44 protein-coding genes and 1 pseudogene (1 of these 45 running past the window's edge) are annotated in these 57671 nt (G+C 58.7%); 24 read left to right on the top strand and 21 right to left on the bottom strand.

The features are described from left to right. The 5 genes from H6F59_RS24045 to H6F59_RS24025 all read right to left on the bottom strand — a co-directional run. A protein-coding gene (locus tag H6F59_RS24045; RefSeq protein WP_190706836.1) for a bifunctional diguanylate cyclase/phosphodiesterase crosses the window boundary here: on the bottom strand, window positions 1-894 show its 5' portion. It extends 207 nt beyond the left edge of the window; 894 of the gene's 1101 nt are visible here — the first part of the coding sequence; it begins with the start codon at window positions 892-894; its stop codon lies beyond the left edge, outside the window. An 89-nt stretch (window positions 895-983) separates the two neighbouring features. After that, complete coding sequence (locus tag H6F59_RS24040) at window positions 984-1226, bottom strand: hypothetical protein (protein ID WP_190516073.1); 243 nt, start codon at window positions 1224-1226, stop codon at window positions 984-986. Between the two features lie 86 nt (window positions 1227-1312). Continuing rightward, window positions 1313-1690 (bottom strand): response regulator, encoded by a 378-nt coding sequence (locus H6F59_RS24035; RefSeq protein ID WP_190706833.1) that lies wholly within the window; start codon window positions 1688-1690, stop codon window positions 1313-1315. An 88-nt stretch (window positions 1691-1778) separates the two neighbouring features. After that, the gene (locus H6F59_RS24030) at window positions 1779-3707 is read right to left on the bottom strand and encodes a response regulator (RefSeq protein WP_190706831.1); all 1929 of its coding nucleotides are present in this window, start codon (window positions 3705-3707) and stop codon (window positions 1779-1781) included. Window positions 3708-3738: 31 nt separating this feature from the next. After that, complete coding sequence (locus H6F59_RS24025; protein ID WP_190516066.1) at window positions 3739-3876, bottom strand: hypothetical protein; 138 nt, start codon at window positions 3874-3876, stop codon at window positions 3739-3741. Between the two features lie 250 nt (window positions 3877-4126). On the opposite strand from H6F59_RS24025, the gene H6F59_RS24020 reads away from it, so the two are divergent. From H6F59_RS24020 to H6F59_RS24010, 3 genes are all read left to right on the top strand, one after another. Beyond that, entirely contained in the window at window positions 4127-8374 is a 4248-nt protein-coding gene (locus H6F59_RS24020; RefSeq protein WP_190706828.1) for a response regulator, read from the top strand. A gap of 135 nt (window positions 8375-8509) precedes the next feature. Beyond that, complete coding sequence (locus H6F59_RS24015) at window positions 8510-9637, top strand: response regulator (RefSeq protein WP_190706824.1); 1128 nt, start codon at window positions 8510-8512, stop codon at window positions 9635-9637. Between the two features lie 35 nt (window positions 9638-9672). Beyond that, on the top strand, window positions 9673-14775 hold the full coding sequence (locus H6F59_RS24010; RefSeq protein ID WP_190706821.1) for a PAS domain S-box protein: 5103 nt from the start codon (window positions 9673-9675) through the stop codon (window positions 14773-14775). A 134-nt stretch (window positions 14776-14909) separates the two neighbouring features. Here H6F59_RS24010 and H6F59_RS24005 read toward each other — a convergent pair whose 3' ends face one another. Next, window positions 14910-15797, bottom strand: coding sequence for a DMT family transporter (locus H6F59_RS24005; protein WP_190706819.1), 888 nt, complete (start codon window positions 15795-15797; stop codon window positions 14910-14912). A 27-nt stretch (window positions 15798-15824) separates the two neighbouring features. Between H6F59_RS24005 and H6F59_RS26880 the strand changes: the two genes are divergently transcribed. Next, window positions 15825-15953, top strand: coding sequence for a hypothetical protein (locus tag H6F59_RS26880; protein ID WP_277882462.1), 129 nt, complete (start codon window positions 15825-15827; stop codon window positions 15951-15953). Here H6F59_RS26880 and H6F59_RS24000 read toward each other — a convergent pair. Beyond that, window positions 15918-16595, bottom strand: coding sequence for a hypothetical protein (locus tag H6F59_RS24000; protein ID WP_190706816.1), 678 nt, complete (start codon window positions 16593-16595; stop codon window positions 15918-15920). The two genes, H6F59_RS26880 and H6F59_RS24000, sit on opposite strands and share 36 nt — an antisense overlap. Window positions 16596-16738: 143 nt before the next feature. Next, a complete protein-coding gene (locus H6F59_RS23995; RefSeq protein WP_190706813.1) occupies window positions 16739-17353 on the bottom strand; it encodes a class I SAM-dependent methyltransferase in 615 nt (204 codons plus the stop codon). Window positions 17354-17435: 82 nt separating this feature from the next. Between H6F59_RS23995 and H6F59_RS23990 the strand changes: the two genes are divergently transcribed. Next, window positions 17436-18989, top strand: a complete 1554-nt coding sequence (locus H6F59_RS23990; protein ID WP_190706810.1) for a metallophosphoesterase — start codon at window positions 17436-17438, stop codon at window positions 18987-18989. Window positions 18990-19071: 82 nt separating this feature from the next. Here the strand turns inward: H6F59_RS23990 and cobU are convergent, their stop codons facing one another. Further along, on the bottom strand, window positions 19072-19620 hold the full coding sequence (cobU, locus tag H6F59_RS23985; RefSeq protein WP_190706807.1) for a bifunctional adenosylcobinamide kinase/adenosylcobinamide-phosphate guanylyltransferase: 549 nt from the start codon (window positions 19618-19620) through the stop codon (window positions 19072-19074). 59 nt (window positions 19621-19679) lie between these two features. Next, the gene (locus H6F59_RS23980) at window positions 19680-21086 is read right to left on the bottom strand and encodes a serine/threonine-protein kinase (RefSeq protein WP_190706803.1); all 1407 of its coding nucleotides are present in this window, start codon (window positions 21084-21086) and stop codon (window positions 19680-19682) included. 230 nt (window positions 21087-21316) lie between these two features. Here H6F59_RS23980 and mgtE point away from each other — a divergent pair, with 230 nt between their 5' ends. From mgtE to H6F59_RS23955, 5 genes are all read left to right on the top strand, one after another. Beyond that, window positions 21317-22714, top strand: coding sequence for a magnesium transporter (gene mgtE / locus H6F59_RS23975; protein WP_190516040.1), 1398 nt, complete (start codon window positions 21317-21319; stop codon window positions 22712-22714). A gap of 480 nt (window positions 22715-23194) precedes the next feature. Further along, a complete protein-coding gene (locus H6F59_RS23970) occupies window positions 23195-23971 on the top strand; it encodes a DUF502 domain-containing protein (protein WP_190706859.1) in 777 nt (258 codons plus the stop codon). 114 nt (window positions 23972-24085) lie between these two features. Further along, on the top strand, window positions 24086-24736 hold the full coding sequence (gene nusB, locus H6F59_RS23965) for a transcription antitermination factor NusB (RefSeq protein ID WP_190706856.1): 651 nt from the start codon (window positions 24086-24088) through the stop codon (window positions 24734-24736). Window positions 24737-24929: 193 nt separating this feature from the next. Continuing rightward, window positions 24930-26579 (top strand): signal recognition particle-docking protein FtsY, encoded by a 1650-nt coding sequence (gene ftsY / locus H6F59_RS23960; RefSeq protein WP_190706799.1) that lies wholly within the window; start codon window positions 24930-24932, stop codon window positions 26577-26579. A 92-nt stretch (window positions 26580-26671) separates the two neighbouring features. After that, window positions 26672-27292: a hypothetical protein gene (locus tag H6F59_RS23955; RefSeq protein WP_190706796.1), complete on the top strand. Its 621-nt coding sequence runs from the start codon at window positions 26672-26674 to the stop codon at window positions 27290-27292. A gap of 228 nt (window positions 27293-27520) precedes the next feature. Here the strand turns inward: H6F59_RS23955 and H6F59_RS23950 are convergent, their stop codons facing one another. The 4 genes from H6F59_RS23950 to H6F59_RS23935 form a co-directional block, all read right to left on the bottom strand. Continuing rightward, a complete protein-coding gene (locus tag H6F59_RS23950) occupies window positions 27521-29626 on the bottom strand; it encodes a TIGR00300 family protein (protein ID WP_190516026.1) in 2106 nt (701 codons plus the stop codon). A 173-nt stretch (window positions 29627-29799) separates the two neighbouring features. Beyond that, window positions 29800-30174 (bottom strand): hypothetical protein, encoded by a 375-nt coding sequence (locus H6F59_RS23945; protein ID WP_190706792.1) that lies wholly within the window; start codon window positions 30172-30174, stop codon window positions 29800-29802. A gap of 363 nt (window positions 30175-30537) precedes the next feature. Beyond that, window positions 30538-31557, bottom strand: a complete 1020-nt coding sequence (locus H6F59_RS23940) for a peptidoglycan-binding protein (protein WP_190706788.1) — start codon at window positions 31555-31557, stop codon at window positions 30538-30540. A 293-nt stretch (window positions 31558-31850) separates the two neighbouring features. Further along, complete coding sequence (locus H6F59_RS23935) at window positions 31851-32090, bottom strand: NfeD family protein (RefSeq protein ID WP_190516019.1); 240 nt, start codon at window positions 32088-32090, stop codon at window positions 31851-31853. Window positions 32091-32537: 447 nt separating this feature from the next. Between H6F59_RS23935 and H6F59_RS23930 the strand changes: the two genes are divergently transcribed. From H6F59_RS23930 to H6F59_RS23905, 6 genes are all read left to right on the top strand, one after another. Next, window positions 32538-33899 (top strand): nicotinate phosphoribosyltransferase, encoded by a 1362-nt coding sequence (locus H6F59_RS23930; protein WP_190706784.1) that lies wholly within the window; start codon window positions 32538-32540, stop codon window positions 33897-33899. Between the two features lie 11 nt (window positions 33900-33910). Next, on the top strand, window positions 33911-34543 hold the full coding sequence (locus H6F59_RS23925) for a nicotinate-nucleotide adenylyltransferase (RefSeq protein ID WP_190706781.1): 633 nt from the start codon (window positions 33911-33913) through the stop codon (window positions 34541-34543). Further along, window positions 34504-35250, top strand: coding sequence for an NrtR DNA-binding winged helix domain-containing protein (locus H6F59_RS23920; RefSeq protein WP_190706777.1), 747 nt, complete (start codon window positions 34504-34506; stop codon window positions 35248-35250). The genes H6F59_RS23925 and H6F59_RS23920 overlap by 40 nt, the downstream gene beginning before the upstream one ends. 196 nt (window positions 35251-35446) lie before the next feature. After that, the gene (locus tag H6F59_RS23915) at window positions 35447-36664 is read left to right on the top strand and encodes a hypothetical protein (RefSeq protein WP_190706776.1); all 1218 of its coding nucleotides are present in this window, start codon (window positions 35447-35449) and stop codon (window positions 36662-36664) included. Next, window positions 36664-37626 carry a site-specific DNA-methyltransferase gene (locus tag H6F59_RS23910; protein ID WP_190706773.1) on the top strand — a complete coding sequence of 321 codons (963 nt, stop codon included), beginning with the start codon at window positions 36664-36666 and terminating at the stop codon, window positions 37624-37626. The genes H6F59_RS23915 and H6F59_RS23910 overlap by 1 nt, the downstream gene beginning before the upstream one ends. 113 nt (window positions 37627-37739) lie before the next feature. After that, window positions 37740-39536, top strand: coding sequence for an NAD+ synthase (locus H6F59_RS23905; RefSeq protein ID WP_190706770.1), 1797 nt, complete (start codon window positions 37740-37742; stop codon window positions 39534-39536). Window positions 39537-39601: 65 nt separating this feature from the next. Here the strand turns inward: H6F59_RS23905 and H6F59_RS23900 are convergent, their stop codons facing one another. From H6F59_RS23900 to H6F59_RS23890, 3 genes are all read right to left on the bottom strand, one after another. After that, window positions 39602-40408: a cupin domain-containing protein gene (locus H6F59_RS23900; RefSeq protein WP_190706767.1), complete on the bottom strand. Its 807-nt coding sequence runs from the start codon at window positions 40406-40408 to the stop codon at window positions 39602-39604. Window positions 40409-40571: 163 nt separating this feature from the next. After that, entirely contained in the window at window positions 40572-41351 is a 780-nt protein-coding gene (locus H6F59_RS23895) for an ABC transporter permease (protein ID WP_190706764.1), read from the bottom strand. Continuing rightward, the gene (locus H6F59_RS23890; RefSeq protein WP_190706761.1) at window positions 41348-42268 is read right to left on the bottom strand and encodes an ABC transporter ATP-binding protein; all 921 of its coding nucleotides are present in this window, start codon (window positions 42266-42268) and stop codon (window positions 41348-41350) included. Before H6F59_RS23890 ends, H6F59_RS23895 begins: the two co-directional genes overlap by 4 nt. A 382-nt stretch (window positions 42269-42650) precedes the next feature. Here H6F59_RS23890 and H6F59_RS23885 point away from each other — a divergent pair, with 382 nt between their 5' ends. The 3 genes from H6F59_RS23885 to H6F59_RS23875 all read left to right on the top strand — a co-directional run bounded on the left by H6F59_RS23885 (window position 42651) and on the right by H6F59_RS23875 (window position 49177). Then, window positions 42651-46322 (top strand): AAA family ATPase, encoded by a 3672-nt coding sequence (locus H6F59_RS23885; protein WP_190706758.1) that lies wholly within the window; start codon window positions 42651-42653, stop codon window positions 46320-46322. Window positions 46323-46432: 110 nt separating this feature from the next. Further along, window positions 46433-48586 (top strand): Tex family protein, encoded by a 2154-nt coding sequence (locus H6F59_RS23880; RefSeq protein ID WP_190706755.1) that lies wholly within the window; start codon window positions 46433-46435, stop codon window positions 48584-48586. A gap of 96 nt (window positions 48587-48682) precedes the next feature. Beyond that, window positions 48683-49177: a histidine phosphatase family protein gene (locus tag H6F59_RS23875; RefSeq protein ID WP_190706752.1), complete on the top strand. Its 495-nt coding sequence runs from the start codon at window positions 48683-48685 to the stop codon at window positions 49175-49177. Here H6F59_RS23875 and H6F59_RS23870 read toward each other — a convergent pair. Further along, on the bottom strand, window positions 49170-50045 hold the full coding sequence (locus tag H6F59_RS23870) for a hypothetical protein (RefSeq protein ID WP_190706749.1): 876 nt from the start codon (window positions 50043-50045) through the stop codon (window positions 49170-49172). The two genes, H6F59_RS23875 and H6F59_RS23870, sit on opposite strands and share 8 nt — an antisense overlap. A gap of 360 nt (window positions 50046-50405) precedes the next feature. Then, window positions 50406-51275 carry a hypothetical protein gene (locus H6F59_RS23865; protein ID WP_190706746.1) on the bottom strand — a complete coding sequence of 290 codons (870 nt, stop codon included), beginning with the start codon at window positions 51273-51275 and terminating at the stop codon, window positions 50406-50408. Between the two features lie 376 nt (window positions 51276-51651). Between H6F59_RS23865 and H6F59_RS23860 the strand changes: the two genes are divergently transcribed. The 5 genes from H6F59_RS23860 to H6F59_RS23840 all read left to right on the top strand — a co-directional run bounded on the left by H6F59_RS23860 (window position 51652) and on the right by H6F59_RS23840 (window position 55898). Then, entirely contained in the window at window positions 51652-52518 is an 867-nt protein-coding gene (locus H6F59_RS23860) for an alpha/beta fold hydrolase (protein WP_190515980.1), read from the top strand. After that, the gene (locus H6F59_RS23855; RefSeq protein ID WP_190706743.1) at window positions 52515-52814 is read left to right on the top strand and encodes a DUF3253 domain-containing protein; all 300 of its coding nucleotides are present in this window, start codon (window positions 52515-52517) and stop codon (window positions 52812-52814) included. Before H6F59_RS23860 ends, H6F59_RS23855 begins: the two co-directional genes overlap by 4 nt. 113 nt (window positions 52815-52927) lie before the next feature. Continuing rightward, on the top strand, window positions 52928-54109 hold the full coding sequence (gene hpsO / locus H6F59_RS23850; protein ID WP_190706739.1) for a hormogonium polysaccharide biosynthesis glycosyltransferase HpsO: 1182 nt from the start codon (window positions 52928-52930) through the stop codon (window positions 54107-54109). 158 nt (window positions 54110-54267) lie between these two features. Next, window positions 54268-55497 carry a hormogonium polysaccharide biosynthesis glycosyltransferase HpsP gene (gene hpsP / locus H6F59_RS23845; RefSeq protein WP_190515972.1) on the top strand — a complete coding sequence of 410 codons (1230 nt, stop codon included), beginning with the start codon at window positions 54268-54270 and terminating at the stop codon, window positions 55495-55497. 158 nt (window positions 55498-55655) lie between these two features. Beyond that, window positions 55656-55898 carry a DUF6761 family protein gene (locus H6F59_RS23840; RefSeq protein ID WP_190515970.1) on the top strand — a complete coding sequence of 81 codons (243 nt, stop codon included), beginning with the start codon at window positions 55656-55658 and terminating at the stop codon, window positions 55896-55898. Between the two features lie 195 nt (window positions 55899-56093). On the opposite strand, the gene psbC is transcribed toward H6F59_RS23840, so the two are convergent. Both psbC and H6F59_RS23830 read right to left on the bottom strand, forming a co-directional pair. Then, window positions 56094-57476 carry a photosystem II reaction center protein CP43 gene (psbC, locus tag H6F59_RS23835; RefSeq protein ID WP_190515967.1) on the bottom strand — a complete coding sequence of 461 codons (1383 nt, stop codon included), beginning with the start codon at window positions 57474-57476 and terminating at the stop codon, window positions 56094-56096. Further along, window positions 57460-57671, bottom strand: a pseudogene (locus H6F59_RS23830) (photosystem II D2 protein (photosystem q(a) protein)); the annotation flags it as partial. The gene psbC and the pseudogene H6F59_RS23830, both read right to left, overlap by 17 nt.

Raw genomic sequence — 57671 nt, 5'->3', positions numbered from 1 at the left:
CATAAAGATGGCCTCGCTCATCGCCCAGTTTTTGTTGCGAATAAACGAGCGATCGATTTTGAGGGTGTCAAAGGGCAAGTCTTGCAGCCGCCCCAGGGACGAATAGCCCGTGCCAAAATCGTCGATGTAGAGCTGTATGCCCAGCTGTTGAAGTTCGACTAGAGCCCTGAGGGCTAGGTCCTTGTTTTCAATCAGCGCGCTTTCGGTGACTTCGAGCTTAAGGCTGTGGGGGGCAATGTGGTGGCGCTCAAGAATTTGGCCAATGTGCTCCACCAGCTGGGGATGGCGCAGCTGCACCGCCGAGAGATTGACGCTGACGCTGAGGGGAGTCACCGCCGGAAACTGCACCTGCCACTGGTGCAGCTGTTGGCAGGCCTGATCGAGCAAAAACAGCCCCAGGGTATCGATCAGACCGGCCTTCTCGGCTAGGGGAATAAACACCTCTGGCGAAATGATGCCCCGGCTGCTGTGATGCCATCGGGCCAGCGCCTCAAAGCCAATAATCCGGTTGTGCTCAATCGATACAATCGGCTGGTAGGCCAGGTGGATGGCCTGCTCCTCCACCGCCTGGTGCAGGTCGTTTTCGAGCTGAAGCAGCTCTAGCTCGGCCGTTGAGAGCAGCGTCAGTAGGGGCGTGGGCTGGTTCTCTAGGGCGTTGGCCAGCCGGTTGAGGCGGTCGGCGTTGTTGATGGCGATCGCCAGCAGCCTTTGACCATCGTCGGAGAGCGACCCCGACTGCTGATACCCCAAAAGCTTAAGCGCCCCCTGAATTGAGGCGAGGGGAGTGCGTAGCTCGTGACAGATTAGCAGCGAGACGTCATCGAAGGGGTGGGCTGAGCAGTCGGCAATCGAACACAAATCCTCACTGGGCTGAGCCGAGTTGGAGTACGCCATGGAAGATGCTTAAGGCTATAGAAACGTTAGTGGGTTGAGACATTGGGGGCGAGGCTAGGTGGAGCAAGCAGGGCGGGAGTGCTAGGAGACTAGGCGGTCTGCGATCGCATCTCGACCCAGATGGTGTAGTGGGTCTTTGACACGGTGATGCATACCTTAAATCCTTTATTACTTTCCTGGGTAGCTTGGCGGTAGGCCTGGAGCCGGTCAGCCAGGGGGAACTGCTGCAAGCTAATGTAAAAGTCATTCCGGTAGAGCATGCCGTCATGAATGCCCTGATTCCAGAATTTAAAGGAAGAGATGAACTCCTCGACCACTATTAGGGGGAGCATAGCGGGGCTGCTGGCAAGACGTCTTTTTCAGAATAGAAAACAAAAGTGACAGCTATGTGAACACCTTGAATCCTCTCACACTGGCGCTACTGCCATCCCAAAACAGACTCAATTTGTCCGCCCAGCAGGCCAGGATCAAAGGGCTTGATCAGCACGGCCCGCGCCCCCGCCGCCACAAAGGATTGTTGGGTGGCCAGCCGTAGGGTAGCCGTCAGTAAAATCACTGGAATGTGCTGAGTCTCAATATTTTCACCGAGTTTAAGCAGGGTGGCGAGACCGTCAACCTTGGGCATGACCACATCGAGCAAGATGGCGTCAGGACGATAGGTGACCGCCAAGGCCGCGCCCTCCTCACCAGAGGCGGCGGTCGTAACCTCCCAGTTTTTGGTGATTTCTAGGCTAACCTTGGCAATCTCGCGCACGTCGGCTTCGTCATCAATAATTAAGATGCGTTTGGCGGCCATGATACAAATGCCGGTACATGCCGGTTACTAAATACAGAACTCGATTACTGCGGGGCTAAACCCCACCCAGAGCCTGCCCTCGGTCAGTCTATCCGAGGGGGGCTAGGCGGTGAATCGCCTCTTGGTACAGGCGGTCCAGGGTATGGCCATCGGCTGGGAAAGTGGCTGCGCCCAAGAGGAAGCCTAGGGGTAGATCCAGATTGCCTGAGCTTGAGCGCAGCTGGTCGGCTAAGAGCTGAGCCAGGGGTGGCCCCAGCGCATCCTGGGGGGAAGACCAGGCAGGGGCTAGCGCTCCGATCAAAATTTCTTGCGATCCCCAGCGGGCGATCGCATCGCCTTGGCGCGTCAGGGTCGGCAGCACCGCCGCCAGCGCCACCATTAAGTCCTTTGCAGAGGCCAGATCAGGGCTCAGGTGCAGCAGCACCAGGCTGAGGGGCTGAGGGGAGCGGTGAGCTAGGTGCAGCAGCAGGTCGAATTCAATGGTGCCCTTGCGGCGGTTAGCCAGGCCGGTGAGCGGGTCGGTGCCCGCTAGGGTTTGCAGCAGGCGGCCCCGCTCTAGCCGTTGAAACAGGCGATTGACCAGCTCTGGCTCCAGAATGGGCTTGGGCAGATAGTCGTCGGCCCCCGCCTGGTAAAGCTCATAGACGGCAACCGTCTCGCGGCAGGCGGTGAGAAATAAAATCGGCAGGGTCTGCCAGCGCTCCTGCTGGCGCAGCTGCCGGCATAGCTCCACACCCCTGACATGGGGCATATCCAAATCGAGCAGCACCAGATCAGGAGGGCTGACCTCCAAGGCGGCCCAGGTCTGGCGGGGGTCATCGAGCGTCACCACGTCGAGGCCCCAGGGGGGCAGCAGGCGCTGGAGCTGAGCCAAAATTAACGGGTCGTCATCAACAGCCAGCACCCGATACCGGGTATCTGTGGGGCGCAGCGGCACGGCCAAGGGCACAATGCGTGACTCAACGGGGGGCGTGGAGATCTCCTTGGGGCCGGCGGCTAGCTGAGCATCGAGTTGATCCACTAGAGCAGTAAACTCACCGCCCTGGGCTGCATCGGGCTGCATGAGCCAGTCTTCGAGGCGGCGGGCTAGGTGTGAGCCTTCGGTTAGGCTAAACAGGCCCAGGGAGCCGGCCAGCTTGTGGGCAGCTCCCTGGGCCAGTGACCGCACCTCCTCGGGCAAAGGAGGCTGGTTGAGGGCAGTCGCCGCCCGGCGCAGGGCGGCCATGCGATCGCTCAGGATGGGTCGAAACTGGTCAAAGGCGGCGATCGCCGCGGCTCGGGCGGCCGCTGCTTTGGCCTGCTCTGGGGAGGGGTCGGGCTGAGGCAACTCTGGCTCGGCGGCCGGTGGAGCAGGCCTGAGGCGATAGCCCATGCCGTAGACGTTCTCGACCATATCGTCGGCACCGGCCTGCTTGAGCTTGCGCCGCAGCCGCCTAATATGGGTGCGAATGGTTTCTTCTCCAGGGCAGTCGTCGGCGCTCCACAGCCGTTCTAGCAACACTGTGTTGCTGAAAATGCGATCGGGGTGGCGCAGCAGCAGTTCCAGCAACCCATATTCCTTGGGAGAAAGCACCACCGTCTGGTCGGCTACTGTTACCAAATTCGCCTTGGGGTCGCACCGGAGTTGGCCCCAGTGCAGAGTGGGGCTGCTCATCACCGTGGGGCGGCGCAGCAGCGCGCGCAGGCGGGCGGTCAGCTCAGTCAGGGTATAGGGTTTAACCAGGTAGTCGTCGGCACCGGCATTGAGCCCTTCGACCTTGTCACTGTTGCTGCCGCGCCCGGTCAGCAGCAAAATTGGCCCGACATAGCCCGTCTGGCGCAGCCGACGACACAGCGACAGCCCATCTAAACCCGGCATATCAATGTCTAAAACGATCAGATCGTAGGAGGTAGACCGGGCATACTCCCAGCCCAGCAACCCGTCGGTGGTGGTGTCGACAACGTAATGTTGGGCGGCTAGATCGCTGGTCAGCCGCTCGATTAAGACCTCGTCGTCGTCGACCAGAAGAATTTTCATGGTGGCCTCAGCCGTCGCAGGGGTGCGTAGCTTAGAATGCCCGCAGCGATCGCAGAATTTCCGCGCCAGCAGCATCGCCCCGCCCCAGCCTGATCGGATTGCCGCTGCTGCGTTCACGCTGTTGCCACAGTTGCCGCTCGCTATGAATATGTTCCCAAGATAGCGTCACAGCAAGGGAGCAGGAGTTCCGCCGGTTGTCTATAGCCCGCCCCGGGGTAAGAGTTGTCGGGAAGAGGGATCTAACCCCCCTCCCCAATGGCTACGGGTTAGCTACCGTGGTGGCGTAGCTGGCCGATGAAATGCTTGAGGCCCCCAACCAAATTTCCCGTCGTCGCCAACAGCGGTTTGGCTAGTTTTGGGCAAAACCCCTCCAATTCGGGAATCTTGGCTACATTGGTCTTGCTCTAACGCCTCGAGTCATGCCGCTTCCCTGCCCCGACCCTGCAATGCGCTACGCCGATCGAGTTGCGGCGGGCGAAACTCTGCTGATCGTAGATGACTCCTTAGAAAACCTCAGGTTTCTCTCTAAAACCCTTAAGGGCCAGGGCTATAGGGTGCGGTGCGCCCGCAGCGGGGCCATGGCGCTGCTGGCCGTCAACACCACCCAGCCCGCCCTGATTCTGCTAGATATTCGCATGCCCGAGATGGATGGCTATGCGGTGTGTCAGCGGCTGAAGGCTGACCCCAATACCCAGGCCATCCCGGTGATTTTTCTCAGCGCCCTGGATGAGGCGCTCGATAAGGTTAAGGCCTTTGAGGTGGGGGCTGCCGACTATCTCACCAAACCCTTCCAAGTTGAAGAACTGCTGGCCCGAGTGGCAAATCAGCTGACAATTCGGCGCTTGCAGCACTGCATGACGGTGCAAAACCAGCAGCTTCAGCAGGAAATCTGCGATCGCAACCAGGCCGAGGCCAGCCTTCATCAAGCAACGGCTCAGCTGTCTACGCTGATTGAGCACCTTCAGGTGGGGGTGATATTGGAGACCCCAACCGGCCAGGTGCTCATGGTCAACCAGCCCTGTTGCGACCTGTTTCGCCTGGATCTGCCCCCAGCCGCTCTAGTTGGGGCCGATGGCCAAGCCTTTGCCCAGGATAGTGCCGGTCTGTGGGTCGATGCCATCGCCTTTACTCGGCGCATAGCAGCCCTGCGGCAGGCCCAGCAGCCGGTGGTGGCCGAAGAGATTGCCCTAGCCGATGGTCGCACTCTAGAGCGCGACTACGTGCCCCTAGGAGGCGATCGCGGCCTAGAGGGTCACCTCTGGCAGTACCGCGACATTACTGCCCGCAAGCAAGCCGAGCAAATTTTGCTGCAAAACTCCCAGGCGCTCAACCACTTTAGCCAGAGCCTAAAGCACCTGCACCGCCTCAGCCTGACCCAGTTTGACAGCTTTGATGCCCTGCTCCACGACTACCTCAATACCGGCCGTCAGATGCTGGGATTTACCGGTGGGCTAGTGGGCAAGATCGAGGACGGAGACTACGTGGCGATCGCCACGGAGGCCAATCTACCGAGGCTAAAGCCCGACTGGCGCTGCCCCCTCGACGACACCTTTTGCAGCCTGGCTATTTATCAGCAGCGCACCGTCAGCTTTACCCACATTGGTACCCAGCCGGAGCTGCGCCAGCACCCCCTATATCAAGCACTGCGGCTAGAGTCGTACCTGGGCACCCCAATCTGGGTGGAGGGCGAGGTCTATGGCAACCTGTGCTTTTTTGACACCACCCCGCGCCCCCATGGGTTCAATCAGCACGAAACCGAAATTATTGAGCTGATGGCCCAGAGCATTGGTAAGGTGATCAGCACCGACCGACTAGAGCAGCAGCGGCAGCGGGCCAGGGTCAAACTCCAGCAGAGTGAAGAGCGCTGGCAGTTAGCCATTCAGGGCAGCAACGCGGGCATCTACGACCTCGACTTTCGCACTCAGACGGCGTTTTTCTCCGAGCGCTACAGGGCGCTGCTGGGCTTCAGCGACCCGGCTACGAACGAACGGCTGAGCGATGACGACTTGCGCTGGGAGTCGCGCATTCACCCCGACGATTACGATCGCGTTATGGCGGTGCACCACGCCTACCTGATTCAGCGCCGCCTGCCCACCTACGAGGTTGAGTATCGGCTGCGCTGCCGCGACCAGAGCTACAAGTGGGTGATCTCCCGGGGTCAGGCCCTGTGGGATGAGCAGGGTCGACCAATTCGCCTGGTGGGCTCGACTGGCGACATCAGCGAACGGATGCGGCTTGAAGCCGAACGCAAACAGGCTGAGGCCGCCCTGCGCCAGAGCGAAGAAAAATTTCGCCAGCTGGCGGAATACATTGACAGCGTTTTTTGGATCTACGAGCCCCAGCAGCGCCAGTTTGCCTACGTTTCGCCTGCCTACGAAAGCATCTGGGGCCGTAGCCGGGAAGAGCTTTACCACGACGCGCGGGCCTGGGTCGAGGCGGTGCACCCTGCCGATCGCGATCGGGTGATCCGGGGCCTGCCCCGCCGCCCCGCTCCCAAAGCCCTGACCCACTTCAGCTACGACGAAGAATTTCGCATCACTCGTCCTCTGGGACAGCCAGCCTGGGTGCGGGTGCGGGCCTTTCCCATTCGCAACGAGCAGGGGGAGGTCTATCGCCTAGTGGGGGTGGCCGAAGACCTAACCCAGGTGAAGCGTCAGGAGGAATCGCTGCGGCTGATTGTGGAAGGCACTGCCGCTAAAACAGGCAGCGATTTCTTTGAGTCGCTGGTGCGCTATCTGGCCGATATTTTGCAGGTGCGCCATGTCCTTGTCACCCAACGGCTGCCGGCAGACCCAGGCCGCACCCGCACCCTGGCCTTTTGGCAGCAGGGTCAACTGGGCGATCGCCTAGAGCATGACCTAGCGGGCACTCCCTGTGAGCGACTGATAGCGGGCGAAGTGATCTATATACCCCAGCGGGTGCAAGTGCTCTACCCTGACGATGCCGAGCTGAGGTCGCTAGGGGCAATCAGCTTCTTGGGCATTCCCCTAGTGGATGCGGCCTCCCAGGTGATTGGCCACCTGGCGGTGATCGACGACAAACCCATGGTCGACGACCACACCCGCGAGCTAATTTTGCGCATTTTTGCAGCTCGGGCGGCAGCGGAGCTAGAGCGCCAGCAGACCGAAGATGCCCTGCGCCAGGCTCGCGAAACCGCCGATGCCGCCAACCAGGCTAAGAGCATCTTTCTGGCCAATATGAGTCACGAGCTGCGCACCCCCCTCAACACTATCATCGGCTTTGCCCAGCTGATTACCCGCGATTGCCATCTAGAGACCCAGGCCCAAGACTACCTAAAAATTATTAGCCGCAGCGGCGAGCACCTGCTGGCGCTGATCAATGACGTGCTTGAGATGTCAAAAATTGAAGCCGGGCGCATTTCGCTCCATGTCACCACCTTTGATCTGTCGTACCTGTTGTCTAGCCTAGAGGCCATGCTCACCCTCCAGGCCGAGGCCAAAGGGCTCAGCCTGAGCTTTGACTGTGACCCGGCCTTGCCAACCTACATCGCCACCGACGAGGGCAAACTGCGCCAGGTGTTGATCAACCTGCTGGGCAACGCCATCAAATTTACCCAAGCCGGTCGGGTGATGCTGCGAGTGCGCTGCCAGCCAGTTCTGGAGCAGCCCGGGGTGGCCAGTCCTGAAGCCAACGTCGCCCTGGAGTTTGCCGTGGTTGACACCGGCCCCGGCATTGACCCTGAAGATATCAACCGCCTGTTTGAGCCCTTCATTCAGAGTGCGGCGGGGCTGCGATGGTCAGAGGCCGGTTTAGGACCATCGCACCAGGGCAGCGGCTTGGGTCTGCCCATCAGCCAACAGTTTGTGCAGCTGATGGGAGGTGAGCTCACCCTTGAGACCCGAGTTAGCCAAGGATCAACCTTTACCTTTGTGCTGCCCGTGCAGCGGATCGAGCGATCGGCGGTGTTTCCGGCCCTCGACGAACCCCCAATTATCGGTCTGGCCGACAATCACCCCCCCTGGCGGCTGTTGGTGGTTGAAGACCACCCGGCCAACCGCTACCTGCTGGTGCGCCTGCTCACCGCCGCCGGGTTTGAGGTGCAGGCGGCCCAAGATGGCTACGCCGCTGTCGACCAAGCTCGCAGCTGGTGTCCTCACCTGATCTGGATGGACATTCGCATGCCCGGTCTCGACGGCTATGCTGCTACGGGCCAAATTCGAGCCCTGCACCTTGACCCTAAACCGGTAATTATTGCCCTCACCGCCAGCCCTTTTGAAGAAGAGCGAGCTAAAATCTTAGCCGCCGGGTGCGATGATTTCGTACGCAAGCCCTTTCAGATGCAGGCGATACTGCAAAAGATCGCTGCCTATCTGCCGGTGCGCTACCGCTACGCTGCTGAGGCTGACGCCTCTCCCCCTTCCCCCAGCACTGCTAGGGGGGCTGGAGTAGGAGTTACCCCGCCCGCACCGGTGGAGCTTGGGCTGTGGTTACGAACGATGTCCCCTGAGTGGCAACAAAGTCTGGCCCAGGCAGCCATTGCCGGTTCCGACGATCGTCTGCTTGAGCTGTTCAACCAGATGCCCGACGCTCCGGTTAGCGTGGCTCAAACCTTGACTGGCTGGGCCAGAAACTTTGAGTTTGATCGCATTCTTGACTGTCTGCGCCCTAGGGCCGAGGCGACCCGCCAGGGAGACGCTGCGGTGTAGATAAATGTTGCCTTTCCCCAGCTAGATTCACCGCAGGGGTGAGGATCGGTAGGCTGAGACGGCGATCGCAGAGCGATACAACAGATCTAGAGAACGGAGGTGAACGGTGTACAAGATCGAGGCGGGAGGTACCCCATGACTTCCCCTAACGATGCGGTCGTCAAGGGCGACATCTTGATTGTTGACGATACTCCCGACAATCTACGGCTGCTCTCAGCGATGTTGGGACGCCATCAACTGGGGGTGCGTAAGGCGTTGACCGGCCAGTGGGCGATCGCCGCTGCCCAGGCTGCCCCCCCCGACCTGATTTTGCTCGACATCAAAATGCCGGAGATGAGCGGCTATGAAGTCTGCGAGCGGCTGAAAGCTGATCCTTTAACCCAAGCCATTCCGGTGATCTTTATCAGCGCCCTCGACGATGCGATCGATAAGGTCAAGGCCTTTGCTGCCGGTGGGGCCGACTACATCACCAAGCCGTTTCAGGAGGCAGAGGTGCTGGCTCGCATTGCCCACCAGCTAGAGCTGCGGCGGCTCCAGGCCCAGCTGGTGGCTCAAAACGAAGAGCTGGTGCGCTCTAACCGAGAGCTAGAACAGTTTGCATCGGTGGTGTCCCACGATCTACAGCAGCCGCTGCAAAGCATTTTGGGCTACACCAAGCTGATTGGCCTCACCTGCCCTGCCGTGCAGCAGTCGCCGGCCCAGCCCTACCTAAAAAGCATTCTGGATGCCAGCGATCGCATGCAGCAGATGATTCAAGACTGGCTGGCCTACGCCCAGGCGGGGCAGGCCCAGCCGACCTTTGCCCCGGTTGATGGCAACGCCCTGCTCGACCAGGTGATTCTCAACCTTAAGGTGGCCCTAACCGAGTCCCAGGCACAGCTGTGCTATGGCGATTTGCCCACCGTGATGGGGAACGAAGTGCAGCTCATGCAGCTGTTTCAAAACCTGATCAGCAACGGCCTAAAATTTGTCCGGCCTGATACGGTGCCCCAGATCACGCTGTCGGTAGAACCCTTGCCCCAGGCTTGGCAATTCAGCATTCACGACAACGGCATCGGCATTGAGGCCGAGCACCTAGGGCAAATTTTCGAGGCCTTTCATCGCCTTCACGACTCCCAGAGCTACCCTGGCAGCGGCATTGGCCTGGCTACCTGTCAAAAGATTATTGAGCGCCACGGCGGCCAGATTTGGGCAGAATCGCAGCCTGGTTTGGGCAGCACCTTTTACTTTACCCTGCGGGCTATCCCCGACAGTGACGGCTAGCCTCGTCTTCTCTCTAAGTTGCTTTCGGAACCCCCATGAGTCCGCTCACTCTGTTCTGTTTTGCCGACGCCCTCGCTCAGGTGCCCGCCCTGCTCGCCGCCAAATTTCCCGACTGTCGCGTGGTGCTGGCGACCACAGGCTCGGCGATGACGGACTACCTTGCACAGCTAGACTTCGCCGAGGTGGCGATCGCCATTGTTCCCGCAAGCTGGCTTGACACCGGAGCTCTGCGCTCGTTTTGCGATCGCTTTCCCCAGGCGCTGATAGTAGTGCTTGATCCGGTAGTGAAGCCGCCCCTGGCCGATCAACCCAGCACCGACTATTCTGAATCGGTCTATCGCCGATTGCCCTACCCTGGCACCGATGCCGAGCTGGTGTTTACGGTGACCGCTGCCCTAAAGCACTATCGCCAGGAGCAGCAGCTAACCTTGAGCCAAGCCGCCCTAGACGACGCCCACCGACAGCTGGATGTGCTGCAAAGGCGGATGTCGGCGCTGATGGTGCAGCTTGATTGGGGCGTGGCCAGCGCCAGCGATCGCGCTCAGACCGAGCGGGCCCTGCGCCGCAGCCAGAGCGGCCTAGCCGAGGCCCAGCGCATTGCCCATTTGGGCAGCTGGGAGCTTGACCTGGCCAGCCAAACCATCAGCGGGTCGGCAGAGCTGTTGCGCATCTATGGGCTCGACCCGGCCCAGCCCGCGCCCGACTACGACCAGTGGCGACAGATGATTCCCCCGGAGGATTGGCTGCCCCTAGAGACGGCCATTGGGCGGGCGATCGCCCTTGGCACCCCCTACGAGGTCGAGCACCGCATTGTCCGCTCCGATGGCTCGGTGCGCTACCTTGTGGGCCGGGGTGAGGTGGTTTATAACGGCCAGGGAGAGGTGGTGCAGCTGCGGGGCACCGGCCAAGACCGCACCGAAGCCAAGCTGGCGGAGCTGGCCCTGCGGCAAAGCGAGGCTAAAAACCAGGCGATTTTCTCGGCGGTGCCCGACCTAACGGCGGTGGTCAACGCCCAGGGGCAGTATGTCGATTTTGCCTACAACCGCTTTACAGGAGAACTCCTGCCCCAAGTCACCCAAGGTATTGTGGGTGCCTACGTTGCTGACGTGCTGTCCCCCGAGCTTGCCTACGAGTGGCTGACGGCGATCGAGCGCACTCTGGCCACGGGCACCGCACAGTTTTTTGAGCAGCAGCTAAGCTTTGGCGATCGCACGCAGTATGAGGTGGTGCGCATGGTGCCCTACCAAGCCGACCAGGTGCTGGTGCTGGTGCGCGACATCAGCGATCGCAAGGGCATTGAGATGGAAATGCGCCGCCACCGCGATCTGCGGGAGGCCATATTCAACGAATCGACCGATGCCCTGTTTATCGTTGATCGCGAAACCGATTTAATTCTCGACTGCAACCAGCGGGCGGTGATGCTGTTTGAGGCCGACAGCGGCGATCGCCTGCTCCAGCGGCGGGGCAACAGCCTCCAGTGCCAGCCCTTTAGCGAGGCTGAGCTGACAGTAGCCCGCCAGGAAGTGGCCAAACACGGCTTCTGGAGCACTGAGGTCGAATATTTGACCCTCAAGGGGGAGCGGTTTTGGGGCAACCTGGCCGCCAAGCCCATCTCCGTGGCCGACACCCCCATGCTGCTGGTGCGGGTGACAGACATTACCGATCGCAAGCGCACTGAGCTGGCCCTAGAGCTGGCCAAAGAGCGCTACCGTCGCGCCACCCAGGCGGCCAGGGCGGGCGTGTGGGAACTCAACCTTGCCACCAACACAGGCTACCTCGACCCCACCATCAAAGCCCTGGTGGGATGGGACAGTGAGGTCATCGATGACAGCCTCGATCAGTGGCTCACCCTGATTCATCCCGAAGATCGAGACCCGTTGAACACGGCGATTCAAGCCTGCATCCAGGGCAAGACCGAGGAATTCGTGTTTGAGTACCGCATGCCCCACTGCGACGGTTCGGTGGTCTGGGTGCTATCGCGAGGGCATCTGCGGCGCAATGCCCAGGGCCAGCCCGAGGCTTTTTTGGGCACCACCACCGACATTACCCCCCTCAAACAGGTAGAGCTGGCCCTCAAACAGCTCAACGAAGAGCTGGAACAACGGGTACAGCAGCGCACCCAGGCCATGCAAACTCTGGCTGCCGTGGTTGAAAACAGCACCGATTTGATCGGCACGGCCACCCTAGACGGGGTTGCCATCTACCTCAACCAAGCCGGCCAGCGCCTGGTAGGGCTAGAGCATGAACCCGTCGCCGGTCGCTCCATCAAAAGCCTTTTGAGTGCCGCCACAGTGCCTCAATTTGAGCAGGAGGCCCTGCCCACCCTGATGGCTGAGGGGATGTGGCAGGGGGAGTCTACCTTTTGCCATGCTCAGACTGGGGAGGCGATCGCCGTCGAGCAGGTGATGTTTTTAGTCAAAGACCCTAATACCCAAGAGCCCCTGTGTCTGGCCACCATTGGCCGCGACATTCGCGATCGCAAACGGTCAGAGCTGGCTGTTCAAGAGAGTGAAACCCGCTTTCGCCAAATTGCTGAGGCGATTGAAGAGGTATTTTGGATGAGCACCGCAGACACCGCCCAAATTTTGTACGTCAGCCCTGGCTTTGAGCAGATCTGGGGCCTGTCCTGCGAGGCGCTTTACCAGTCGACATCGGTCTGGCTCAACAGCATTCACCCCGACGACCGACCAGCGGTGGAGGCCACCCTGCCGGCCACAGCCGCCACCACCTTAGACAAGGTCTATCGCATCTACCGCGCCGATGGCGAACTGCGCTGGATTAGCGATCGCTCCTTTCCTGTGTTGAATGAAGCCGGCGAGGTCTACCGCGTAGTCGGGGTGGCCACCGATATTACCGAGCGCCGCCAGGCGGAGCAAGCGCTGCGGGAGAACGAGGAACTCTTTCGCGGCATCTTTGAGCAGTCGGCCATGGGCATTATCGAGGCCGATTTAGACGAGCGCATTGTGCGGGTCAACCAAATTTTTTGCGACCTGGTGGGCTACACCACCGCCAACCTTCTAACCATGACCTACGCCCGCTTGACCCATCCCGACGATGTGGAACTCGACCGCACCCACGTCAAGCAGCTGCTCAAGGGCGATCTCTCCAGCTTCATGATCGAAAAGCGCTACGTGCGCTCTGACGGGTCGACGGTGTGGGTAGCGCTGGCGGTTTCGCTGGTGCGGGATGCCCAGGGCCAGCCGCAATATCTGCTGGGGGTGGTGAACGACATCAGCGATCGCAAGCAGGCCGAGCTAGCCCTGCAAGAGTCTCGCAACATGCTCAAGCTCGTGCTCGACACCATTCCCCAGCGAGTGTTTTGGAAAGATCGCCAACATCGGTTCTTGGGCTGTAACCCAGCCTTTGCCAGCGACTACGGCCTGACTCCCGATCGCGTTATTGGTAAAACCGAGGATGAACTGCCCTCGGCCAGATATGCCGCTAAGTACCAGGCCGACGATGGGCAGGTGATGGCCACCCGCCAGCCCAAACTGGGCTACGAAGAGCGTGCTAGCACGATCGGCAACAAGGACCTCTGGACCTTGACAAGCAAGGTGCCCCTCACCAACGCTGACAATGTAGTGATCGGCGTGCTGGGCTGCTACGAAGATATCACCGCCCGCAAACAGGTGGAAGCGTCGCTACTCCAGCTCAACCAGGAGCTAGAGCAGCGAGTGCAGGAGCGCACTTGGGAACTCCAGCAGGCCGTCCAGGTCTCCGAGGCGGCAAACCAGGCCAAGAGCACCTTTTTGGCCACCATGAGCCACGAGCTGCGCACTCCCCTCAACGCCATTTTGGGTTTTGCTCAGCTCATGGCCCGCGACGCCACCCTCAGCGGCGACCACGGTCAGGCCCTCAGCATCATTAATCGCAGCGGCGAGCACCTGCTAATGCTGATCAACGACATTTTAGAAATGGCCAAAATCGAGGCGGGCCAGGTCAGCCTCAACGCCGTCCGTTTCGATCTCCACACCTTGCTCAAGGCCCTGGGCGATATGCTCTACCTGCGGGCCCAAGACAAAGGGCTTGGGCTGGTCTTAGACTGCCATCCGACCCTGCCTCGCTACCTAGTCGCCGACGAGCCCAAGCTGCGCCAGGTGTTGATCAACCTGCTCGGCAATGCCATTAAGTTCACCCCAGCCGGGCAGGTCACGCTGCGAGTTACTCCGGCCCATCCCCTGCCCGCGTTCCCCACACCAGGTGCCCTGCTAGGGGTGACCTTTGCCGTCATCGACACCGGCATTGGCATCACCGCTGCCGATCGCGATCGCCTGTTTGAGCCGTTTGTGCAGGTGGGGCAAGGGGCAGGCACCGGTCTCGGCCTCTCGATTAGCCGTCAGTTTGTGCAGATGTTGGGTGGCGATCTTACGGTCGAAAGCCAGCCCGGCCAGGGATCTACCTTTGCCTTTACCCTGACGATGCAGGTAGCTGATAGCGTAGATGGTGAAACGCCGTCACCGACCACTCCTGTCACTGGCTTGGCGGCCGGGCAGCCAAGCTACCGTATTTTGGTCGTCGACGACGAGAGCACTCACCGGCACCTGCTGGGCGAGCTCTTACGGGCGGTGGGCTTTGAGGTGCGCGAGGCCGACAATGGCCAGGCCGCCCTCGACCTCTGGCAGCAGTGGCGACCCCAGCTGATTTGGCTCGACATGCGCATGCCCATTCTCAGCGGCCCCGAGACGGCCCGCGCCCTGCGCAGTCAGGAGCAGCGTGCGGGCACAGCTCCCACCAAGATTATTGCCCTCACCGCCAACGCCTTTGAAGACGATCGCGCCCGCGCTTTGGCATCGGGCTGTGACGACTTTGTGCGCAAGCCCTTTCAGTTCGACCATTTGCTGGCCAAGCTGGCTGAGCATTTGGGGGTCAAGTACACCTACAGCCCAGTCTTCGCCACCGAGAGCAATGCTACCGTGCTGTCCGCTGAGGCAGCGATCGCAGCAGGGCGATCGCTGCCTCAGCCGCTGCTGGCCCAGCTCCAGCAAGCCACGGTGCAACTCGACGGCGATCGGCTCACCCAGCTGCTGGCCCAAATTCCCCTTGAGCAAAAAGCCCTGATCGATTGGCTGAGCTGGCAGATTGACGAATTTGCCTTCGACACCCTGCACCCGCTGCTGGAAGCAGCCCAGCAAACCTAGTGCCTAAGCAGCGGCGATCGAAGATGAAGTCTGGTAGGCTGCCAAGCCTAAGGTTCAAGGTGTAAGGTTCAAGGTCTCTGGCTCACGGCGGGCCATAGACCATACACCCTGAACCCTACACCCATTCTTCGCCCTTACATCTTCGTTCTTTTGCCCTCGCGGTTGGTGATCACCACGCCAGCTATCACCAAGCTGCCGCCTAGCAGCAGCGATGAGGTAGGGGTTTCTTGCAGAAATAGGGCGGCCAGGGCGATCGCAAACACCGGCACCAGGTTGATAAACACTCCGGCACGCGCGGGGCCGAGCTGTCGCACGCCATCGTAGTACCAGGTAAAGCCCACCGCCGAGCCGAGCAGGCCTAGGTAAAGCAGTCCGCCCCAGGTAGTAGGAGATGCGCTGGCGATCGCGTCTCCCAATCCCTCCTTCAGCGCTGGACCCAACAGCAGCAGCGTCCCAATCCCACAAGCGTAGGTGGTCGCCGCCAAGGGGGAAAGTTCTTTCATGACAGTTTTGCCCAGCAGGCTGTAGCCCATCCAGCTGACTACGCAACCGAGCATAAACAGTTCGCCAATGCCCACATCCCCCCGCAGCAGACGAGCTGGGTCGCCGTCACTAATCACCACCGCTGCGCCCAGCAGCGAGAGGCCAATGCCCAATAGCTTGACGCGGCTGAGCGGGTCTTTGAAGAAAAAGGCGGCCCCCAGGGCGATCGCCACCGGGTTGAGCGCAATAATCAGCGCCGCTCGCCCCGCCTCAACGGTTTTGAGCCCCGAAAAGAAAAACACGTTGTAGGCAAAGATGCCGGTTAACCCCAGCAGGGCGATGGGCAGCCACAGTTTTCGGGGTGGTTTGGGGAGGCTGCCCTCGACGGTGTAGGTGAGCACGATGAGGGCGAGGAAAGCGATCGCAAAACGACAGAAGGCCGCTGCAAAGGCTCCCATATCCTGCACCACCAGCCTACCAGCGATAAAGGTGCCGCCCCACAGCACCATGGTGACCAAAAGCTTGAGGTAAATAATCAATGGCGGCCTTCGCTTTGGTCTCTAGCAGTGGAAAAACTTCTTGATGTAGCAGCGGCGGTGCGTCGGCCAAGCGTGGGATATTACGGCTTTACTCGAAGTATTGACCAGCAGCTCAGCATCCTACAGGCGATCGCCGTCAAGCTGATGCTTAAGTGAGTCGCCGGCGTCGGCGATCGCCGTTTTCATGTGTCGATTCGTGTTTTTGGCAACAACTTTGGTAATGCGATCGGCTTGCTCAGGGGTTGTCCCCAACTGTACCAATCGGGCCTGGAGCGCACTGTTAAACGCTCTGGCCAAAGCTGACTGATGAAAATGCAGGGTAGCAAGGCGAGCTTCTTGTTCTGTTAGCTCAAAGATGCCCAGCGCTTTAACGGGAAGGGTGATGGTTCTAGCTTGGGGGGTGCCGTCTTTGGCAATCAGCCACTGCTCGATTTTGGGGTGCTGCTTGACAAATTCTCGCAAACTTTCCAAATATGCCGCCTGGCTAATTAGGGCTACCGACTGAGCCAGGGTCGGCTCTTTTTTTGTAGTCTCGCCATAGACCTTCAGCAGCCCAGTACTGATGGAAACAAAAGGTAGCGTTGCGCCGATGAGCTTGCCCAAGGGGGCATTGATCGCCTCTAGCAACGAATCAAGCTGGCTCACCAAAGAAGCTACTCGCCGCAGATTAGGACTTTTTTCCTTTAGCACCTCAGCCAGGCCCAGCACGGCATCGGCGGCATCGGCCGCTCTATCGGCGGTCTCCAACGAAGCCAGGTCGGGGTCGGTGGTGAGAAAGTTCCAGAGGCGGGTGGCCATAGCAAGCAGAGTCTTCTAGGGGATAGCTTCGGGCGGGTGCAGTTGGGAATGGGCTGAGGGTACTGATGGCTGGGTGTGCTTATTAGCCTAACGGCACCTACGACTAATGGCATAGTGCTAGGAATACTCAGTCGTCGCGATCGCTAACGTTTAACCGCCACACCTCGATAGAAATATCCGGCCACCTTGGGCACCTGCTTGGCGTAGGCGGCTTCCAGTTCAACCTGATCAAACTGCTGCTCGATCAGCTGACCCATGTCGCGATCAAAGTGACATCCGCCGGCAATGCGCTTTTGCAGCGGCGTCAGGCGATGCTGCCAGGCTTGAATCGAGGGTTCGTCACTGAGGCCGTGCTCGACAAAAAAGAACCGACCACCGGGCTTCAGCACCCGATAGATTTCGGCCAGCGCCTGCTCAATTTCGGGGATGCTGCACAGGGTAAAAGTGCTGACGACGCTGTCGAAGCTGTGGTCGGCCATCGGTAGTGCTTCGCCGCTGAGCATGCGATGGTCTACCGTGATAGGTGAGGCATTGATGCGCTGTTGGGCCAGACGATGCACCCCAGGGTTGGGGTCTACGGTGACGATCTGGCGCACCTGGTCGGGGTAGTATGGCAAATTTAACCCCGTGCCAAAGCCAATTTCGAGCACGTCGCCACTCACATCAGCCAATGCGTCCCGCCGATAGGAACCCAGGATAGAATCGGCCATGGAAAGCTCGATTAGGTAAGGCAGAATTCTGTCGTTATAAAGGCCCATAGTGGCTGCTGTTTCGCTGGTCCAGCGAGATTCATGCTACGGGGTTATTCTACACACCGCCCACTCACCGCACCAAAGCACCATGCCTCCAAAACTGGTCACTGAGCCTTCCATCGAAACCAAAATTGAGCGGATGCAGCAGCGGGTGCGGTGGCAGCACCGCCAGATCGTCGAGCGAGGCATTGACCAAACCGGCCTGGTGATTGACGGGCCGGGCGCCGAGGACGAAACGTTTTCGTTTTTAGTAGTGGGCGATAGCGGCACCGGGCGGCACCGCAGCGGCAGCCCCCAGCGGCAGGTGGCCGAGCAACTGTTGAAACACCTTGACTCGGCCCGGTTCACCCTGCACACCGGCGATGTGGTGTACTTGGTGGGGTCACGCGATCAGTATCGCTCAAACTTCATCAAGCCCTACCAGGAGTGGCTGATGGGGGGCGATGACTACCGCAAGATTGCCTACGATCGCATGGTGTTTAAGCAGCCTATTCTTCCGGTCCTGGGCAACCACGACTATTACGATCTGCGTAGTGTGGTAGGGCTGCTGTCGGGCATTAGCGGGCCGCTGCGCTATGCTCTGCGCTCTTACCTCGATTTGGATGTGAGCTGGCGCGGCTCTAACCGAGGAGACGCCTACGCCAGAGCTTTCTTAGACTACCTAAAGGCGGTGCCCGAGACTGGGCTGGGGGCGCATTTAGATACCCACTACAGCAGCAAGCTCGACGACGCGCGGGCGCTGACCTACCGTCCTAGCGAATTTACCCGGCTGCCCAACCGCTACTACACCTTTCGCTACGGTGGCATCGACTTTTTTGCCCTCGACTCCAATACCTTCAACCAGCCGTTGCCTATGGCCAATGGCGAAGCCGGTCGTAAGGAGTTGCAGCAGCAGTGTCAGCTACTAGAGGCCAAGAAAGATGAACTCCTGCGGCAGGCGGGCATTGGGGCGCTGACTCCCACCGATGAAGACGAGCAAGAAGAACGCACGGAGCGCATTGAAGCGATCGATGAGCAAATCAACGACATCACCAAGCAGCTCAACAGCTCTCGCCTGCAAACGGTGGATACGGAACAACTCTACTGGCTGCGCGATCGCCTGATTGCCTCCTGGCAAAACCCGGCGGTGCGCGGGCGCGTGCTGTTCTTTCACCACCCGCCCTACGTCACCGAGGCCACCAAGTGGGACCAGGGGCAAACCCTAGCGGTGCGCCATCACATTCGCCAAGTGCTCGATGCCGTCGCCGCCGAAGTGGCCGACATTTCCAAAGACCGCCCCCTGGTCGATCTGGTGCTCAATGGCCATGCCCACTGCCTCGACTACGTGCGCACGGGCGCTACTGGCCACGGCGATGCCAACATTCCCTGGGTGATCTGCGGCGGCAGCGGCTACAGCCTGCGTCGCCAGCGCAAAGAAGGCCCTGAGCTAACGGAAGACGACAATAACGGCACCCGCGCCGTGGCCAAATCTCACCTCTACCTGGGCCGCGGTGGTAGCCGCAGTCGCCTTAAGCGCCCCTACTCAGGCCTGCGGGTCGATGTAGCTGCGGGAACCCCACCCAAGTTGACGGTCGTCCCCTTGGTGGCCGAGAAGTACGACGGCGACTGGAAGGGGTATGAGATGGAGGGGATTGAGTTGTAGGGGTGTAGGGGAGTGATGGGGTAATGGGGTGATGGGTAAACGAATCGGCCTTACCCTCCCACCCCCTTACTCTCCTACCCTCCTACTCTCCCACCCCCCTACCCAGCGCCTTCACATCGACCGCATAGCCAGCGACAACTAGGTACACCGCGCCAGCGACGGTGCCGACTTGGCGGGTGAGGGTGCCGAGGCGATCGCGAAACAGTCGCCCGATTGGGTAGGCGGGCACTACGCCCCAGCCGGTTTCTTCGGAAACCAGAACCACGGTGCTGGGGGTTTGCCGCAGGCTTTCCACGAGTGAATTCACGGTGGTTTGCCAGGTGTCGTCGTCTTGCTCTAGCAGGTTGGCTAGCCAGGTGCCGAGGGAGTCGATCAGCAGGCAGTCTTGGGCGGTGGCTGAGAGGACGGCTTCGGGTAGGGCAACGGGCACTTCTTGCAGCTGCCAGTGGGTGGGGCGGCGATCGCGGTGCAGTTCTACCCGCTTTTGCCAATCTAAATCTGCTGGGTCAACGTTAGAGGTGGCAATGTAAATCACCGATTGACCAGAGGTGGCAGCCAGGGTTTCGGCCCACTCACTTTTGCCCGATCGCGCTGGGCCGGTGACTAAGGAGATGCGGTGGTCAGTTAGCAAGGTACGACCTTTTGAGCTAGGTAAGTTGTGTGGTTGCACGGGTTAAGTTCCCGTGGCAGTTACTCAAAGGGCTGTCTGAAATCTCGGGGTTTCTCAGGCATCCTAAAATCTCTCTCAGTCTGCTGGATAAACGCCTCGATTTCGTCCACCAGCCAGACTTTTTCGACTGTTTGCAGGGGAGTGCCAAACTTGTGCTGGTTGATGCCTTCCAGTAAGGCGATCGTATGCACGGGGCGATCGTTTTGGGTGTAGGCGGTTTGCAATTCTACCTTCGCTAGGTCGGCGGTATAGCCTTCAATTCGGCGGGTGCGACCCAGCATGCGGCGGGTGAGAGAAAATCGCTGGCGATCGATGCGCAGATGCACGTGGGCTAACAGGGCATTGACCACGCCGCTAATCATGCTAAAGCCGACCACCCAAAAGGGGATAGCAATCAGGCCAAACAGCAGCGACCCGCCGCCGGTAACGGCCCCAATTGTCCAGACCAGCACAAAGCCGTTCCAAAACAGACCAAACAGGCCAATGCCTGCGGTTTCACCCCTCAGACCCGGCGGTGGAATATAGATAGACAGCTCAGTTGGCGACGTTTGTACCTGCACGCGGGTGCCTACCGGGGGGCGCGGGGCCAGCCGGCGCGGAGCGGGCGGGGCAGGTGGGGCGGGCTGAGTTAGGGCCGCGAGGGCCACTTGCGCCGAGGCAAAGCGGTCTTCGACTAAAGGGTCAAGCAGCTGCTCAAGCCAGTCGGCAAAGGCGACAGACACCGCCACATAGGGGCGAAAGTTGATGCGCAGCCGCTCTTGGGGCAGGTCGGCAGGTGACTGGTGGGTAAGCAAGAACAGCAGCGTTGCCCCTAAGCTATAGAGGTCAGTGGCGGGCACGGCCTGGCCGCGAAACTGCTCGGGAGCCATATAGCCGTAGGTGCCGACCACCGTACTGCCCTGGCGGAGGCTATCGCGGTAGACGGTTTGCACAGCGCCAAAATCGACCAGGTAAATGTGGCCATCATCGCGACGAATGATGTTCTGCGGCTTTAGGTCGCGGTGAATAACGGGTGGATTGAGACCATGCAGATAGATCAGCACGTCTAAAACGGCAATAGCGATGCGGCGGGCTTCGGCCTCATCTACCCAACCGCCGCCTTCGACCCAGTCGGCCAGAGAGGTGCCCTCGGCCAGGTCTTGGGCCAGATAAAACCAGCGGTTGTCGGCAGTATCAACCTGAAAAAAGTCGATGTATTGAGGAATCGCGGGGTGATTGAGGGTTTTGAGAATGCGGGCCTCGCGCTCGAACAGCTCAATCTTCTTCCAATCTTGCAGGCCGCGCAGGGAAAGTTCTTTGAGGGCGATAGTCTGGCCTGTGGCCAACCGTTCGGCGGCGTAGGTTGTGCCGCTGCTGCCCTGGCCTAGGCGACGCAAAATTTGATAGCGACCGTCGATAATGGCGCTAGTAGCCTGGGTAGGTTCCATGGCAGAGGTACGATTTAAGATGGCCTATGCTTCCCTATTATGCCCCTGACAAAATCTGGCTGCGGCTGAATCTCAATGGTTGGTGAGACTATCTGAGGCGGCCGAATTGGGCCAGTTGCAGCCCTAAAATTTGTCTTTGCTGGGGTTAAGAGAATAATCCTAACGGTTTGACTTCTCTGCGAGACCAGAGGCCACTAGACTAGAGGCAATGTTGTAGCTGGGGACAGGCGTTGAGTGAAACGCAAAACACACCGAGTACCCTCGCCATAGACCGCAGGGAGCTGCAAGAGCTGGTGCGATCGCAGCTACAAGTGCTGCTGGAGCAGGGCAATTTGCCAGGGGCCAAAGCGCTGCTGGTGCCGGTGCGACCTGCGGATATTGCCGAAGCCATTGAAGACCTACCCGAGGCCATGCAGGCGATCGCCTTTCGGCTACTGGGCAAAGGTGAGGCGATCGAGGTCTACGAAAACCTTGACACTAGTGTGCAGCAGGCGCTGATCGAAGATTTCAAGCGCCAGGACGTGCTCGATATTGTCGACAAAATGTCGCCCGATGACCGGGCCAGGCTTTTCGACGAGTTGCCCGCCAAGTTTGTGCGCAGTCTGCTGTCTCAGCTCAGCCCCCAGGAGCGCGAAGCCACCGCCCAACTGTTGGGCTATGAAGCCGGTACCGCTGGGCGGATTATGACCCCAGAATACGTGGCCCTCAAGGAAGGCTGGACAGTTCTGCGGGCCCTAGACTACATCCGCAGCCGTGCTTTCGTCAGCGAAACCATCTACTACCTATTTGTCACCGATGCCGCCCGCCGCATGACCGGCATTCTCTCGCTGCGGCACCTGGTCACCGGCCAGCCTGAGCAAACCATCGGCGACCTGATGACCCGCGATGTGATCTCGGTACGCACCGACGCCGACCAAGAAGACGTTGCCCGCCTGGTGCAGCGCTACGACTTTTTGGCGGTGCCCGTGGTCGATACCGAAGAGCGTCTGGTGGGCATCATCACCGTCGATGACCTAATCGACGTAATTGAGGCCGAAACTACCGAAGACATCTACGCTCTAGGCGGCGTCCAAAGCGGCGGTGACAGCTATTTTCAGTCAAACCTGTTTGATGTGGCCCGCAAGCGGGTGGTGTGGCTTTCGGTGCTGCTGATTACCAATACCGTTACCACCGCCGTCATTCGCAGCCAGGAAGATATTTTGCAGCAGGTTGTAGCCCTAGCGGCCTTTATTCCCCTACTGATTGGCAGCGGCGGCAACGTGGGAGCACAGTCGTCTACGGTGGTGATTCGCGGCCTCAACACCGAAGAAATTAGCACTAAGCAGGCCCTCTCAGTGATTCGGCGAGAAGCGATCGCCGGTACCGTGCTAGGCCTAATGCTAGGGGCGGTAGTTACCGTCTGGGCCTACGTGCTCCAGGGCAACCTGCCCGTGGCTGTAACTGTAGGCATCAGCTTGGTAGCCATTTCTATTTTGGCCTCTACGGCTGGAGGTGCGTTGCCTTTGCTGTTTGATGCCCTGAAATTTGACCCAGCCCTGATGTCGGCTCCGTTTATTACCACCATTGTCGATGTGCTAGGGGTGCTGCTCTACCTCACCCTGGCTCGCCACATGCTGGGGTTGGCCTAGGCAAGAAATTGAGCAGGTCTTCAGGCCAGTGGTTAAATTTGGCGGTGCTAAAGGGTAGCTTGAACTGGGTTAGGGAGGAACGGCCGATTGCCCTTACGAGAAACGGCTTTTGATTCATACCCGTATCCAGCAATCCCAAACCTCTGCCTCTGCCCTCAAGCCCTGCCCCTCTGGCCATTCTGTTAGCCACGCTACTGATTTGCTTTAGGATAGAAGAACATAAAAGCCAGACTTGAGCCAATCGGGCAGTCTTTTTGCCCGGTTCTCGATACAAATGTTTACAATACTCCTAAAGGTCGTTGCCGATCAGACTAGCCGACTGCCCATACTTAAATAAGTTCGTTTCAAGCTAGCTCAGTTTATTGTTCCGCCTGCTCAGCTTCAGCCATCCCTAGCTAGTATTTTGGGATTATGGACTTAAACGGTTCGCCTACTCTGAACAAGCCTCCTCTCTCCAGCCCTGATCACCCTGAGCTCCCTGTGCTGCAAAAGATCAAGCAAGACCTCAAGAACGATCTAATTGCCGGACTGGTGGTGGTTATTCCCCTGGCAACTACCATCTGGTTAGCGATCACCATTTCGGCCTGGGTGGTGCGGTTGCTCACCCGCTTTCCCAAGCAGCTGACCCCCTTTGATGGTCTCAACCCTTTTCTGGTCGACCTAATTAACCTGCTGATTGGCCTATCGGTGCCCCTGCTGGCTATTTTGATTATTGGCCTGATGGCCCGCAACATCGCCGGTCGCTGGCTGCTGGATGTGGGCGAAAAAGTGGTGCAGTCAATTCCCCTAGCGGGGTCGGTGTACAAAACGCTGCAACAGCTGCTGCAAACCGTTTTTCAAGACTCGAGTACGCGGTTTAGGCGCGCAGTGTTGGTGGAGTATCCCCGTCGGGGTATTTGGGCCGTTGCCTTTGTCACCGGAGCCATGACGGCTACAGCTTCAGCAACCCCCAAGATGCTGAGCATTTTTGTGCCCACGACCCCTAACCCGACCAGTGGCTGGTATGCGATCGTGCCCGAAAGCGACGTCGTCAACCTGTCGATATCCATTGAAGATGCCTTCAAGCTAATTCTCTCGGGTGGTATTGTCGGGCCCAACCTGGCGGCGGCGGTTCCACCCGATCGCGTAGTATCCATAGGCAATGAAAGCCAAGCTACGGCCCCCATTGCTCTGGATCTAGGCGTTTCTGAACTTGCCCCCGACTTGGCCGAATATCCCCAGCAACTTTCCGTCTTGCCGGTAGACGAAGATTGCTAAGATATAGCCTGGTTCTAGCCCTGGGGTGAGGTTGGCCGTCGGTGTGCGTAAAACTTTGCCGGGTCAGTTTTGCCTTGGGAAGATCCTGCACCGCCGCTTCTGGGAGACATGACTATGCAAGCTCGCCGTATGGCCCGCGAGTTGGCCCTACTGGGCCTCAGCCAGCTTTCTGACAAGCCCGGCAGACTGGCGCCCCCAGACTTTGAAAAACTGCTGCTGGCGGCCATTCAAACCCTGACTGCCGAGGCCAAAGACGCCCTCGAAACCGCCGCCGATGAGCTGAAGCGGGGCAACCAACACCTAGTCGACAGCGGCACCCGCGCCAGCGATGTGGAGAAGGGCAGGGCTATGGTCGAAGAGGCGATCGCCCTCACCCAAACCGCCATCAACCGGCTGGCCCACGCAGTGGAGCTGCCCGAGTTCATTCGTCTCAGCAACCAGTCTGAGATCGAGGCCTTTGCCTTAGAGCTGCTCACCAACACTGCTAAGTACCAGACCCAGGTCGACAGCATTCTCGACGAAGCGATGGTGGCCTGGAACCTCAAGCGCCTGCCCCGCATCGATCGCGACATCTTGCGCCTGGCCGTAGTCGAAATGAACTACCTGGGCACCCCCGACCGAGTCGCCATCAACGAAGCGGTGGAGCTAGCCAAGCGCTACAGCGACGACGACGGCTACCGCTTTATCAACGGCGTGCTGCGCCGAGTGGTGAGCCGAGGGGATGAGGGTGAGGTAGAAGTAGAGGCTGATAGTCCCGTGGTGTAGGGAGTGGATGGGTGGATGGGTAGGGGGTGGATGGATTAAGGAAGCTAGCCAGCAGGTTGAGCTGGTTGGAGCCTGGTTCCGTCCATTCTGTTAGGAGGTCTCAAGCTCTGCTCGGGTGTGGATGAACGTACCCGTGGTTTGCCCTGAGAACGATACTATTAACAACAGTAACAACGTCCAAGGTAGCTCTGATATGGCTGGGTTCAATTGGTTTCAGCGCAGTTTTGATAAGTCTAACAGCGCCGATGCTGATGCTAAACAGGCTGAGGCTAAAGCCCCCGAACCCGCTCAGGCACCCACCCCGACTACCCCGCAGCTATCGTCAGAAGACTACCTGAAGTGGGCCAAGGCGGCCTACCAAAACATTCAGAAACAGCAGGCTGAAACTAAGACTGAAGATTCAGTTGCCGAAGCAGCGCCTGCTGAAGCGGAGGAGGAGGCTGTCGCTGCGGTGACAGAGACTGAGCCTGAAGCTGCTGAAGAGCCTGCGGCTGGTACGACAGCCATTGAGACCGAGGTTGCAGAACCAGCGAAAACATCGGCAGCCGAGCCAGATTCGGCCATTTCAGAAGCCTTAGAAACCGTCGAATCTGCCGTAGAAACCTCCGTCGTCGAACCCGCTGCTGAAGCTGAAGTCCCCATCGTAGAACCAGCAGCGGTGGAGCCCGAACCCGAGCCCGAACCTGCTGCGCCTCGTCCCTTCTGGGCACAGGCGGAGGAAGAACGCCTTCAGCGTCTAGCTCAGCTAGACGCAACGGCGATCGCAGAACCCGAGCCCGAACCTACACCCGTGGCCGCTGCAGCTGCACCCCCCGCTCCCGTTCTCCCCGATATTGATTTAGACGAAGCCTTTCTCTGGTCGGCAGAAGTTCTCGCCGCCCAGGGGCGACGGCCCGACGACATCTCGGCCGAAGAGATTACCTGGCTCAACAAGCTGCGCCAGGGGCTCAACAAAACTCGCCTCGGCCTGGTCAATCAGCTTAAGGCGATCGTTGGCCAGGGGCCGCTCAACGACGACGCAGTGACGGAAATTGAGGCCCTGCTGCTGCAGGCCGATGTAGGGGTTGCCGCCACCGACAAAGTGATTGAGGCATTGCAAGCTCGCATGCGCCAAGAGGTGCTGCCGCCCGATCAGGCGATCGCCTACCTCAAATCCATTCTGCGGGATATGCTCGATGCGCCCCTGGCTAACTCCCATAACCTAGCGTTTACCCCCGAGAAGGGCAGCTTTAATATTTGGCTGATGACCGGGGTCAACGGCGCGGGCAAAACCACCACTATCGGCAAGCTGGCCCACATCGCCAAAAAGTCAGGCTACAACACGCTGATTGCTGCCGCCGACACCTTCCGCGCCGCCGCCGTCGAGCAGGTCAAAACCTGGGGTGCCCGCAGCGATGTGGAGGTGATCGCCAACCCAGGGCAAAACACTGACCCGGCGGCGGTGGTCTATGACGCGATCGCCGCCTCCCAGTCTCGCAACATTGAGCTGCTGCTGGTCGACACCGCCGGACGCCTGCAAAACAAAAAGAACCTGATGGACGAACTGGCAAAAATTCGCCGCATCGTCGACAAAAAAGCCCCCGATGCCCATGTCGAAGCCCTGCTCGTGCTTGATGCTACCCTGGGCCAAAACGGTCTGCGCCAGGCAGAAGTCTTTGCTGAAGCCGCTAACCTCAGTGGCGTGGTGCTCACCAAGCTCGACGGTACCGCAAAAGGCGGCGTTGCCCTGGCGGTAGTCGAGCAGTTGGGGCTACCCATTCGCTTTATCGGTGCAGGCGAAGGCATCGAAGACCTGCGACCTTTCTCTAGCTATGAGTTTGTCGAAGCCCTGGTGAGTGGTTGAGCTTTTCGAAGTTGTTCATCGACTCGTGCCTCTTTAAAAGCGGTAGGTTTGTTGGCGACTAATCTCTAGTTTGCAGATTGATGGACCGGTTGATGGGCAATATTGAACATAGTCGAGTAATTATTGCTCTAAGCACGCCCATGGAACCTGAACAACGATTGGACTATCTCTACAAAGAGTATGTGCGGTTAAGCCAGCAGGCAGAAAACTATATTCAAAGCGCCTTTGAAGATCTCAAGCTGATGGGAGTGATTGGAGCTACCATCGCTCTTTGGAAACCCATCGTCGATTTTGTCGCGCTAGCGAAACCCGAAATTGACGCTAGCGGGCTGCTGTTTTTAGGTTTTCTTAGCCTGCTGCTAATTATTGCCATTATTGGGTTCTGGAATCTGATCAAGCAGTCTTTTATTATCTTTTTTGCGGATAACTTACAGAGCTACGAAGAAGAAATCAGAAAAGAACTGAGTGTGATCGAAGGGTCAGGTGTTTTTGGCCTCAACCTTGACAAAGAAGCAAAACTTCTACAGAGTTACAGATCTACTTTCGCAGCCTTTCTTTCGGTTTTTGCTCTAGCGACAACCTTTATACCTTTTTTAATCTTGGTTTCGCTCAGTGTCACCTATGCGTTGATTTATCTGGCGCTGTCACTAGTGCTGTTTGGAACGTATTTTCGAGTCCTTAAAAAGTCAACCCGAAGATTTCTTAAGCATTAGATTTTTCTTCGCACAGTAGCTAATTAATTCGGAATCATTAACACATTTTTTACTCTAGGAGAAGCAAAGATGAAATACTTCAACAGAGATTTATAAAACAACCTGTGAGGCTAACTACGGAGCGTTAGGCAATCCAAGATGGATTGACGACCAAACCATTTAATTCGAAAAAATCAGCGCCCTAATGTCGAAATAGACTCAGGACGCTGGTTATGTAGCCCTCTACGGCTAAGCCATCACATGGCGCTGGGTGAGCTTGTCGAGTTGCTTCACTAGCAGGCTAAGGAACAGGCCCACATCGGTTACCACTCCGGTAGATTCCAGCGAACCGCGATCGGCCAACTTGGTTACCACGGCAGGGTTGATATCAACGCAGACCATCTTCACGCCCGAAGGGGTCATATTACCCACGCCGATCGCATGCAGCATCGTCGAGAGCATCAGAATCAGGTCACAGCCTTCGATCAGACGAGCGTACTCAGCCTGAGCTTCAAGCAGGTTCATCTTAGTGTCAGGCAGAGGGCCGTCGTCGCGAATGGAACCGGCTAGAGAGAAGGGCACATCGTGCTTGACGCACTCGTAGAGCACGCCGCGAGTCAGCACGCCCTGCTCGACGGCGTTGGCAATGCTGCCGCAGCGGCGAATGCTGTTGATCGCTCGCAGGTGGTGACGGTGGCCACCGCGTACTGAAGTGCCCTGCTTCATATCAACACCCAGAGAGGTGCCCAGCATGGCCTGCTCGATGTCGTGGACAGCGATCGCATTGCCCCCCAGCAGCGCCTGCACATAGCCCTCGCGAATCAGCCGCCCCAGATGGTCGCCGCCGCCAGTGTGAATCACTACCGGGCCAGCCACTACAGCCACCTTGCCGCCCTGGTCGCGCAGGCGGCGCAAATCCCAAGCCACCTGTTCAACGATCAGCTCCACTCGGCGCTCGCTAGAGACACCCGAGCCCATAAAGCTAAATTCTTCGGTGATGGCGGCTGCGCGGCTGCGGTCCTTGGTGCTGCGCACGCTGCGAATGCCGTCGTAGCCGACAATTACTTGATCGCCCACCGCCAGGTCACGCAGCAGCTTACAGCTGGCCACCGGTTCAGTCTCCGACACCACGATCACGCCATCCATGCGCTGACCCTGCACCCGCACCCACTGCCCCCGCACCCGCACCTCAGTGGGGTAAATGGTGGAACTGTAGAAGTCGTCGGGGGCAACCCCAGCTTGGGTAATGGTCACCAGATGGGCGTCCTGCTGTTCCTCAGGCAGAGCTACCGCGCCCAGATCGATTAGCTGGGCCATAATCTCGTCCATCACCTCGCGATCGGGGGCCGAGACGCGAATTTCAGCCGACGAGGTGCTCTGGCGCTGCTCGCCCAGGTCAAAATTCAGCACTTGGAAGCTGCCGCCGCCCTCCATCACTAAATCCAGCGCCCGGCTAACCAGGCCCGAGTCGAGCAAGTGGCCAGTTATGGTGACGGTGCGAGCGATGATTCCTTTTTCTCCGGCGGGCTCGGGGTGCAGGGGCTCGGTGACCCGCAGGGTGAGGCACTTAGCTGCACCCCCAGCCTTAAGAAACTCAGTTAGGGGCGTTTCTACCACTTCAAAGCCCGCGTCGGCCAGTTGCGCCTTCAGCTCATCGCTGGCCTTGTTCATAATCACGGTGCGATCGATGTTCACCGAGTTACAGGCGAAATTAATGGCATCGGGTTCGTCGATGGCGATGCGCTTTTCGGGAGGCACCCGCAACTCAATCAGCCGGTTGGAGTAGGCGTCAAAGGCGGCGGGGTAGTAGAGCAGATAGCCACCCGTCAACGGACAAAAACAGGTGTCGAGATGGTAAAAGCGCTCATCCATCAGGTGCAGCGACAGCACTTCGATATTGAGCCACTCAGCCACCAGCCCGTGGGAATCTAGCTCGGTGCGAAAGCCATAGCCCGCCCACAGCCAACGCCCCTCGCGATCGAGCAGGGCATCGCCTGCACCTTCAAAGGGCAGTTCGGGGGGCAGGGTAAATACCTGGTGACCCTGAGCCTCAAACCATTCTTTAAAGAAGGGCTCCTCACCCTGACGCTCGGGGTGCAGAAAGCGGCTCAGCACCACCTGGTTACCCAAGATCAGCCCTGCGTTAGCGGTAAACACCATGTCTGGCCAGCCCTGCTGAGGTTTGACCAGATTGACATCAGCGCGATCGCTAATAACTTGGTAGAGGCTTTGCCACTGTTCTTGGGCAGCTTCAAGCGACGAGCGGTGAATGTTGCCCTCCATCCAGGGGTTGATGACGTAATCCACCTCGTAGTGGTGAGGGGCGCACATGAGAAAGCGAATGGAGGAGGTCATAGGAATGTGCCGACGTGAAGAGAATCAAAGCAAACAAACGAACCAGGTAGCGAAGGCCGTGCCAGAAGATGCTTAAACTAAGCAACGCTGGGGGCCAACATAACATTTTAGCCCTCAGCGCAGTCAGTATATTTGGTTGTCATGAGTCCCTGTGTATTACGGCAACAGGTTATCTACTCATGCTCTGAGGGCAGGTCAATGAAGAAGTGGGAATCCGTTAGGCGATTGCTGGTGATGATCGCGCTGGTTAGACTGCCGTGACGCAGACGACGGGCAGTAGCGAGCTGAGCGTTTCTAACTATGGGCTGCTCTTCAAAGCCATAGCTGGGTGCAGCAGCCACGCTTACGGAGACGGGCACTAGCGATGTGCCTGTCATTAGGTCAGCGGCCTCAGCCTTGTTGCCCGAGGAGTCAAACCCAACAGCTAGCATAAAAGCCGCTAGACCTATCACCAAGGCCAGACGAATATCGACAATTTGCAGCACCCAAAAGGCAGCGTCTTGGACAGAGGTCCGAAGAGTAGAAGATGACTTAGTGTCGTTAAACAAGGTTAAGCTCCTCGAAACGCCAGTGACCGGTGTAAGGATTCGCCAAGACCGGTAAACCGACGCATTGACTAACCTTTCAGGGCTTCTACTGAGGCATCCGGTATGGTTCGTGGACTACTCAATAGTTTTGCTTAAGTATTGTTATACACATAATGTCACTAAGTCACAAGATGTTGCGCCCAGCCAGAAATTGCTGCAAAGAGTTCTGAATCTACTCAAACCCTTGCAACGGTTGGGGTTGACGCTCTTCATAGCCGCTAGGAATAAACTTTTAGAAACCATAGAAAAACTCCTATAGCTCGATCTATTCCATTGGTTAGATGACTTTCATCTTGGCGTACTGCTAGGCAATAGCCCGCTATCCTAAATCGGATCTAGCCAAGGGGAGAAGATCCAGCCGCCGTCGAGCAGTTCTGACCAATTGCCAGAGGTGCGCCCAGTGATGGTCACAATCGAGCCATTGGGTACGGTTCTGACGAGGCCAAACTCAGTGCCTGGGCCATCAAACACGGAGGTTGAGTCCCCATCGGTGACCACCCGCCGCTGACTAGTGCCGCTAGGCGGTGGGTTCGTGGGGTCTGGGCTGGGGTCGGGTTTAGGGGAAGGCAGCGGCGTTGGTGGCTCAGTGGCGCGGTAAAGGGCCTGCCAGGTTGCCGCATCTACAACGCCGGTGACCGGCAGCCCATTCACCCGCTGAAACTCGCGCACGGCATTTTGAGTCGTCTGGTCATAGATGCCAGAGGCAATAAAATTGGACGGCAAAAAGCCGGCCTGGCGCAGCAGCCGCTGTAATTCCAGCACGTCGGCATTGGGAGTTGGACCGGGGTTAGGGTTGGGGTTGGGGTTAGGCTGGTTGCCGCCTTGAATAGGGCCACTGTATTGAATGTGGCCACTATCCACCCAGTTGCCGTTGGTGAGCTGCGCCCAGCCAACGCTAAATCGACCCGTTAACGCAATACGACTGCCGTTAACAAACTGCCCCACCACCGGAAAGTTGCGACCAGGGCCAGAGCGAATGTTGAGGGCAAAGTTCTGTGGAGTGACTACTGTGGCCAGGTTATCCGCGTTGCCGGGGGGAGTTACACCAGCTCCGGGAACAGGAGACCGGCTGACCAGGTTGCCTGCGACCCAGGTAGCATCGACTAGCTGCACCCAACCGTTGCGGCGTACTCCAGACAGTTGCAGGGCGCTACCTCGGCGCACACGACGATAGACGCCAGTGTTAGTGCCTGGTCCCCAGCGCGCATTGAGGGCGTACCCCTGGGGAGTGTTGACGTAGACGGTGCTGCCCCAGAGGTGCCCATTGGCCAAGGCCGGTGTTCCTAGGCCGCTACCTAGAACGATCGCCCCCGCCGCGGCCAACGACCAATTCCTCAAGGGCATGCTGATCACTGACGCTACCTGTGCTCCTTTGCCCTGCCCAGGTGCTAACTGCAAGGTTGAGGCAGAACCCGCTCGGACAGGATCAACATCTGGGTGCGTTTCCCAGAGGAGCCAAAGAAGGCTTTGGGCCAGGCTATCCATAGGTCAACGGTGGTGGCAGAAGGAATAGGCAAAACTACCTTAATCATAGTGGTTTTTGCCTATTCCCTGGAGATTTTCACAGAAAACGCGGGGTTGCTGGAGCGATCGCCCTAATCTAGCCAAAGACGTTCTACCCCAGCAATTCCCCGTTCTTAGGCGTAGGTTGGCCCCAGCGGTGGCACGATCAGCAGGGTGAGCCCATAGCGGCCCACCACCGTCACCCAGCTTGAGGGAGCTAGGGCAATACCGGCGTCAATGACGCCTTCATAGACTCTGGCGGGCCAGTAGGTGCCTTCGTAGTAGACCCGTCCCTGTGATTGGGCGGTAATGGGGCGCTCTACCCGCGCGGTTTTAGGAGTTTCAAAAAGTTCCAGAGTGTGGGTCAGATTCATCGCTATCCTCCCGGTGGTGTCCCAGATGGGGTGTGTACTTACTTGTTAGTGATGGTTGAGTGCAGGCTGTGACAGCCCAATGTGCATAGCGGTACTCCAGGGCCAGCATTCGAAGGACGGTGCTCCAAACCAGAGGCCGTAGGCTTTGGGGCAGCCCCAGTTCTAACAGGTGTTCTGAACCAGGGCTGCTCTAAACCAGTAATGATGGACGATAGAAGGCAGAGCCTTGGCTAAACGTCATCCCTGTGACAGATATTGAAGCGTTAGCCATCTAAAGACAGAGGGAGCAATGAATGGCTGTCGCGTTCCCCTCTCAGGAATTTTATCGGTGAAATTCACCAAAAATATGGCTGAATCGAAGGGCGATAGCCTCTATCTATCGAAATTGTTGCGCGCTTTGATAGAATTAGTTATGGTATAAACAACCAAAATACCGCCACTACCTCAATGCCCTATCCCACTCTTCTGGCTACCCCTGACAACTACGGTTTGCTGACGGATCTGTACCAGCTCACCATGGTGAGCTGCTACGCGGGTGAGGGCTTGGCCGATCGCCGGGCCAGTTTTGAGCTGTTCACCCGGCGGCTTCCCCCTGGCTACAACTATTTGATTGCCATGGGGCTGACCCAGGCGATCGACTACTTGAACAATCTGCGGTTTGCAGAACACCATTTAGAGGCCCTACGGCAAACGGGGCTGTTCGACCATGCCCCCGACGAATTTTGGCAGCGGCTGGCCGAGGGAGGCTTTGCTGGGGATGTGTGGGCTGTGCCCGAGGGCACAGCGGTCTTTGCCAACGAACCGCTGCTGCGGATAGAAGCGCCCCTGTGGCAGGCCCAAATTGCCGAAACCTACCTACTCAACACGCTCAACTATCAAACTTTGGTGGCCACTCGCGCGGCTCGCTTGAGGGATGTGGCCGGGCCTGACGCCAGGCTGCTGGAGTTTGGCACCCGTCGGGCCTTTAGTCCCCAAGGGGCACTGTGGGCAGCGCGGGCAGCCCTAGCAGCGGGCTTTGACGAAACCTCGAACGTGCTGGCGGCGGTGGCGCTGGGACGCCAGCCAGCGGGCACTATGGCCCACGCCCTGGTAATGGTCTTTACGGCGCTAGAAGGTAACGAGGACGAGGCCTTTGCGGCCTTCCAGCGTTACTTTCCCGGGGCGGCGCTGCTGATTGACACCTACGACACGGTGGCGGCAGCCAAGCGGCTGGCAGCCCAGGTGCAGCGGGGAGAAACCCAGGTCGCCAGCGTGCGGCTCGACTCTGGCGACTTGGTGGAACTATCAAAAGCGGTGCGATCGCATCTCCCCAACGCCAAAATTTTGGCCAGCGGCGACCTGGATGAGTACGAAATCGCTCGCCTCAAGCAGGCTGGAGCGGTGCTCGACGGCTACGGCCTAGGCACTAAGCTGGTGACGGGCGACCCGGTGAATGGGGTGTATAAACTAGTCGATATCGACGGTACACCTGTGATGAAAGAGGCCAGCGGCAAAACCACGCTCCCCGGATGCAAGCAAATCTTTCGACGCTATGAGGGTGGGCAGGCGGTGGGCGATCGCCTCGGTCTGCTCGAAGAAACTGCCGCCCCCGACGAAAAGCCGCTGCTTGAGCTAGTGGTGAAGCAGGGCCAGGTCGTGCAGGAGCTAGAATCGCTGGATGCGATCGCCGCCCGCACCGCCGCCTCGATGGCCAGCCTGCCCGCCGCCGTGCGCCAGCTCGAGCAACCGGCTGACTATGGCGTAGCATTGTCCGATGCCCTGGGGGATTTGGCGGCCCGCACCCGCCAGCATCCCCCCTCTCAGCCCTGAGGATGGCTCTCATGACCGCAACCAATTCTTCAGCGCTTCGCATCGCCCTGTTTGGCACCAGTGCCGATCCGCCCCACCAGGGTCACGCCGCCATCCTCGCTTGGCTGGCCACCCAGTTTGACCACGTGGCGGTGTGGACGGCCAACAATCCGTTTAAAGAGCACCAGACTCCCCTGGGCGATCGCTTTCGCATGCTGGAGCTGCTGATCGACGATCTAGCGGTGCCGCCCCAGCGGGTGCAGGTACACCCTGAACTCAGCCACATGCGCACGATGATCACTCTGGAGCGATCGAGACAGGTCTGGCCCCAAGCCGAGTTCTCGCTGGTGGTGGGGGCCGACCTGGTGGAGCAGCTACCCACCTGGCACCGAGCTCAGGAAATCTTCGCGGCGGCGAGCATTCTGGTAATTCCGCGCCCCGGCTACGACCTCACGGAGGCCGGCCTAGCCAATCTGCGCCAACATACGACCGTCACCGTGGCCGAGATGCCTGCGATCGATGTGTCGTCGTCCCGCTACCGCCAGTGCGACGGCATTCCCGCCGCCACCGCCCCCGAAATTCCCCCGGCGGTGCAGTCCTACATAGCCCAACACCACCTCTACCCATGTCCGCAAAACTCCACCGCACCTCTGACCACCCCCTAAGCCCGGTGCCCCTAGCCGACTTCAAAGTGGGAGTCGACAATGTGATTTTTTCTGTGGATACCCAGCAAAATCGGCTGATGGTGCTGGTGGTGATGCGCCACGACGAGCCCTTCGCGGGCTACTGGAGCCTGCCCGGCACCCTGGTGCGCCAAGGAGAATCCTTAGAAGCCGCTGCTTACCGGGTGCTGGCCGAAAAAATTCGCGTCAACACCCTGTATCTGGAGCAGCTCTACACCTTTGGCGGACCCGATCGCGATCCCCGTGAGTCGCCTCAGGCCTTTAACGTGCGTTACCTGTCGGTCAGCCACTTTGCCCTGGTGCGCTTTGAGGATGCCGAACTAATCGCCGACGGCGTCAGCGGCATCGCCTGGTATCCCCTGGCCCAGGTGCCCCAACTCGCCTTCGACCACAACGAAATTCTCACCTACGGCTACCGTCGGCTGCGCAACAAGCTGGAATATAGCCCGATCGCCTTCGACGTGCTGCCCGAGGTCTTTACCCTGGGTGATCTCTACCAGCTCTACGTCACCGTTTTGGGAGAAGGGTTTTCGGATTATTCCAACTTTCGGGCTCGGCTGCTCAAGCTGGGGTTTTTGCAGGACACCGGCCAAAAAACCTCTCGGGGTGCGGGCCGACCCGCCAGCCTGTATCGGTTTGACGCCGCTGCATTTGAGCCCCTGAAGGAAAAGGCGATGGTGTTTATTTAAGCGCGCGGGCATAGTAGGCCATGGCGCTGGGCATAGTCGGGGAGCCTGAAGGAAAAACTCATGGTGTTCAGTTAGTAGCACCGGATCCCCAGCTTAGGCCCAAGCCAATCTACTCAGGTTTGCCCTGGCGGCAGCGCCCCCTGGTTGGGTCAGCCCAGAGCAGGCAGCAGCTTAATTCATCCTTCTAGGAGTCGCCATGACCGAGCCACCGCAAGACCCCTTACCCGCTAATCCGCAACCTACCGATTCAGGTGCACCAGGGACAGAGCCAGCCTCACCTGTCAGCGATACCACCGAGCCACCGCAAGCCCCCCTGCCCGTCAATACCCAAGCTGCCGATTTAGGCACACCAGGGGCAGAGCCAGCCTCGCCTGTCAGCACTGACCAAACCACCACCACAGCTAATTCAGCCGAAAAACCTATGTTGGCGGCGATTGTTTCCGAGGCGTCTAAAAACCTTTCGGGCAAAATTTTTCTCGGCGCTTGGTTTGCCACCCTAGCGATCGCAGGAATCACGTTTTCGCTCTCCTACCTAAAGGCCAGCAACTGGCTCAATCGAGGGAAGGAGATTGGCGAAAAATCGCAACAAAGCTGTGTACAACGACATTTTCAAGGAATGATTCCCAGTATGTCTGAGGCCGAGGGCAGCATAGAAAGCGTTCGCCGTGACGCCATTGCCCAGAGGCAGGAGATCAATACCCGAAGGCTGGAGCTAGTAACCAAGCGCAACACTCTGCAAACTGAACCTCAGGACCAGGAAGCCGCTGATATATCTCAGTTTCAAAAGCAATTAGACAAGGAGAACATAGCGCTCAAGGAACTGGATAAAATCCTGCGAGATTTGGGCATACCAAAAATTTCTATTGGCGAAGTTAACCAACTATGGGAACAGGATCAGGCCATCCAAAAGCGAATCCACGTGCACTACGACATTACTAGAACCTTCTACGCAACTCACCAGGCGGGTTCTGTTGGCGCTGCTCTGGCGCTGCTATTTGGCAGTATTGTGCTGATTTTTATTAGTGGCGATATCTGGGAAGGAAAGATTAAAAACAACCCCGGCTTGGTGTTTCCTCTAATTCTTTTTGGCAGCACCTATGTGTTATTCCTAAACTTACCAACTGTGCTCTCCGCCGAGGAAATATACCAAACCAATCTGACCCAGTATATCGGCTATATAAATTTAGAAGAGGAGATTTGCACGGTTTTGGCCACCGAGCGCTTTGTGGGTGACCTTGACCAACCTGGCACCATTCAAGCAATTGAGTTTAATCGTTTGGTTCACTCCGTTGAGAAGCGCATGCGAGAGTTAAACACTCGAACTATAAGCTCAGATGTTAGGGCGATCGATAGTCTCAGGCTTGACCTAGACGCGCTTAGCTATCCCCGCAAATCTGTGGAGAAAACGAAGTGATGACGAAGACTAGGGCAAGTAGAAATAGAACCCTTCAACTCACCGAGCAAGACCGGCAGATCTTTAGTCAGCGGCTGGTGCGGCTGGCCGAGAGCGCAGTCCCGGAACAGCTCGTGGATAGGGTGATCTGCCAGGATATATTCGAGGCGCTGCCTCTACTGCCCCCCAGCTTTGTGGATCTGTTGATTGTTGACCCGCCCTACAACCTCACCAAAGACTTCAATGGCAGCAAGTTTAGGCAGTGCGATCGCCCCACCTACACCGCCTGGCTCGACAGCTGGATCTCCCAGCTAAGACCTGTGCTCAAGCCCAACGCTTCCGCCTATTTTTGCGCCGACTGGGCCACCTCAACCGTCATGTATCCAGTGCTGGAAAAATACTTTACCGTCAGGAATAGAATCACTTGGGAGCGTGAGAAAGGACGCGGTGCCCAAGCTAATTGGAAGAACGCTAGCGAAGATATTTGGTTCTGCACCGTCTCCGAAACCTACACTTTTAATGTAGATGCCGTAAAGCTCAAACGCCAGGTAATTGCCCCCTACAGAGACCTGGCCGGACAACCCAAAGACTGGGACAACACAGGTTCAAAAAACTACCGTCTCACCCATCCGTCTAACCTATGGACCGACATTACCGTGCCCTTTTGGTCAATGGCTGAAAACACCGATCACCCTACTCAAAAACCCGAGAAATTAGTGGCTAAACTGCTGTTAGCCAGTTCTAACCCTGGTGATGTGGTGCTCGATCCTTTTCTCGGCAGCGGCACGACCGCTGTGGTCGCCAAAAAGCTGAGGCGGCAGTATGTAGGCATTGAGCAGGACTCCGACTACTGCTGCTTAGCCGAAAAGCGTTTGTCCCTAGCCGAAACCGACCCCTCCATTCAGGGATACGCCGATGGCATCTTTTGGGAGCGAAACACCCTGTCAGCCCAGCGCAGTCGCCCCAAAAAGTCCATTTCCTAGGAAACCTGATTATTCCCCCGCCAATTGCCGGTAGCTGAAGCCTAAATTGCCGGCAGCCTCAAGACGATTACAACCAGCGTTTTGGTCGAAATCTTTTTTATCTATTAACTCCTATGAAATTTGCGATCGCCCAGCTCAACCCCACCATTGGCGACCTGGCCCACAACGCTCAGCAGGTGCTCGATGCCGCTCGCCAGGCCGATCGCCTGGAGGCCCAAGTGCTCGTTACCACCGAGCTGATGCTGTGCGGCTACCCGCCCCGTGACCTGCTGCTTCAGCCCAGCTTTATTCAAGCCATGGCCGACCAGCTCGACGCCCTGGCCGCCGAGCTACCCCCTCACCTCGCCGTGCTGGTGGGCTATGCCGCCGCTAACCCCAAGGCCCGCTACCACGGCGAAAAGCCCCTATTCAACAGCACCGCTCTGCTCCAGGGCGGCAAGGTGCAGCAGGTCTTTCACAAGCAGCTACTGCCCACCTACGACGTCTTTGACGAACACCGCTACTTTGCCCCCGGCCAGGGGCCAAGCAGTTTCACCATTCCCCTGGGCGACTGGGGCCTGCGCGTTGGCGTCACCATCTGCGAAGACCTGTGGAACGATGAGGAGTTTTGGGGCGGGCGCAGCTACCCCCGCAACCCGATCGCGGATCTAGCCGATGACCACGTCGATGTGGTGATTAATCTCTCCGCCTCGCCCTACTCGCTCAACAAAGCGCAGCTGCGGGCTTCCATGCTGGCCCACAGCGCCACTCGGTTTCGCTGCCCCATTCTCTACGCCAACCAGGTGGGGGCCAACGACGACTTAATCTTCGACGGCACCAGCATGGCCTTCAACCGCCAGGGCGATCTGGTGGCCCGCCTGCCCTCCTACCAAGCGGGGCTGGCGGTGGTGGAGTACGACCCCATCCAGCGCGACCTCTGTCCTGGAGACATTGCTCCCCTGCCCGCCGACGAAAACGAGGCGATCTGGTCGGCCCTGGTGCTGGGGGTGCGCGACTACACCCACAAGTGCGGCTTTTCCAAGGCAGTGATTGGGCTCAGTGGTGGCATTGACTCGGCCCTGGTGGCGGCGATCGCAGCGGCAGCCCTCGGCCCGGCCAACGTGCTCGGCATTCTCATGCCCTCCCCCTACAGCTCAGACCACTCGGTGACCGACGCGCTGGCCCTGGCTCAAACCCTGGGTATTGCCCACCAAACCCTGGCGATCGGCCCGCTGATGGCCGACTACGATCAGGTGCTCGACCCCCTCTTTGCCGGCACCAGTTCTGGCATTGCCGAAGAAAACATCCAGTCGCGCATTCGCGGCAACCTGCTGATGGCGGTTTCGAATAAGTTTGGTCACCTGCTGCTGTCAACCGGCAACAAGTCAGAAATGGCGGTGGGCTACTGCACCCTCTACGGCGATATGAACGGTGGTCTGGCAGTGATTGCCGATGTGCCCAAAACGCGAGTTTACGCCCTTTGTGAATGGCTCAATCGGCAGGTGAGCAGCGGCACTGGTCCTGTAGCTCCAGTGACTCTAGGTGAACTGTCGGCGCAGGTTGGCCACCTCACCGACGCCCTGATTCCGCAAAACATTCTCGAAAAACCGCCCAGTGCCGAACTCAAGCCCGGTCAGGTCGATCAAGATTCGTTGCCGCCCTACGATGTGCTGGATGATATTCTCGATCGCCTGGTGCAGCGCCACGAGTCGGTAGCTGAGATGGTTGCCGCTGGCCACGATGCAGCGGTGGTAGACAAGGTCTTGCGGCTGGTGTCGCGGGCCGAATTTAAGCGGCGACAGACCCCGCCCGTTCTCAAGGTGACCGATCGCGCCTTTGGCCTGGGCTGGCGCATGCCCATTGCCAACCGCTGGAAGAGCGAGGTGAAGCAATTGGCGACGGAGCCTGCTGAGCAACTGTTGGAGGCTTGATGGTCTTCGCGCAGCTCTGATTGGGGACTGATGGGAGCGATCGCCCCCTCACCCGGCAAGCCCGCCTAGAACGACAGACCCAGGGCTAAACAACTACTACCCTCAGCGGCGCTGACATTGTAAAGCTGGGCCTCAACGGTTGTGGCCACCACCAGCATGTCTTCGGCGAAGGTCGTGCCGTCGATACTGCAACTGCCTTTCAGCACGAGCAGATAATTGCCGGTGTAGGCATAGCTCTCCGAGGACGTGCTTTTGATGAATTGAGAACTCATACCGCCCTCGGGATCAAGAGGAATTTCGTAAGTGGAAACGCCATCTTGAGCTTCCTCAAACGGATAAATTGTCTCAAAATCGGGTTCAGCGGTGTTGATATTGACGGGGGTGTAGGCCTCGATCAGGTCGGTACTGGCAAAATCCGGTGGCGAAGCGTAGGCCAGCAAAAAGAAGCCGGTGCTGTCTGAGACTTCGTGGCCGCTACCCGGCGGGTTGAAGTAGAGCGAGCCGGTGGGATACACCCCCTTGGCATCGGTCTGGGTACCCGCGATCGCATAGACCGACTCAGTCATGGAATGGTAGTGCAGCCCCACACTGCCGTCGGGGATGGTGTACCACAAGATGCTGATGTGCTCGGTGTCGGCAGCACCGGAGAGAATCAGCTTTTCTAGATTTGGCCTAAAGGTAAAGAAGTCGTAGTTGCTGGGGTTGGTCGTCAGATCGTTTAGGTCGACCACGGTGGAGTTGCTGAGCCCTGAAGCGGTATCAATCGCCGCCTCCGGTATCTCCGCCGCTTCGGCATCTTGGGCAACGATGCCAACTCCCGCAAAAGCGACCAGCCCTAAGGCTGTCAGCGCTGTAGATTGAACAGATCCCATGGCCGCCGACTCCTACTCCAAAGGTTATGGAAGGCTGCACCATACCACGGTAGAAACTAGCAAATCTGTCACTTTTCGCTCAATATCGTGCTTCAGCCTCAATCCTCGCTCAAAGAGAGCAAAACAAGGGCACTCCTGCAGCTTGACTAGCTAAATGAACTTACTAGCTAAACAATCTCGGATAAATCCGCAGGGCGGCAAGCCTTGCCGTCAGCACCAGCCAGCCGATTAGCCAGACTAGCAGCAGGGGCCACCAGGGGGGCAGACCCAGGGGCCAGCGCAGCAGATCAACCAGGGAGGCCAGGGGCAAAAACGCGGCAAACTTGGCCAGCAGCGGCGGCAGCGTATCGCGCGGAAAGTAGGTGCCGCAGAGGGTAAACATGGGGATGATTACCAGAAAAATCGGCACATTCACCTGGTCAACCTTGTTCACGGACCCGGCCACCAGCAGACCAAAGGCCCCAAACAGCAGGCTGCCCAGCACAATCAGCGGCAGCGACAGCACCAGGCTAGAGAGGTCGTAGAGATTGGCCAACACCGCGACTAGCCCGGTGATAGTGCCGGCGATCGACCCCTTAGTCGCCGCCCAAAACCAGTCGCCCAAAAACACGTCGGTATAGCTCAATGGGGCTGTTAGCAGCGCCTGCCAGGTCTTTTGAAAATTGAGCCGAATGAAGCTGCTGTAGGCTCCCTCAAAAAACGACTGAAACAGCACTCCGATCGCAATCATCCCCGGCGCCAAAAACCGCGCGTAGGGAATCATCTGCCCCAAATAGTCCACCTCACCAATCAGCGGAGAAAGACCGTAGCCAAAGGCCAGCAGATACACAATTGGCTCAGAGACAGGCGGCAGGCAGTTCACCAACCAGGTGCTGCGATACACCTGAAAGTGGCGCCACCAGACCGAATACACCCCCCAGGGGGTAGCGGTAATTAGCTTCATTCCAGCACGCTCCCAGTGAGTCGCAAAAACACGTCTTCTAAGTTGGCGGGCCGCCGCAGGAGGCGGCTGGGATGGTGGGCGGCGATCGCATCCCAAACCACCTCAGGCTCGCGATCGGGCAGCGCCACCAGGTGACCATTGCCAAAAGCCCGATACCAAGCCCCATGGCGGGCCGCTAGATCCTGAAGAATTTGGGCTTCAACCCCTCCGATTTCAGCCACCTCGCGGCCAATCACCCGCGCGACTAGATCGGTAGGGGTGCCCTCATCAATGACTTTGCCCTGCTGTAGGAGAAGGAGGCGATCGCACAGCCTTTGGGCCTCATCCATATAGTGGGTGGTCAGCAAAATGCCGCAGCCGCTGGCCTTGAGGTGCTGCACCAGCCGCCAAAAATCCTGGCGAGCGTCAGGGTCGAGGCCGGTGGTGGGCTCATCTAGAAACACAATTTTGGGCCGATTGAGTAAGGCGCGAGCCAGCACCAGCTTGCGCTTCATGCCGCCCGACAGCTCATCCACCTGGGCCTCGGCTCGGTGCTCCAGATTGACCAGGGCCAGCAGTTCCCCCGCCCGCTGCCGCGCCGCCGCGTCAGTAATGCGGTAGTGGTGGGCAAAGTGGGTAAGGTTTTTAAACACCGTAAAGTCGGGGTCGAGGTTGTCTTCTTGGGTGACAATGCCCATCTGGGCGCGGGCCAGCTGTCCTTGCCCCGGCAGTTGCCAGGGGCCAAACTGCACAAACCCCTTAGTGGGGACAACGGTGCCAAACAGCATGCCCACCGTCGTGGTTTTGCCCGCCCCATTGGGCCCTAGCAGACCGACAATCTCACCCGGTGCCAGGGTAAAGCTAATGCCCTGCACCACCGGCTCGTCGCCATAGGTTTTCCAAAGGTCGTAGGCCTTCAAGTTCAGCGAATCCGACAAAATTTGCTCCTAAAAAATGTCTCTAAACAGTTCCCAACAGCCTAACGATGTGCCCTTCCTTTCTGTTGCCCTCTAGAAAGCTGAAGCAATATGGCGATGCCCCACCGATGGACTGAGATATACAGACACCCTCCCATCTACTCATCCACACATCTACCCATCCACTCCTACCTTCCCAGGCACTCTAACAAAATCCCTTCCAAACCATCCTGATTCACTCAGCTGGCGCAGAAATATGAACTGGTAGATGCACCCTGATCATTCCCCTGCCCTTGGGTTGGGGAATTTTTTTTGCCAAATTTCCTAGGCACGGCAGCTGAGGAGTTCTGAAAAATTCAGGTTAGACTGAGGCCAGATTTGGGGCATCGCGGCGGTTTAGCCAATGGATTTTGAGAAAATTGCTGTACACATCAACCAAGTTGCTGTGGAGCGCAAGGGGCGACCGCTAAAGGATGTCGAGCGTCTGGTGCTACAGGGATCTTGGGAGAACAAGACCTATGCAGCGATGGCAACCCCCACTGCTGGCTACACCGAAGACTATCTCAAAAAAGACGTCGGCCCCAAGCTCTGGCAGCTGCTGACCGAGCTGGTAGATGCTGATCTCCAAGGCGTTCGGGTTACGAAGCGCAATATTCAGAACGTGCTGCACACCTGGATGATGCAGGGGGTAGTGGCGACTGAACCGGCCCCGCCGCCGCATATTGTGGTGGAGCCGCGATCGCCCCTGCCCACTCCCGCCCTAGTGGTGCGTGAATCCCCACGCCTCGATCTAGACGACTGTGCGGGCCGCCAGGCAGAACTGGCTACCCTGACCGAGTGGATTTTGGCGGAGCGCTGCCGCACGGTAGTCCTATGGGGGCTGCCAGGCGTGGGCAAGACGACGGTGGCAGCAGCGATCGCCGCCACCGTTGCCCCTCAAGTCGACCAGTGCGGCTACCTAGCTCTAACCGCCGAGGCCACCGAGCAGGACGTGCTGGGGGCGATCGTCCACTGGCTTGACCCGCAGGCGGCGATCGCCTCCCAAGCCCAAGTAGACTGGGTGCTCGATCAGCTGGGCCAGCGCCGCGTCCTGCTAATTATCGATGGTCTAGAGCAGCTCTTTGAGACTCAGCAACCAGCAGGCAGCTACCGAGCTAATACCGACGCCCTCCAGCACTTTTTTCACCAGGGAGCCGAGCACCATCACCAGAGCTGTCTAGTCTGGGTCAGCCGCGAAAAGCCCGCCGATTTTTCCCAGGTGCAGGGGCCACGGGTGCGAGATTATGTCCTCGGCGATCTGGTCACCGATGCGGCTCGGTCTCTGCTTCAGGCCCCGACCGCCCTGAGCGCTGACGACTGGGGAGCGCTAATCGATCGCTACGGCAGCCACCCCCTGGTGCTGCGGGGGCTAGGGGCGACGCTGCGAGAGGTCTACCAGGGTCAGCCCCGGATGTTGCTCCAGGCGGCTAAGACGGTCGTGCCTGTCGTTGTACACCGTACCTTTACCCAGGCCCTAGAGCGCCTGCCGGCTGAAGAATGGGCCCTGCTGTACTGGCTAGCCCTGGCCCAGGAGCCAGTCACCCTCGACGACCTCAATGGGGCCATGCAGCCACCCCTGACCGATATGGTGGTGCAGTCGGCCCTGGGGCGTGGTTGGGTTCAGGCTCAGGCCACCGAGAGACGTGGGTTAGTGTTGAGCCTAGGCCCCTCGGTGCAGGCCCTGGTCCTGGAGCGGCTGCAGGGCGTGCTGACCGCGGAGCTAGAGGCCGAAACCTTTGACTGGCTTCAGCGGTTGGCCCTCGTCACCATGACCGCCCGGGAGGTCGTGCAGGAGCGTCAGCGAGCAGCCATGCTCAGCCCTTTAGCAGAAGAGCTCCGGCAACAGTACGCCACCGATGGAGCCTTGGCCGCTAAGGGCGATCGCCTGCTCAAGGCCCTACAGCCTCTCGTGGGCCAGCCGGGCTACGGAGCCGGCAACGTCATTCATCTCTGCCAGCATCTAGGCCTAGGCATTAGCGGTGCCGATTTTTCTCATCTGGCTATTTGGCAGGGCGATCTGCGGCGGGTGAGCCTGCAGGGCGCCAGCTTTAGCCAGGCCCAGTTCAGCGACACCACCTTCGCCACCGCCCTGGGGCGCGATCCGGTGGCCGCCTTTAGCCCCGTTGGTCCTAAAGATAAGCAAGGCCAGCGCGGATCGTCTTTAGAAGAGGGATGGCACTTAGCCACGGGCGATCACGAGGGCCGACTGCTGCTGTGGGATTTAAAGCGGGGCAAGCTGGTCTGGATGTTTGACGAGGGCCAGAGCATTCGATCGCTGGCCTTTAGCCCCCAGGGCGATCTGCTGGCCATGGGCACCGAAAGCGGGCAAATCTGGCTGTGGTCAGTGGGATCCACCTACCAAGCCGACATTCTGGACGATCACCAGGCCCCAGTGCGAGCCCTGGCCTTTAGCCCCGACGGCAGCCAGTTGGCCTCCGGCGATGACAGCGGTCGGCTGTGCCTGTGGGAAGTCGCTTCGGGCTTTCGCCAGGGCTGTCTAGATGACCACACTGGGGCAATTCACAGCTTGGTCTACAGTGCTTTGGGCGACCACCTGGTGAGCGGCGGCGATGACCAGCGCGCCTGCCTGTGGAATGTGGGCGATCGCACCCTGCTGAAAGATCTCCAGGCGCGATCGACGGCGGCGATTCGCACTGTGGGGTTTTTGCCCGACCCCAACGACCCCGACTGCCAGCCGATTCCTTTTGCAGCGGGCTGTGACGACCACTGCCTGACCATTTGGAATTTGGCCACCGGACTGCCCTGCTGGATTTTGCCCATCGACGTACAGGCTTTGCCCGCCCTCGCCCTCAGCCCTGACGGGCGCTATCTGGTGTCTAGCAGCCAAGACTTCACCGTCACGGTGTGGGATATTCCCAACCGTCGCCTCTGCTATGCACTGCCATCGCTGGGAGCGCCGGTATGGACCCTAGCCTTTAGCGCCGATAGCCGCTATTTCGTCACCGGCAGCAACTACACCATCAAGCTCTGGAGCGTTAAACGGGGCCAGTGCTGGCGCAGCTTTCTCAGCCAGGCGCATCCGGTGCGCTGCCTGGCCTTTAGCGCTAGCGCTGACAGCGGCACTATTCTCACTGGCCACGAAGATACCCACCTGCGGCTGTGGCAGGTCAACGCCCATAGCCCCTACGCCATCGGCCCTCGTGCCCTAGCGGGCCACAGCGGCTCGGTGCGCACCGTCGCCCTTAGCGCCGATGGTCAGTGGTTGGCTAGCAGCGCCGACGACCAGACCCTGCGACTCTGGTCGATCGCGACCGGCCAGAGCCAGTGGGTGGTCGCCAAGCCAACCCCGGCCACCCTGCTGCGCTTTAGCCCAGATGGTCAGTGGTTGGCTACCGCAGGCCCCGACAGCGGCATCTTGGTGTGGAATTGCACTACTGGCAGCGCCGTAGGAGAGCTAGAAGACGCCCCGGACAGCCCGTCAGCCCTACTGTTTAGCCCCAACGGCGACTGGATTGTAGTAGGTGCTAGGGATGGCACCATTGGCCTTTGGTCGTGGCAGCAGGGCACCATGGGCTCCGATCGCCGCACTCTATCGGGCCACCAAAGTCAGGTACACAGTCTCGTGGCCCAGGGCGAGAGACTGGCCAGCGCCAGCCATGACGGCACCGTGCGCTGGTGGAATCTGGAGCAGGACAATGGCTGTCTCGGCCAGTGGCAACACCCCGCAGAGCAATGGCTACAAGGGGTTACCCTAGATCCGGCGGGAGACATTTTGGCGCTGACTAGCCAAAACGCCCAGGTCAAGGTGTGGGATGTTAAAACCAACCAATGCCGTCATACCCTCAAGGGCCACAGCCAAGATATCTGGCAAGTCTCGGGTTGTTCTAGCGGCACCCACCTGATCACCGCCAGCCAAGACGACGAAATCCGCGTGTGGGATCTGGCGACGGGCCTGTGTCAGCAAACCCTACGCCCCGATCGCCCCTATGAAGGCGTCAATATCCGTGGGGCCACTGGCCTATCCGACACCGAAGAACGAATGCTGAAATCCCTGGGGGCGGTCGTCAGTTACTAATCACTATTCAAAGGGTTGAGCTAGCTATCGCAACGGATGCTAGCTACTTTCTCTGAGCTGTTCAGGCCACATCTACAATGGAGGACTGTTATTGCCTCAGTAGCTGCCCCATGACTCCGCTCGCGACCACCATTGCTGCCGAACTTGAGATCCGTCCAGCCCAGGTAGAGGCTACCCTGGCGCTGTTTGCCGAAGGGGCGACGGTGCCCTTTGTGGCCCGCTACCGCAAGGAGCGCACGGGGGATCTAGATGAGGTGCAGCTGCGGCAGATTGCCGAGCGCCACCAGTACCTGACCGAGCTTGAGGATCGGCGACAGACGGTGCTGGGCGAGATTCAATCCCAGGGTAAACTCACGGAGGCGCTCAAGACCGCCATTCTCGCCTGCCAGCAAAAGACGGAACTAGAGGATCTTTATCTGCCTTACCGGCCCAAGCGCCGCACCCGCGCCACCATGGCCAAAGAGAAAGGGCTAGAGCCGCTGGCTCAGAAAATTGAGGAGCTAAATAAAATGGGCAAACGGGCGGTTCTGCTTCAGGAAGCGCAAGCGTTTGTGAACCCGGACAAAGGGGTTCAGTCTACGGACGAAGCCCTGCAGGGGGCGGCAGATATTTTGGCGGAGCAGGTGGCAGAGCGGGCGGAGCTGCGGCGGTATGTGCGCGATCGCCTCCTGACCCACGGCCAGTTCATCGCCAGCATTAAAAAAGGCCACCCCGAGGGCAGCACCAAGTACGAGATGTATCGGGCTTACCAGGTCCCGGTGCGCTCGATCGCCTCCCACAATTTGCTGGCGCTGCTGCGAGGCGATCGCGAAGGCATTCTCAAGGTGGGGCTGGAGGTAGAGCCCGACCCCGTGCTGCAAACCCTTGAAAAGCGGGTGGTGAAAACTCCCGTACCTGAGGTTCGCCAGTTCTACCGGGGGGTAATTCAAGATGCCTATGGCCGGTTGATGAAGCCGTCGCTGACCAGCGAGGTGATGGCCGAGAAGAAAGCCTGGGCCGATGAGGTGTCGATTCAAAACTTTGAGGCCAACCTGAAGAACCTGCTGCTGTCGCCCCCAGCGGGCATGAAGCCCACCCTGGGGGTCGACCCCGGCTTTCGCACCGGCTGCAAGGTGGCGGCAGTGGATGGCACTGGCAAGTTTCTGGAGTATCAGGCGGTGTTTCCCCACCAATCCCACAACCAGCGGCAGCAGGCGGCCCAAACCCTAGCGGGGATGATTCGCAAACACGGGATTGAGCTGATTGCGATCGGCAACGGCACCGCCAGCCGCGAAACCGACGCCTTTGTGGGGGAAGTTCTGAAGACTTTGTCGAATCCTCCGGTGAAAGTGCTGGTGAATGAGTCGGGGGCCTCAATCTACTCGGCCAGCGAGGTGGCGGCGGCAGAATTCCCCGACCTGGATGTGACGGTGCGGGGGGCGATCAGCATTGCTCGGCGGCTGCAAGACCCCCTAGCGGAGCTGGTCAAGATCGACCCCAAATCGATCGGCGTAGGCCAGTACCAGCACGATGTCGATCAAAAGCGGCTCAAGCAAAAGCTCGACGACACCATTGAGAGCTGCGTCAACTACGTGGGAGTGGATCTGAACATGGCCTCCCGCGAGCTGCTGACCTACGTGTCGGGGCTAACCCCAGCGGTGGCTAACAATATTGTCGAATTCCGCGATGCCAATGGAGCGTTTCAGTCGCGCCGGGAGCTGCTAAAGGTCAAAAAACTGGGACCCAAGGCTTTTGAGCAAGCAGCGGGGTTTCTGCGTATTCGCAACGGTAAAAACCCCCTCGACAATACAGCGGTGCACCCCGAAAGCTACGGGATTGTGGATGCGATCGCCGCTGATCTCTCCCTTCCCCTAGAGCAGATTCCCAAAGCCGCCGATCGGCTGAAGCGCCTCGACATCAAAAAATACACCACCGCCGAGGCCGGGGAACTCACCCTGCGAGACATTTTGCAGGAGCTAGAAAAACCCGGCCGCGACCCCCGCGAGCAGTTTGCCTACGCCCGCTTTCAGGAGGGTATTAACGAAATTACCGACCTGAAGCCTGGTCTCACCCTAGAGGGAGTGGTCACTAATGTCACTAACTTCGGCGCGTTTGTGGACGTGGGGGTGCACCAGGACGGGCTAGTACATATTTCGCAGATGGCCGATCGCTTTGTCAGCGACCCCAACGAGATTGTCAAAGTGGGCCAGGTGGTGACGGTGCGGGTGATGGAGGTGGATGTTAAGCTCAAGCGCATCGGTCTATCGATGCGGGTCCCGTCCTAAAGCTGCAGAAAACTGGGGGCAACGTTGATTCCCCCCGGGCGATCCCCTAAGGTGATCAAGGGCACATCGCCCTGGAGCCACGATCGATCCCCTACCATGACCAAGCAGCTAATTCTTTTTCGCCACGGCAAATCTGACTGGAATGTGGGTAACGGGCGCGATCGCGATCGCCCCGTCGCCGAGCGCGGCATTGTCGCCGCCAAAACCATGGGCAAGCTGCTGGCGGCAGCAGGCAAAGTCCCCGATCTGGCCATTACCTCGTCGGCGGTGCGAGCCCGCACCACGCTAGAAATCGCCATGGAGGCTGGCCACTGGCCCTGCCCCATGAGCGTCACCGACGACCTCTACGAAGCCTCGGTCGACCAGGTGTTACAGGTGATTCACGCGGTGCCAGACCATCACCGCTCGCTCATGCTGGTGGGCCATCAGCCGACCTGGTCTGACGCAGCTTCGTTTTTTTTGGGCGGCGGTATCGTGCACATGCCCACAGCGGCTATGGTCTGCCTTGAGTTTGAGATTACCACCTGGTCTCAAATTGACTATGGCCGGGGCACCCTGCTGTGGCTGCTGCCCCCTAGGCTGTTTACCTAAGGCGCTGCCTGACGGTTGCCACGGTCGCAAGTCGATCAGGGGCGATCGCCGGCTGATGCAGGGATTTATAAGCCTTTAGCTCTTGGCCCTCCACCACAACCACTCCCACAGCGGTCTGGATGTAGACCTTACCGTCTAGGGCATAGACCACCGGAGCCAGAGTGGGGTCTACGCTAGCTAGAGGGGCTGGGGCAACCGGTGATCTCAGCGGCGGGGCTGGGCGAGGGGCTGGAGCGGGTGCCCTTGCCGGCACAGTTGCAGCAACGGGCGGCTCAGGAGGAGTCGGGGCCGCCTGAGCCGGTGGCGATGTCCAAACACAGGTTTTGTCGCCCTCTTCGCAGCGCTCTTTTTCGAGCCAGGCCACCATGTCATCGCCGTGGTAAACGTTCTCGCCGCGTAGGGTATCAACGTAGAGGGTACCGCTGTTGATGGCAATGTCGCGGACGGGATACCACTGGTTTTGGGTCAACACTAGCAGGTCAAGCTGCAGCGGGCGGTTGCCGCGGCGGCTTGACTGCATCCACCACTGCTTCCAAAGCTGTCGGGCGGCGGCGTAATTGACCCGGTAGCCCTGGGGGATAGGGTGATGGGCGTAGCACAATACCTGGCTATCTAGCCCCTGACCAACGGGTAGAAAGTGATGGTCGACCAAGACCTGGTGCAGTACGTCCGTGTAGTCAGTGTGGCGGCGCACCTCAATGCGAGCCGGCGTGGTGGCATCGTAGGCAATCGCTAGCAGCGATCCTTTGCGGCCCAGAAGCTGGCGCACATTGTTGGCGGGCTGAATGCGCAGCGACTGGTTCGCTTCTAGGGTGGCATCCCCTGAGACAAACCACTGCAACAGAGTTAAATCATCGAGTGAGGTCATGGGTGAAACAATTGCAGGAACGTGATGAGGGCCAAACCCTGGAAATCATCTCAGCCGCGATCGCTGAAAAGCTTTTACCATCGCAGACTGATTAAGCCCATTAGGTCTAGCTGAGAGCCGTGAACGCTGATCCAGATAGAGGCTGCTCAATGCCCTGCATCGGATCGACACAATCCCATGCTATGAAATCTGACGTTAGGAATCCGGATGTTTCCCCCGTGATATCAACAAGATTTTGTAAATTCTTATACAGTTTTGCGGTGGCTAGGGCGTCACAATCGCCGCCATAATTTGCCTAGGGTCTAGTTGCTGACCGAGACGCTAGGCAAAGCTGGCGAAGTCTATTGCTGGAGCCGCCGGTTATCTGGGGCGCTGTCGAACGGTGGCGACGGTCGTAGCTCGATCCCTGGGGGTCGCCATTGGGGGCGCAGGCTTGTAGGCTCTCAGTTTTTCGCCTTCGACGACGATAACGCCTAGGGCGGTCTGCACGTAGACCCTGCCGTCTAGGGCATACACAACCGGGGCCAGGGTGGAGTCTACAGTAGCCGAGGAAACTGCACCATCCAAAAGCGGCCGGCCGGAGGGCTGAGACTGATGGGGCGGGCTAGTCAGGGTGGCGGCAGGCGTCTGTTCTAGAAGCTGGTGCGGCACTAGCTGGCCTGAAGGCGATGCCCAAAAACAGGTTTCATCGGTCTCATCACAGCGCTCCTGTTCGAGCCACACCATCATGTCATCGCCGTGGTGAACGGTCTCGCCCCGCAAGGTGTCAATGTAGAGCGTGCCGCTGTTGATGGCAACGTCGCGGATGGGGTACCACTGGCTGCTCGCCAGCACAAACAGGTCGAGCTGAAGGTGGCGATCGCTGAGGCGACTGGCGTGGGTCCACCACTGCTTCCACAGCTGGCGAGCCTGGCCATAGACAATGCGGTAGCCCTCAGGAATTGGGTAGTGAGCATAGCACAACACCTGGCTGTCCAACTCCTGGCCAACGGGCACAAAGTGATGGTCGACCAAAATCTGGTGTAGTATGTCAGCGTATTCGGTGTGGCGGCGCACCTCAATGCGGGGCGGCAGGGCAGCATCGTAGGCGGTGGCCAGCAGCGAGCCTTTACGGCCCAAGAGCTGGCGCAGGTTGTTGGCGGGCTGAATCCGGAGCGACTGATTTGCTTCTAGGGAGGCATCCCCCGAAACAAACCACTGCAACAGGGTCAAGTCGTCTAGTGAGTTCATATCAGGAACAATCGCAAGGAACGTGACGAGGGCCAAACCTTCCCAGGTCGTTCCAGATCGCGACGGTCAGCAACCAGCGCCCCAAGGGCAGCACGTAGAGAATGAGCCTTCGCAAGCCAGTTAACCCCATTAGGTCTGGCGGGTGAGCAAACGACTCTGAGCTGTGATCTGGTTAGGTGTTGTGAAGGCCACCCACACAACGTCAGCTTCTGCTGTGCTCCCTACCATTTACAGGTGGTAAAAATCAGCATCCGGGGGTTGGGAGAAATGGGTTAAATATATTTACGTAACTGACAACCCGGTCCAAGTCAGGGGGATCGCCCCCAGCCCTAGGAGTTCTCAGTATAGTTAAGGAGACGTTGGCCCCGGTGGTGCCATGACCGCAACTGTCAGCAAACAGCACGGGTTTCTGCAAACTAATGGCCTGCGCCTGCACTACGTCCGCCAGGGCCAAGGGCCGCTGATGCTGTTTTTGCATGGCTTTCCAGAATTTTGGTACTCCTGGCGGCACCAGCTCGACCATTTTGCGGCCAAATATACCTGCGTCGCCCTGGACCTACGGGGCTACAACGACAGCGACAAGCCCTCAGATGTCAATGCCTATCGCCTGGATGTCTTAGTGGAGGATGTACGGGGGGCGATCGCCGCCTTGGGCTATGACCGCGCGGTACTGGTAGGGCACGACTGGGGAGGCGCGATCGCTTGGGCCTTTGCCTACGCCCACCCCGAACTGCTCGAGTCGCTGATCGTGATGAATATTCCCCACCCAGCCAAGTTTGCCGAAGGGCTACGCCATCCCCAGCAGCTGTTGCGCAGTTGGTATATCGGGGCCTTTCAGCTACCGCTGCTGCCCGAACTACTATTGCAGGCGGGCGACTACTGGGCGATCGAGCAAATGTTGCTGGGCATGGCCGTCGATAAAAGTACCTTTAGCGACGCCGATCTACGAGCCTACAAGACCGCCGCTGCCAAGCCTGGTGCCCTCACCGCCATGGTCAACTACTACCGGGCTTTGAGCTTTAGCGGCCCACAGTGGCAACCCTGGGGCATTCTCGAAGTACCCACCCTGCTGATTTGGGGCGAAGCCGATGCAGCCTTGGGCAAAGAACTTTCCCTTGGCACTGAAGACTACGTGCGCCATCTGCGCCTGCGCTACATTCCCCATTGCAGCCATTGGGTGCAGCAGGAGCGCCCTCACCAGGTCAATACCCTCATGGACGAATTCCTCGCCTTGGGGCCATGACCGTTTCTGCTGACCTGCGCGCCACCTTGCTCGGTTTGCTTGCCCAGCGCGGCCCCAGCAAAACGATCTGCCCCTCTGAAGTCGCCCGCGCCCTCAGTCATGAAGACTGGCGCGAGTTGATGCCTGCTGTCCGTGAGGTCGGGGTTGAGCTAGCCGCCGAGGGGGAAATTGTTGTCCGACAGCGAGGGCAAGTGGTCGATCCCAAAACAGCTAGGGGACCGATTCGCTACGGCCAGGCCAAGCGGGCAGCAGGCGATCGCAGGGATGAGGGCATAGTTTCCCAAAGCGATGGCTAAAGGCATGCGAGCAGCCCTGGCAGCGATCGCCCTGCCAGGATGGCTGACCGGTGCAACCCCTAAGCACCCTTTGGGCAACCTAGAGGTGCCCCTTTTTGCAGATGTTGCCAACCATGCGTGTGCTCGTGCTCAGCCACACTTATATCGTTGACCTCAACCGCGAAAAGCTGCGCGCCCTAGCCCAGCTTTCCCCAGAGATAGAGGTAGTGGTGGGCGTTCCTCGCCGCTGGCAGCCCGGCGGCGTGCAAAACCGGCTGATTGTGTCTGAACCCCTCCAGGCGGGCAACTTTCGGGTGCAGCCCCTCAGCAATCTCAGCCAAAACAACCAAGGGTTGCTCACCTTTGGCCCCGATCTGGTTAGCTTGCTGCGAAGGTTTCGGCCCCAAGTGATTCAGGTTGAGCAGGGTGCTAAAGCGCTGGCCTACACCCAAACCATCACCCTCAACCGCCTGCTAGGCCTTAAGGCCAAAAACGTCCTTTTTACCTGGTGGAACTTGCCCTACCAGCTCAAATTCCCTATCTCGGCCCTCGAAGCCTACAACCTGCGGCATACCCACGGTCTAGTGGTGGGCAACCAGGACGGGGCCGATATCTTACGCGATCGCGGCTACACGGCCCCCTATCAGGTGATGCCTCAGCTCGGCGTCGACGAAACCCTGTTTCGTCCCCAACCCCAACCAGAGTTGTCCCAGGCCCTCGCCATCGCCAGCGATGCCTTTGTAGTGGGCTACTGTGGTCGCTTCGTCGAAGAAAAGGGATTGCTTACTCTCTGCGACGCCCTGGCGACTCTAAGAGATCATCCTCAGCCCTGGGTGTGGCTGCTAGTGGGTCGGGGAGAGCTGCGGGATACCATTCAGGCCAAGGCTGATGGGTTGAGCATCGGCGATCGCCTCCGCTGGGTGACCGACATTCCCCACGATCAGGTCCCCAATTACATCAACCTCATGCACACCCTAGTGCTGCCCTCCGAAACCACCAATACCTTCAAAACCCTCACCTCCAAAGGCTGGAAAGAACAATTCGGCCACGTGCTGATCGAAGCCATGGCCTGCGCCGTCCCCGTGATTGGTTCCGACTCCGGCGAGATTCCCCACGTCATCGACCAGTCTGGCCTCGTCTTTCCCGAAGGCAATGCCCCTGAACTAGCCAATTGCCTTCGCCTCCTGCTGGAGAATCCCGAACAGCGGCAGGCCTTAGCAGAAGCAGGTCATCACCGCGCCATGAGCCGCTACACGAACCGGGCACTGGCGAAGCAGCTGTTGGAGTTTTACCGGGAGATTGGGGTCGAGGGATGAGGGAGGCAAGGAAGATGAGGAGATGGGGAAGGTGAGGGAGATAGAGAAGCTTTGAATGTTGAATTTAGCTTCAAGCCCAACTCAAAACTCAAAACTGATTCACCCAGCTTTCCCCCGCCTACCCATCCACCCCCTCACCCCCACTCCCCTACTTCCCCATGCGCATCCTCCAAATCGTCCCCTCCATCTCCCTTATCTACGGCGGTCCGAGCCAGATGGTGCGCGGCTTTGCCCAGGGCTTGGCAGCGGCAGGGGCGGAGGTAACCATTCTTACCACTAACGCCAATGGCGATTCAGGTCAGTCACCGCTGGCGGTTCCCTTAGGCGTACCGGTACAGGAAGAGAACTATACGGTGCGTTACTTTGCCTGTTCGCCCTGGCGGCGGTACAAGTTTTCGGCGGGGCTTTTGGCCTGGCTCTACCAGCACGCCCATGAGTTTGACCTGGTCCACATTCACGCGTTGTTTTCGCCCCTAAGCACGGCGGCGGCAACGGTGGCGCGCGATCGCGGCCTGCCCTACGTGCTGCGCCCCCTGGGCACCCTTGACCCGGCAGATTTGCAGAAAAAAAAGCGCCTCAAGCAGATCTACGGACGGCTGTTTGAGGCCCCCAATATTGGTGGGGCGGCGGCGCTGCATTTCACCAGCCCGATCGAGGCAGAAGTCTCCTATCGGTTTGGGGCCAGCACTCAGGATTGGGTGATCCCTCTGGGAGTACAGCCGCCAAAAGCATTACCTGTGGATGAACGTCAGCAAATCTTAGCCCAGCTAGGAATCCCTCATAATCGCCCTCTCCTGCTCTACCTCTCTAGACTAGATCCTAAAAAGGGGCTCGATTTGCTGCTGCCGGCTCTAGAGCAGCTCACGGCTCAGGGCGTAGAGTTTCATCTGGTGCTGGCGGGGGGAAATCCTCAGGATCCTGCCTATGAGCAGGCTATTGGCGATCGCCTGCGGGCTACTTCACTGGGCGATCGCACCGCGCTCACGGGTTTTGTCACCGGCAATACCAAAGCCGCCCTGCTACAAGCTGCCGATCTATTCGTGCTGCCCTCCTACTACGAGAATTTTGGCATTGCCGTAGCGGAAGCCATGGCGGCGGGGGTGCCGGTGGTAGTGTCTAAAGGCGTATACATCTGGCCTGACATTACCAGCAGCGGCAGCGGCTGGGTGTGCGACTTGAGCGTAGACGGTGTAGCCCAAGCCTTAGTTGAGGCGCTGAAAGATTCTGCCCAACGGCAGCTACGGGGGCAGCGAGCTAGAGCCTATGCTAGAGAGTGTTACGACTGGGATGCGATCGCCCATCACACCCTAGCCGCTTACCGTTCTGTTTTGCCCAAGCCCTTAGCCAACTCCAAAATTTCGCTCCCCCCAAAACCGTCGCCTAGATAGTGTCATAATCCGCACTCCTTGCCCTAGGCAAACGGTGTATAAAGATACGTATAACGGTACGTTAAGAAACTCATCAGGTTTTTCACCCTTTGGGGGAAAATTTAGTTACAGAGCGAGATCTACCCCTAACCACCGCCGAGTTTATAGGTCTACCTCCCATGCTTCAGGATGCCAAAGCTGTTCGGTACTATCAACGGATTACCGATGCCTTCGTCGACCAGTGGAACCGAGGCTATCGCACCAGCGAGCTGCGTCTTTACCTTGAAGGCTACCTAGCCGCCCTCCGTCACTCTGACGCCCTCGAGCCATACCTAGTCCACCGCCTTGAAGAAGACACCATCCGCTATCTCAATGACCCCTCTAATTTTATTGTCCCACTGCCAGAGCCAGAAATTTATTGACGCTTAGGGCCGCTGATGTCGATCAGCGGCTTTTTAATTGCCGTAGTGTCCTCAAAAAGGTTTTTGCCAGTAGAGCTTAGCCTGCTATCTGGCTAAGGCGCGGTGCCGCTGTGTTCCATTCACCTACTTCACAACAAAAAAGCTCCTGCCCTAGGGCAGGAGCTTTTCTTATTGAGCCTTAGGCTGGCCTCAACCTTAGTCGAGGTCGCCCATAGCGAGCACGGGTTCAGTTTCGCGATCGATACCCTTCTCGAAGCCTGCCTCAGCCGCGCGAGCGCGACCAGCATGCCAGAGGTGGCCAATCAGGAAGAAGAAGCCCAGTACAAAGTGAGAGGTCGATAGCCACTGCCGGGGGTTAACGAAGTTCACGGAGTTAATTTCCGTGATCACACCGCCCACCGAGTTGATGGAGGCGTTGGGCGCGTGAGTCATGTACTCAGCGGCGCGACGCACCTGCCAATCTTGGATATCGTTGGTCAGCTTATCGAGGTCGAGGCCGTTGGGGCCACGCAGGGGCTCCAACCAAGGACCTTGGAAGTCCCAGAAGCGCATGGTCTCACCACCGAAGATGATCTCACCCGTGGGGGAGCGCATCAGGTACTTACCCAGACCAGTGGGGCCTTGGGCCGCGCCGATGTTGGCACCCAAGCGCATGTCGCGCACCAGGAAGGTCATGGCCTGAGCCTGTGAAGACTCGGCGTTGGTGGGACCGTAGAACTCAGAGGGATAAGCAGTGTTGTTGAACCATACGTAGCAGGAGGCGATAAAGCCCATCAGGGACAGAGCGCCCAGGCTGTACGACAGGTAGGCTTCACCAGACCAGATCAGAGCACGGCGGGCCCAGCCGAAGGGCTTGGTGAGAATGTGCCAAATGCCGCCAGCAATGCAGATCAAGCCAACCCAGATGTGGCCGCCGATGATGTCTTCCATGTTGTTGACGCCGACAATCCAGCCGTCGCCACCAAAGGGAGAACCCAATAGGTAACCAAAGATCACAGCGGGGTTTAGGGTCGGGTTGGTGATGATGCGGACATCGCCACCGCCCGGTGCCCAAGTGTCGTAGACACCACCGAACACACAAGCCTTCAGAACCAGCAGCAGCGCACCGCAACCCAGCAGGATGAGGTGGTAGCCGATGATGTTGGTCATCTGGTTCTTGTCTTTCCAGTCGTAGCCGAAGAAGGAAGAGTACTCTTCCAGCACCTCGGGACCGCGCAGGGCGTGATAGATACCACCGAGACCCAGCACCGCCGACGAAATCAGGTGCAGCACACCGACAACGAAATAAGGGAAGGTGTTGATTACTTCACCACCAGGACCCACACCCCAGCCCAAAGTGGCCAGGTGGGGTAGCAGAATAAAGCCCTGCTCATACAGAGGCTTGTCAGGAACAAAGTGGGCTACTTCAAACAGGGTCATAGCCCCGGCCCAGAACACAATCAGACCGGAGTGGGCCACGTGGGCACCCAACAGCTTGCCGGATAGGTTGATCAAACGAGCGTTACCAGACCACCAGGCAAAGCCGGTGGATTCTTGGTCGCGCCCAGCAATATACGAGTTGCTAGAGAGCGTTACCACGGGGGAGTACCTCTTCGGGGAATACAAACTTCTCATGGGGCTGGTCAGTCGGTGCCATCCAGGCCCGAATGCCTTCGTTCAACAAGATGTTCTTGGTGTAGAAGGTCTCAAACTCTGGGTCTTCTGCCGCCCGAATCTCCTGGGACACAAAGTCGTAGGCCCGCAGGTTCAACCCGAGACCCACAATGCCCACTG

Source organism: Nodosilinea sp. FACHB-141 (genome assembly GCF_014696135.1).
Lineage (GTDB): Bacteria > Cyanobacteriota > Cyanobacteriia > Phormidesmidales > Phormidesmidaceae > Nodosilinea.
This window is presented reverse-complemented; position numbering and strand designations above follow the sequence as displayed.

What these genes read in the sequence shown, in the direction of transcription:
- H6F59_RS24040 (WP_190516073.1), bottom strand. Translation starts at nt 1,226, where the DNA reads ATGCTCCCCCTAATAGTGGTCGAGGAGTTCATCTCTTCCTTTAAATTC.
- H6F59_RS24035 (WP_190706833.1), bottom strand. Translation starts at nt 1,690, where the DNA reads ATGGCCGCCAAACGCATCTTAATTATTGATGACGAAGCCGACGTGCGC.
- H6F59_RS24030 (WP_190706831.1), bottom strand. Translation starts at nt 3,707, where the DNA reads ATGAAAATTCTTCTGGTCGACGACGACGAGGTCTTAATCGAGCGGCTG.
- H6F59_RS24020 (WP_190706828.1), top strand. Translation starts at nt 4,127, where the DNA reads ATGCCGCTTCCCTGCCCCGACCCTGCAATGCGCTACGCCGATCGAGTT.
- H6F59_RS24015 (WP_190706824.1), top strand. Translation starts at nt 8,510, where the DNA reads ATGACTTCCCCTAACGATGCGGTCGTCAAGGGCGACATCTTGATTGTT.
- H6F59_RS24010 (WP_190706821.1), top strand. Translation starts at nt 9,673, where the DNA reads ATGAGTCCGCTCACTCTGTTCTGTTTTGCCGACGCCCTCGCTCAGGTG.
- H6F59_RS24000 (WP_190706816.1), bottom strand. Translation starts at nt 16,595, where the DNA reads ATGGCCACCCGCCTCTGGAACTTTCTCACCACCGACCCCGACCTGGCT.
- H6F59_RS23995 (WP_190706813.1), bottom strand. Translation starts at nt 17,353, where the DNA reads ATGGGCCTTTATAACGACAGAATTCTGCCTTACCTAATCGAGCTTTCC.
- H6F59_RS23990 (WP_190706810.1), top strand. Translation starts at nt 17,436, where the DNA reads ATGCCTCCAAAACTGGTCACTGAGCCTTCCATCGAAACCAAAATTGAG.
- H6F59_RS23980 (WP_190706803.1), bottom strand. Translation starts at nt 21,086, where the DNA reads ATGGAACCTACCCAGGCTACTAGCGCCATTATCGACGGTCGCTATCAA.
- nusB (WP_190706856.1), top strand. Translation starts at nt 24,086, where the DNA reads ATGCAAGCTCGCCGTATGGCCCGCGAGTTGGCCCTACTGGGCCTCAGC.
- ftsY (WP_190706799.1), top strand. Translation starts at nt 24,930, where the DNA reads ATGGCTGGGTTCAATTGGTTTCAGCGCAGTTTTGATAAGTCTAACAGC.
- H6F59_RS23955 (WP_190706796.1), top strand. Translation starts at nt 26,672, where the DNA reads ATGGGCAATATTGAACATAGTCGAGTAATTATTGCTCTAAGCACGCCC.
- H6F59_RS23950 (WP_190516026.1), bottom strand. Translation starts at nt 29,626, where the DNA reads ATGACCTCCTCCATTCGCTTTCTCATGTGCGCCCCTCACCACTACGAG.
- H6F59_RS23940 (WP_190706788.1), bottom strand. Translation starts at nt 31,557, where the DNA reads ATGCCCTTGAGGAATTGGTCGTTGGCCGCGGCGGGGGCGATCGTTCTA.
- H6F59_RS23935 (WP_190516019.1), bottom strand. Translation starts at nt 32,090, where the DNA reads ATGAATCTGACCCACACTCTGGAACTTTTTGAAACTCCTAAAACCGCG.
- H6F59_RS23930 (WP_190706784.1), top strand. Translation starts at nt 32,538, where the DNA reads ATGCCCTATCCCACTCTTCTGGCTACCCCTGACAACTACGGTTTGCTG.
- H6F59_RS23925 (WP_190706781.1), top strand. Translation starts at nt 33,911, where the DNA reads ATGACCGCAACCAATTCTTCAGCGCTTCGCATCGCCCTGTTTGGCACC.
- H6F59_RS23920 (WP_190706777.1), top strand. Translation starts at nt 34,504, where the DNA reads ATGTCCGCAAAACTCCACCGCACCTCTGACCACCCCCTAAGCCCGGTG.
- H6F59_RS23915 (WP_190706776.1), top strand. Translation starts at nt 35,447, where the DNA reads ATGACCGAGCCACCGCAAGACCCCTTACCCGCTAATCCGCAACCTACC.
- H6F59_RS23910 (WP_190706773.1), top strand. Translation starts at nt 36,664, where the DNA reads ATGACGAAGACTAGGGCAAGTAGAAATAGAACCCTTCAACTCACCGAG.
- H6F59_RS23905 (WP_190706770.1), top strand. Translation starts at nt 37,740, where the DNA reads ATGAAATTTGCGATCGCCCAGCTCAACCCCACCATTGGCGACCTGGCC.
- H6F59_RS23900 (WP_190706767.1), bottom strand. Translation starts at nt 40,408, where the DNA reads ATGGGATCTGTTCAATCTACAGCGCTGACAGCCTTAGGGCTGGTCGCT.
- H6F59_RS23895 (WP_190706764.1), bottom strand. Translation starts at nt 41,351, where the DNA reads ATGAAGCTAATTACCGCTACCCCCTGGGGGGTGTATTCGGTCTGGTGG.
- H6F59_RS23885 (WP_190706758.1), top strand. Translation starts at nt 42,651, where the DNA reads ATGGATTTTGAGAAAATTGCTGTACACATCAACCAAGTTGCTGTGGAG.
- H6F59_RS23880 (WP_190706755.1), top strand. Translation starts at nt 46,433, where the DNA reads ATGACTCCGCTCGCGACCACCATTGCTGCCGAACTTGAGATCCGTCCA.
- H6F59_RS23875 (WP_190706752.1), top strand. Translation starts at nt 48,683, where the DNA reads ATGACCAAGCAGCTAATTCTTTTTCGCCACGGCAAATCTGACTGGAAT.
- H6F59_RS23870 (WP_190706749.1), bottom strand. Translation starts at nt 50,045, where the DNA reads ATGACCTCACTCGATGATTTAACTCTGTTGCAGTGGTTTGTCTCAGGG.
- H6F59_RS23865 (WP_190706746.1), bottom strand. Translation starts at nt 51,275, where the DNA reads ATGAACTCACTAGACGACTTGACCCTGTTGCAGTGGTTTGTTTCGGGG.
- H6F59_RS23860 (WP_190515980.1), top strand. Translation starts at nt 51,652, where the DNA reads ATGACCGCAACTGTCAGCAAACAGCACGGGTTTCTGCAAACTAATGGC.
- H6F59_RS23855 (WP_190706743.1), top strand. Translation starts at nt 52,515, where the DNA reads ATGACCGTTTCTGCTGACCTGCGCGCCACCTTGCTCGGTTTGCTTGCC.
- hpsO (WP_190706739.1), top strand. Translation starts at nt 52,928, where the DNA reads ATGCGTGTGCTCGTGCTCAGCCACACTTATATCGTTGACCTCAACCGC.
- hpsP (WP_190515972.1), top strand. Translation starts at nt 54,268, where the DNA reads ATGCGCATCCTCCAAATCGTCCCCTCCATCTCCCTTATCTACGGCGGT.
- H6F59_RS23840 (WP_190515970.1), top strand. Translation starts at nt 55,656, where the DNA reads ATGCTTCAGGATGCCAAAGCTGTTCGGTACTATCAACGGATTACCGAT.